55 protein-coding genes and 1 pseudogene (1 of these 56 cut by a window edge) are annotated in these 56,542 nt (G+C 63.9%); 10 read left to right on the forward strand and 46 right to left on the reverse strand.

The window, feature by feature from the left end:
- Window positions 1–250: 250 nt before the first annotated feature.
- From CR105_RS23705 to ndk, 16 genes are all read right to left on the reverse strand, one after another.
- On the reverse strand, window positions 251–796 hold the full coding sequence (locus tag CR105_RS23705; RefSeq protein WP_099792854.1) for a phosphoribosyltransferase: 546 nt from the start codon (window positions 794–796) through the stop codon (window positions 251–253).
- 27 nt (window positions 797–823) lie between these two features.
- Complete coding sequence (locus tag CR105_RS23710; protein WP_099792856.1) at window positions 824–2,137, reverse strand: adenylosuccinate synthase; 1,314 nt, start codon at window positions 2,135–2,137, stop codon at window positions 824–826.
- Between the two features lie 5 nt (window positions 2,138–2,142).
- Complete coding sequence (locus tag CR105_RS23715; RefSeq protein WP_099792858.1) at window positions 2,143–3,297, reverse strand: ATP phosphoribosyltransferase regulatory subunit; 1,155 nt, start codon at window positions 3,295–3,297, stop codon at window positions 2,143–2,145.
- Window positions 3,298–3,488: 191 nt separating this feature from the next.
- Entirely contained in the window at window positions 3,489–4,385 is an 897-nt protein-coding gene (gene hflC / locus CR105_RS23720) for a protease modulator HflC (protein ID WP_099792860.1), read from the reverse strand.
- Window positions 4,385–5,674, reverse strand: a complete 1,290-nt coding sequence (gene hflK, locus CR105_RS23725) for an FtsH protease activity modulator HflK (RefSeq protein WP_099792862.1) — start codon at window positions 5,672–5,674, stop codon at window positions 4,385–4,387. The genes hflC and hflK overlap by 1 nt, the downstream gene beginning before the upstream one ends.
- A 1-nt stretch (window position 5,675) precedes the next feature.
- A complete protein-coding gene (hflX, locus tag CR105_RS23730) occupies window positions 5,676–6,869 on the reverse strand; it encodes a GTPase HflX (protein WP_099792864.1) in 1,194 nt (397 codons plus the stop codon).
- Between the two features lie 39 nt (window positions 6,870–6,908).
- Complete coding sequence (gene hfq, locus CR105_RS23735; RefSeq protein WP_061539949.1) at window positions 6,909–7,145, reverse strand: RNA chaperone Hfq; 237 nt, start codon at window positions 7,143–7,145, stop codon at window positions 6,909–6,911.
- 144 nt (window positions 7,146–7,289) lie between these two features.
- A complete protein-coding gene (gene der / locus CR105_RS23740; RefSeq protein ID WP_099792866.1) occupies window positions 7,290–8,633 on the reverse strand; it encodes a ribosome biogenesis GTPase Der in 1,344 nt (447 codons plus the stop codon).
- Window positions 8,634–8,637: 4 nt separating this feature from the next.
- Window positions 8,638–9,810: an outer membrane protein assembly factor BamB gene (gene bamB, locus CR105_RS23745; RefSeq protein ID WP_099792868.1), complete on the reverse strand. Its 1,173-nt coding sequence runs from the start codon at window positions 9,808–9,810 to the stop codon at window positions 8,638–8,640.
- Between the two features lie 61 nt (window positions 9,811–9,871).
- On the reverse strand, window positions 9,872–10,531 hold the full coding sequence (locus CR105_RS23750; protein ID WP_099792870.1) for a YfgM family protein: 660 nt from the start codon (window positions 10,529–10,531) through the stop codon (window positions 9,872–9,874).
- A 46-nt stretch (window positions 10,532–10,577) separates the two neighbouring features.
- Window positions 10,578–11,921 carry a histidine--tRNA ligase gene (hisS, locus tag CR105_RS23755; RefSeq protein ID WP_099792872.1) on the reverse strand — a complete coding sequence of 448 codons (1,344 nt, stop codon included), beginning with the start codon at window positions 11,919–11,921 and terminating at the stop codon, window positions 10,578–10,580.
- Between the two features lie 147 nt (window positions 11,922–12,068).
- Window positions 12,069–13,328 (reverse strand): flavodoxin-dependent (E)-4-hydroxy-3-methylbut-2-enyl-diphosphate synthase, encoded by a 1,260-nt coding sequence (ispG, locus tag CR105_RS23760; protein ID WP_099792874.1) that lies wholly within the window; start codon window positions 13,326–13,328, stop codon window positions 12,069–12,071.
- 12 nt (window positions 13,329–13,340) lie between these two features.
- On the reverse strand, window positions 13,341–14,249 hold the full coding sequence (locus CR105_RS23765; RefSeq protein WP_099792876.1) for a helix-turn-helix domain-containing protein: 909 nt from the start codon (window positions 14,247–14,249) through the stop codon (window positions 13,341–13,343).
- 13 nt (window positions 14,250–14,262) lie between these two features.
- Entirely contained in the window at window positions 14,263–15,066 is an 804-nt protein-coding gene (gene pilW, locus CR105_RS23770; RefSeq protein WP_099792878.1) for a type IV pilus biogenesis/stability protein PilW, read from the reverse strand.
- On the reverse strand, window positions 15,063–16,232 hold the full coding sequence (gene rlmN / locus CR105_RS23775) for a dual-specificity RNA methyltransferase RlmN (protein WP_099792880.1): 1,170 nt from the start codon (window positions 16,230–16,232) through the stop codon (window positions 15,063–15,065). The genes pilW and rlmN overlap by 4 nt, the downstream gene beginning before the upstream one ends.
- A gap of 92 nt (window positions 16,233–16,324) precedes the next feature.
- Window positions 16,325–16,738, reverse strand: coding sequence for a nucleoside-diphosphate kinase (gene ndk / locus CR105_RS23780; protein WP_099792881.1), 414 nt, complete (start codon window positions 16,736–16,738; stop codon window positions 16,325–16,327).
- 230 nt (window positions 16,739–16,968) lie between these two features.
- Between ndk and CR105_RS23785 the strand changes: the two genes are divergently transcribed.
- Window positions 16,969–17,655, forward strand: a complete 687-nt coding sequence (locus CR105_RS23785; protein ID WP_099792882.1) for a Bax inhibitor-1/YccA family protein — start codon at window positions 16,969–16,971, stop codon at window positions 17,653–17,655.
- Window positions 17,656–17,868: 213 nt separating this feature from the next.
- Here CR105_RS23785 and rlmD read toward each other — a convergent pair whose 3' ends face one another.
- The 7 genes from rlmD to CR105_RS23820 all read right to left on the reverse strand — a co-directional run bounded on the left by rlmD (window position 17,869) and on the right by CR105_RS23820 (window position 26,278).
- Window positions 17,869–19,218, reverse strand: a complete 1,350-nt coding sequence (gene rlmD / locus CR105_RS23790) for a 23S rRNA (uracil(1939)-C(5))-methyltransferase RlmD (RefSeq protein WP_099792884.1) — start codon at window positions 19,216–19,218, stop codon at window positions 17,869–17,871.
- A 96-nt stretch (window positions 19,219–19,314) separates the two neighbouring features.
- Window positions 19,315–20,325, reverse strand: coding sequence for an RNA polymerase sigma factor RpoS (rpoS, locus tag CR105_RS23795; protein ID WP_370660703.1), 1,011 nt, complete (start codon window positions 20,323–20,325; stop codon window positions 19,315–19,317).
- 26 nt (window positions 20,326–20,351) lie between these two features.
- On the reverse strand, window positions 20,352–21,317 hold the full coding sequence (locus CR105_RS23800) for a peptidoglycan DD-metalloendopeptidase family protein (protein WP_370660702.1): 966 nt from the start codon (window positions 21,315–21,317) through the stop codon (window positions 20,352–20,354).
- Window positions 21,318–21,365: 48 nt separating this feature from the next.
- Entirely contained in the window at window positions 21,366–22,244 is an 879-nt protein-coding gene (locus CR105_RS23805; protein ID WP_099792890.1) for a protein-L-isoaspartate(D-aspartate) O-methyltransferase, read from the reverse strand.
- A complete protein-coding gene (gene surE, locus CR105_RS23810; protein WP_099792892.1) occupies window positions 22,241–22,978 on the reverse strand; it encodes a 5'/3'-nucleotidase SurE in 738 nt (245 codons plus the stop codon). The genes CR105_RS23805 and surE overlap by 4 nt, the downstream gene beginning before the upstream one ends.
- A 242-nt stretch (window positions 22,979–23,220) precedes the next feature.
- Complete coding sequence (locus tag CR105_RS23815; RefSeq protein ID WP_099792894.1) at window positions 23,221–25,659, reverse strand: tetratricopeptide repeat protein; 2,439 nt, start codon at window positions 25,657–25,659, stop codon at window positions 23,221–23,223.
- A gap of 10 nt (window positions 25,660–25,669) precedes the next feature.
- Window positions 25,670–26,278: a toll/interleukin-1 receptor domain-containing protein gene (locus tag CR105_RS23820; RefSeq protein WP_099792896.1), complete on the reverse strand. Its 609-nt coding sequence runs from the start codon at window positions 26,276–26,278 to the stop codon at window positions 25,670–25,672.
- Between the two features lie 195 nt (window positions 26,279–26,473).
- Here CR105_RS23820 and CR105_RS23825 point away from each other — a divergent pair, with 195 nt between their 5' ends.
- Window positions 26,474–27,448 carry an NADPH:quinone oxidoreductase family protein gene (locus CR105_RS23825; RefSeq protein WP_099792898.1) on the forward strand — a complete coding sequence of 325 codons (975 nt, stop codon included), beginning with the start codon at window positions 26,474–26,476 and terminating at the stop codon, window positions 27,446–27,448.
- Window positions 27,449–27,555: 107 nt separating this feature from the next.
- Here the strand turns inward: CR105_RS23825 and CR105_RS28520 are convergent, their stop codons facing one another.
- Genes CR105_RS28520 through CR105_RS23835 form a run of 3 tightly spaced genes read right to left on the reverse strand, consistent with a single transcriptional unit; the run spans window position 27,556 to window position 29,975 of the window.
- On the reverse strand, window positions 27,556–27,705 hold the full coding sequence (locus CR105_RS28520; protein WP_180288297.1) for a hypothetical protein: 150 nt from the start codon (window positions 27,703–27,705) through the stop codon (window positions 27,556–27,558).
- A 16-nt stretch (window positions 27,706–27,721) separates the two neighbouring features.
- Window positions 27,722–29,746, reverse strand: a complete 2,025-nt coding sequence (yoaA, locus tag CR105_RS23830) for a DNA repair helicase YoaA (protein ID WP_099792900.1) — start codon at window positions 29,744–29,746, stop codon at window positions 27,722–27,724.
- 28 nt (window positions 29,747–29,774) lie between these two features.
- On the reverse strand, window positions 29,775–29,975 hold the full coding sequence (locus CR105_RS23835) for a YdcH family protein (protein ID WP_073212909.1): 201 nt from the start codon (window positions 29,973–29,975) through the stop codon (window positions 29,775–29,777).
- 194 nt (window positions 29,976–30,169) lie between these two features.
- On the opposite strand from CR105_RS23835, the gene CR105_RS23840 reads away from it, so the two are divergent.
- Entirely contained in the window at window positions 30,170–30,976 is an 807-nt protein-coding gene (locus CR105_RS23840; RefSeq protein WP_099792902.1) for a PP2C family protein-serine/threonine phosphatase, read from the forward strand.
- 99 nt (window positions 30,977–31,075) lie between these two features.
- On the opposite strand, the gene CR105_RS23845 is transcribed toward CR105_RS23840, so the two are convergent.
- The 6 genes from CR105_RS23845 to CR105_RS23870 all read right to left on the reverse strand — a co-directional run bounded on the left by CR105_RS23845 (window position 31,076) and on the right by CR105_RS23870 (window position 38,919).
- On the reverse strand, window positions 31,076–31,708 hold the full coding sequence (locus CR105_RS23845) for a hypothetical protein (RefSeq protein WP_099792962.1): 633 nt from the start codon (window positions 31,706–31,708) through the stop codon (window positions 31,076–31,078).
- Between the two features lie 23 nt (window positions 31,709–31,731).
- Entirely contained in the window at window positions 31,732–32,829 is a 1,098-nt protein-coding gene (zapE, locus tag CR105_RS23850; RefSeq protein WP_099792904.1) for a cell division protein ZapE, read from the reverse strand.
- A gap of 57 nt (window positions 32,830–32,886) precedes the next feature.
- Window positions 32,887–34,320, reverse strand: coding sequence for a dihydrolipoyl dehydrogenase (lpdA, locus tag CR105_RS23855; RefSeq protein WP_099792906.1), 1,434 nt, complete (start codon window positions 34,318–34,320; stop codon window positions 32,887–32,889).
- A gap of 15 nt (window positions 34,321–34,335) precedes the next feature.
- Window positions 34,336–34,671, reverse strand: coding sequence for a PspC domain-containing protein (locus tag CR105_RS23860; RefSeq protein WP_099792908.1), 336 nt, complete (start codon window positions 34,669–34,671; stop codon window positions 34,336–34,338).
- 73 nt (window positions 34,672–34,744) lie between these two features.
- Window positions 34,745–36,004: a 2-oxoglutarate dehydrogenase complex dihydrolipoyllysine-residue succinyltransferase gene (gene odhB, locus CR105_RS23865; protein WP_099792910.1), complete on the reverse strand. Its 1,260-nt coding sequence runs from the start codon at window positions 36,002–36,004 to the stop codon at window positions 34,745–34,747.
- Between the two features lie 59 nt (window positions 36,005–36,063).
- A complete protein-coding gene (locus CR105_RS23870; RefSeq protein ID WP_099792912.1) occupies window positions 36,064–38,919 on the reverse strand; it encodes a 2-oxoglutarate dehydrogenase E1 component in 2,856 nt (951 codons plus the stop codon).
- Between the two features lie 274 nt (window positions 38,920–39,193).
- On the opposite strand from CR105_RS23870, the gene CR105_RS23875 reads away from it, so the two are divergent.
- The 5 genes from CR105_RS23875 to CR105_RS23890 all read left to right on the forward strand — a co-directional run bounded on the left by CR105_RS23875 (window position 39,194) and on the right by CR105_RS23890 (window position 42,871).
- Window positions 39,194–40,732, forward strand: coding sequence for an ATP-binding protein (locus CR105_RS23875; protein ID WP_099792914.1), 1,539 nt, complete (start codon window positions 39,194–39,196; stop codon window positions 40,730–40,732).
- Entirely contained in the window at window positions 40,729–41,391 is a 663-nt protein-coding gene (locus CR105_RS23880) for a response regulator (RefSeq protein ID WP_099792916.1), read from the forward strand. The genes CR105_RS23875 and CR105_RS23880 overlap by 4 nt, the downstream gene beginning before the upstream one ends.
- Before the next feature lie 83 nt (window positions 41,392–41,474).
- On the forward strand, window positions 41,475–41,825 hold the full coding sequence (locus CR105_RS28525; protein ID WP_180288298.1) for a hypothetical protein: 351 nt from the start codon (window positions 41,475–41,477) through the stop codon (window positions 41,823–41,825).
- Window positions 41,826–41,912: 87 nt separating this feature from the next.
- Window positions 41,913–42,293 (forward strand): BlaI/MecI/CopY family transcriptional regulator, encoded by a 381-nt coding sequence (locus tag CR105_RS23885; protein ID WP_099792918.1) that lies wholly within the window; start codon window positions 41,913–41,915, stop codon window positions 42,291–42,293.
- A gap of 80 nt (window positions 42,294–42,373) precedes the next feature.
- Window positions 42,374–42,871 (forward strand): DUF421 domain-containing protein, encoded by a 498-nt coding sequence (locus CR105_RS23890; protein ID WP_099792920.1) that lies wholly within the window; start codon window positions 42,374–42,376, stop codon window positions 42,869–42,871.
- Between the two features lie 16 nt (window positions 42,872–42,887).
- Here CR105_RS23890 and CR105_RS23895 read toward each other — a convergent pair whose 3' ends face one another.
- The 14 genes and pseudogenes from CR105_RS23895 to CR105_RS23965 all read right to left on the reverse strand — a co-directional run bounded on the left by CR105_RS23895 (window position 42,888) and on the right by CR105_RS23965 (window position 54,188).
- Window positions 42,888–43,847, reverse strand: a complete 960-nt coding sequence (locus tag CR105_RS23895; protein ID WP_099792922.1) for a hypothetical protein — start codon at window positions 43,845–43,847, stop codon at window positions 42,888–42,890.
- 45 nt (window positions 43,848–43,892) lie between these two features.
- A complete protein-coding gene (gene gluQRS, locus CR105_RS23900; protein ID WP_099792924.1) occupies window positions 43,893–44,801 on the reverse strand; it encodes a tRNA glutamyl-Q(34) synthetase GluQRS in 909 nt (302 codons plus the stop codon).
- A 16-nt stretch (window positions 44,802–44,817) separates the two neighbouring features.
- A complete protein-coding gene (locus tag CR105_RS23905) occupies window positions 44,818–45,312 on the reverse strand; it encodes a nuclear transport factor 2 family protein (RefSeq protein WP_099792926.1) in 495 nt (164 codons plus the stop codon).
- A gap of 15 nt (window positions 45,313–45,327) precedes the next feature.
- Window positions 45,328–46,350: a proline iminopeptidase-family hydrolase gene (locus CR105_RS23910; protein WP_099792928.1), complete on the reverse strand. Its 1,023-nt coding sequence runs from the start codon at window positions 46,348–46,350 to the stop codon at window positions 45,328–45,330.
- Window positions 46,351–46,742: 392 nt separating this feature from the next.
- Window positions 46,743–46,964 (reverse strand): type II toxin-antitoxin system RelB family antitoxin, encoded by a 222-nt coding sequence (relB, locus tag CR105_RS23915; RefSeq protein ID WP_099792930.1) that lies wholly within the window; start codon window positions 46,962–46,964, stop codon window positions 46,743–46,745.
- Window positions 46,965–47,049: 85 nt separating this feature from the next.
- Window positions 47,050–47,181 (reverse strand): annotated as a pseudogene (gene gltA, locus CR105_RS29515) (citrate (Si)-synthase); the annotation flags it as partial.
- An 8-nt stretch (window positions 47,182–47,189) separates the two neighbouring features.
- Window positions 47,190–47,762: an ORF6N domain-containing protein gene (locus CR105_RS23925; RefSeq protein WP_099792934.1), complete on the reverse strand. Its 573-nt coding sequence runs from the start codon at window positions 47,760–47,762 to the stop codon at window positions 47,190–47,192.
- 402 nt (window positions 47,763–48,164) lie between these two features.
- Window positions 48,165–49,466 carry a citrate synthase gene (locus CR105_RS23935; protein WP_099792938.1) on the reverse strand — a complete coding sequence of 434 codons (1,302 nt, stop codon included), beginning with the start codon at window positions 49,464–49,466 and terminating at the stop codon, window positions 48,165–48,167.
- Window positions 49,467–49,516: 50 nt separating this feature from the next.
- A complete protein-coding gene (locus CR105_RS23940) occupies window positions 49,517–49,810 on the reverse strand; it encodes an FAD assembly factor SdhE (RefSeq protein WP_099792964.1) in 294 nt (97 codons plus the stop codon).
- Window positions 49,811–49,869: 59 nt separating this feature from the next.
- Window positions 49,870–50,580, reverse strand: a complete 711-nt coding sequence (locus CR105_RS23945) for a succinate dehydrogenase iron-sulfur subunit (RefSeq protein WP_099792940.1) — start codon at window positions 50,578–50,580, stop codon at window positions 49,870–49,872.
- Between the two features lie 11 nt (window positions 50,581–50,591).
- The gene (sdhA, locus tag CR105_RS23950) at window positions 50,592–52,370 is read right to left on the reverse strand and encodes a succinate dehydrogenase flavoprotein subunit (protein ID WP_099792942.1); all 1,779 of its coding nucleotides are present in this window, start codon (window positions 52,368–52,370) and stop codon (window positions 50,592–50,594) included.
- A 2-nt stretch (window positions 52,371–52,372) separates the two neighbouring features.
- Window positions 52,373–52,741, reverse strand: coding sequence for a succinate dehydrogenase, hydrophobic membrane anchor protein (gene sdhD / locus CR105_RS23955; protein WP_099792944.1), 369 nt, complete (start codon window positions 52,739–52,741; stop codon window positions 52,373–52,375).
- 1 nt (window position 52,742) lies between these two features.
- Entirely contained in the window at window positions 52,743–53,165 is a 423-nt protein-coding gene (gene sdhC, locus CR105_RS23960; protein ID WP_099792946.1) for a succinate dehydrogenase, cytochrome b556 subunit, read from the reverse strand.
- A 222-nt stretch (window positions 53,166–53,387) separates the two neighbouring features.
- Complete coding sequence (locus CR105_RS23965) at window positions 53,388–54,188, reverse strand: GntR family transcriptional regulator (protein WP_099792948.1); 801 nt, start codon at window positions 54,186–54,188, stop codon at window positions 53,388–53,390.
- 255 nt (window positions 54,189–54,443) lie between these two features.
- Between CR105_RS23965 and CR105_RS23970 the strand changes: the two genes are divergently transcribed.
- Both CR105_RS23970 and CR105_RS23975 read left to right on the forward strand, forming a co-directional pair.
- Entirely contained in the window at window positions 54,444–55,433 is a 990-nt protein-coding gene (locus tag CR105_RS23970) for a malate dehydrogenase (protein WP_099792950.1), read from the forward strand.
- A 152-nt stretch (window positions 55,434–55,585) separates the two neighbouring features.
- Window positions 55,586–56,542, forward strand: partial view of an HpcH/HpaI aldolase/citrate lyase family protein gene (locus tag CR105_RS23975; RefSeq protein WP_099792952.1) — the 5' portion only. The gene runs 42 nt beyond the window's last position; 957 of the gene's 999 nt are visible here — the first part of the coding sequence; its start codon is at window positions 55,586–55,588; its stop codon lies off the right edge, out of view.

A 56,542-nucleotide genomic window follows, 5' to 3' on the forward strand; every position in this document is an offset into this window, starting at 1 on the left:
GTCCTGGATGGTGCGTTCGCCGCGGGAATAGACCTTGACCAAGGCTTGCTCGATGAAGGCGTCAGAATACACTTTGCTCATGTTGTCTCCTAAAAATGTGAGGTGACAACTAGCGTGACACAGGGGGCATTCGGACATTCTATTTGAGAAATGTCCGAATGTCAGACCTGACCCCAGCGTTTGACGCGTAAAAAAGGGCCAGAGTCGCGTGTACTCTGGCCCCGTGTTTCGTGCGTTACCGGCGTGTGGCTCAGGCCGGGCCGCTGCCCTTTTTCATCCACGCGGCCAGCTGGTGCGGACGCAGGCCGTCGTAGTTCTCGAACGGCTGGTGGATCCACGGGTTGTGCGGCAGCTCTTCGAGGAAGTAGTCAGGCTTGATCGACGAGGTGCCCTTGACCCAGATGACGGCCGACTTGACTTCGGTGACGCCTTCGAAATTGTCGGCCAGGTGGCGCGTGACCTTGTCGAGCGTGACGCCCGAATCGGCCAGGTCGTCAACCAGCAGGATCTTGCCGCCCAGCGGGCCCTTGGTCATCGTCATGTACTTGGCGATGTCGAGGTCGCCGCGCACGGTGCCGGCTTCTTCGCGGTACGAACTGGTCGACAAAATCGCCAGCGGCACGTCGAAGATGCGCGAGAAGACGTCACCGGGACGCACGCCGCCGCGCGCCAGGCACAGCACCTGGTCGAACTTCCATCCCGATTCGTAAACCTTCAGCGCCAGGCGCTCGATCAGGGTGTGGTACTCGTCCCAGGATACCCAGAGGTCCGTGTCGGTCGATTGTGGGGTTGTCATGCTGGCTCCTCTTCTTATGTCGATCGGTTATTCAAACGGATGGCGCAGGACGATCGTCTCTTCGCGGTCAGGACCGGTCGATACCATGTCGACCGGGACACCGACCAGCTCTTCGATGCGCTTGATGTAGGCGCGCGCGGCAGCAGGCAGCTCGGCCAGCGACTTGGCACCAACCGTGTTCTCTTTCCAGCCCGGCATCTCTTCGTAGACCGGCACGCAGCGCGCCGCGTCTTCGGCGCCGACCGGGAAGATGTCGACATCGCGGCCGTCGATCTTGTAGCCGGTGCACAGCTTGAGCGACTCGATGCCATCCAAGACATCGAGCTTGGTCAGGCACATGCCCGAGACGCCATTGATTTGCACGGAGCGCTTGAGCAGCGCGGCGTCGAACCAGCCGCAACGGCGCGCGCGGCCGGTGACGGTGCCGAATTCATGGCCCACGCGCGACAGGTGCTCGCCGACGCCGACGTCGGTCGGCAGCTCGGACGGGAACGGGCCGGAGCCGACGCGCGTGGTGTAGGCCTTGGTGATGCCGAGGATGTAGTGCAGCATGTTCGGGCCGACGCCGGCGCCGGCCGATGCGTTACCGGCGACGCAGTTCGACGACGTCACGTACGGATAGGTGCCGTGGTCGATGTCGAGGAGCGAGCCTTGCGCGCCTTCGAACAGCAGGTTGCCGCCGGCCTTGAAGGTGGCGTGCAGCGCCGACGAGACGTCGCCGACCATTGGTTTGAGTCGCGGCACCAGGGCCATCGCGTCATCGAACGTCTTCTGATAGTCGACCGAGGCGACCTTCAGGTAGTTCGTCAGCACGAAGTTGTGATAGTCGAGATTCTCTTTGAGCTTCTCGGCAAAGCGCTCTTCGTTGAGCATGTCGGCAATGCGGATCGCGCGGCGCGCCACTTTGTCTTCGTAGGCCGGGCCGATACCTTTGCAGGTGGTGCCGATCTTGTTGTCGCCGCGGGCAGCTTCGCGCGCGACGTCGATGGCGACGTGGTACGGCAAAATCGCAGGACAGGCTTCGGAGATCTTCAGGCGCGAGACGACTTCCACGCCGATCGCCTGCAGCTTGTCGATTTCGCGCATGATGTCCGGGACCGAGACGACCACGCCGTTGCCGATGTAGCAGGCGACGCCTTCGCGCATGATGCCCGACGGGATCAGCTGCAGCGCGGTTTTCTGGCCCTTGATGACCAGCGTATGGCCGGCGTTATGGCCGCCCTGGAAACGCACCACGCCCTTGGCGTGATCGGTCAGCCAGTCGACGATTTTGCCCTTGCCTTCATCGCCCCATTGGGTACCGATGACGACGACGTTTTTTGCCACGTTTTTCTTTGACATCACACTTAGCCTAAGTTTTTGAGAATCCAGTTACTGTCTTCGAGCACGAGTACGCGATCGCACTCGAACTCGTCCTGATCGTCGTCATGACCCGGCAAACTCTGGATCACGACTTCGCCGGCCTTGCGCAGGCCGGCGATTTGCTCGCGCAGTTCGGGGGCATTGCCCCACGGCGCGCGGATGGCGTGTTTGCGCTCGGCGCTCGGTAACAGCCGCGCCAGTTCGCGCAGGTCGAGCGAGAAGCCGGTGGCCGGACGCGCACGGCCGAACGCTTCGCCGACATGGTCGTAGCGCCCGCCGCGCGCAACCGCGTTCGGCAAGCCGGGCACGTACAGCCCGAACATGGCGCCGCTTTCGTATTGGTAGCCGCGCAGGTCGGCCAGGTCGATCGCCACTTCGGCGCGGCCGAGCGCAGAGCCGGCCAGCGCGGCCAGTTCGGCCAGCGCCTTGGTAATGCCCGGGAAAGCCGGCAGCACGTCGCGCGCGCGCGCCAGCACGTCGACGTCGCCGTACAGGTGCGGCAGCGCCAGCAAGGCGTCGCGCGTGACGGCGGCGTAGCCGGCGGTGAGCGCAGCCAGGCCAGGGCTGTCCTTGGCCTGCAGCAGCGCATACAGGGCCACTTCGTCGTTGCGGGCGGCGGCATCGTCGGCGATGATCGAGCGCAGCAGGCCGGCGTGCGACAGGTCGAGGCGCACTTCGCCAAAGCCCGCCATGGCCAGCGAGGCGAGCGCCAGTTCCTGGATCTCGGCGTCGGCTTCGAGGCCGGCGTGGCCGTAGATTTCGGCGCCGATCTGCAGCGGCTCGCGGGTGGCGTGCAGGCCGGATGGACGGGTATGCAGCACGCTGCCGGCGTAGCACAGCCGGGTGACCGATTCGCGGTTGAGCAGGTGGGCGTCGATGCGCGCGACCTGGGTCGTCATGTCGGCGCGCAGGCCGAGCATGCGGCCGGATATCTGGTCGACCAGCTTGAAGGTGCGCAGGTCGGTGTCCTTGCCGGCGCCGGCCAGCAGCGAGTCGACGTATTCGAGCAGCGGCGGCATCACCAGTTCGTAGCCGTACAGGCGGAAGTTGTCGAGCATCTGGCGACGCAGGTCTTCGATCTTGCGCGCTTCGGAGGGCAAGACGTCGGCGATGTTCTCGGGCAGGAGCCAGTTCGGCATGGGCAAAAAGCTTTGTTAAAGATCGGTCAAGGTGAACGAGAGGCGCGCACACAAACGGCGCGCCGAACCATCAATTTTACCTGAAAATGTGGACGGGCATCCAGTATTGGATTGGAATGGGGGAATTGCGGAGCTGTGCAACGGCCAACCAGGGTCCGACCCCATGGGGTCAGACCCTTCAACCGGACGCTTTACTTCTTGGCCGGTGCTGCGGCGGAGGCGCCACCCGGGCTGCGGAAGTACTTGAAGAACTCGGAGCTCGGATCGAGCACCATCACGTCGCCGCGGCTCTTGAAGGTGCTGCGGTACGCTTCCAGCGAACGGTAGAACTTGTAGAACTCGGGGTTCCTGCCAAACGCTTCGGCGTAAATCTGCGATGCCTTGGCGTCGCCGTCACCCTTGATCTTTTCGGCGTCGCGGAACGCTTCGGCCAGGATCACGGTGCGCTGGCGATCGGCATCGGCGCGGATCTTTTCCGATTCGGCCGCACCGGTCGAACGCAGTTCATTGGCCACGCGGGTACGCTCGGCCTTCATGCGGTCGTACACCGAGGCGTTGATCTGCTCGACGTAATCGACGCGCTTGAGGCGCACGTCGACGATCTCGACGCCGATCTGCTTGGCCTCGGAAACGACCTTGATGCGGATCGCTTCCATCACCTTGCCACGCTCGCCCGAGATCACTTCGCGCACGGTGCGCTTGGTGATTTCGTCGTTCAGCGCCGACTTGACGATCTGGTTCATGCGGTCGCGCGCGCGCGCTTCTTCGCCGCTGAAGCTGACGTAGTACAGGCGCGGATCGGTGATGCGCCATTTGACGAAGGCGTCGACCAGGATGTTCTTCTTCTCGGCCGTGATGAAGCGGTCGGCGTCGGGCGTGTCGATCGTCAGGATGCGCTTGTCCAGGTACAGCACGTTCTGGAACGGCGGAGGCAGCTTGAAGTGCAGGCCGGGCTGGCTGATCACTTCACGCACTTCACCGAGCGCGAAGACGATCGCGAAGCGGCGCTGGTCGACCACGAATACCGTGGACGAGAGCAGCATCAGGGCAATGAAGCCGGCAACAAACAGGGTAACCAGGCGGTTCATCAGCGGCTCTCCCGATCACGCGAATTCTCGCGGGTGCGGCTGTCCCGCTGGCGGATGTTTTCTACTGTCTGCATGGCTTCCTGGGGCTGCGTCGTGGCCGGCGCGGCTGTCGCCGGCGCGGTGCGGGTCGTGGCGGCGACATCGTTGGCGGCCGCCTGGGCGATCAATTTATCGAGCGGCAGGTACAGCAGGTTGCTGCCGGACTTGGCGTCCACCAGGACCTTGCTCGCGCTGCTGAAAATAGTCTGCATCGTGTCGAGGTACATGCGGTCGCGCGTGACACCTGGCGCCTTCTGGTATTCGTTCAGCACCGACGTGAAGCGCGAGGCGTTACCGGTGGCGTTTTCGACCACCATCGCGCGGTACGCTTCGGCTTCCTGGGTCAGGCGGATGGCGTTACCGCGCGAGCTAGGGATGACGTTGTTGGCGTAAGCCTCGCCTTCGCTGCGGGCGCGGGCGCGATCCTGGCCTGCCTTGACGGCGTCGTCGAAGGCGCTTTGCACCTGCTCCGGCGGCTGCACGCTTTGCATCGTCACGTTGGTGATCTGCGCACCCAATGCATAGCGGTCGACGATCGACTGCATCAGCTTGTGGGTGTCGATGGCGACCTTCTCGCGGCCTTCGTACAGCACGAAGTCCATCTTGCTCTTGCCGACCACTTCGCGGATTGCCGTTTCGGCGATCTGGCGGATGGTGTCGTCGTCGTGGTCGCGGTTGGTGAAGATCCAGGCGACGGGGTCTTTCAGCGTGTACTGCACCGCGAACTGGATGTCGATGATGTTTTCATCGTCGGTCAGCATCAGCGATTCTTTCTGGTTCTTCGCGCGCACCGAGCCGCGGTAGCCGATTTCGGCGGTGCGAACCTGCGACACGTTGACGATCTCGTGCTGCTGGAACGGGTACGGCCAGCGCCAGTTGAAACCGGCGCCGGTGGTGTGGCTGAGCTTGCCGAACGTGGTGACGACGGCCGACTGGCCTTCCTGCACGATGAAAGCGCCGCTGGCGAGCCAGATGAAAACGATGACCGCGCCAACGACGCCGGCGGTGATGCCCGCGCCTTTCATGTCGGGACGATAGCCGCCCGGCTCGGGCGTGCCGCCGTTGTTCTTCTGGCCGAACATGCGGTTCAGGCGCGCGTTGAAGTCGCGCCACATCTGGTCGAGGTCCGGCGGACCCTCCCCCGGCTTTCTGCCTTCTTGTTTTTTATTGTCGCCTTCAGGCCGGCGGCCCCAACGAGGATCGTTGAGCGACAATTTGACGCCGAGGCGCCTGATCAGGGAAACGAGCATGCTATCGTGGTCCGGCGTTGGTTGAAATACTATCGGGAGGCGCTTCTTTTACTTCTTCTTGTTCCAGCTCTGCTTCTTCGGCTTCGTGCGCGTGGTCCTGCCCATCGAACAGATGGGTCAGTCCGGGCGCCGCCTTGGCCGCTTCAACGATGGCTTCGCGCAGCAGGTCGAGGCCTTCGCCACTCCTGGCGCTGATAAAAACGCGGCTGATTTTATCATATTCATCACGCTCGATCGCAGGCTCGAGGCCGGCTGCGTCAATCTTGTTCCATACCAGGATTTGCGGAATATGGTCGGCGCCGATTTCCTTAAGCACTAGGTTGACCTGCTCGATCTGCTCCATGCGCACCGGGCTGGCGCCGTCGACGACGTGCAGCAGCAGGTCGGCGTGGATGGTTTCTTCCAGCGTGGCGCGAAACGCCGCCACCAGCTGGTGCGGCAGTTCGCGCACGAAACCGACCGTGTCGGACATGACGACGTTGCCCACTTCCTGGCCCAGGTACAGCCGGCGCGAGGTGGTGTCGAGGGTGGCGAACAGCTGGTCGGCGACGTACACGCCGGCCTTGGTAAGTGCGTTGAACAGGGTCGACTTGCCGGCATTGGTGTAGCCAACGAGCGACACCGAAAACGTCTGCGTGCGCCCGCGCGCACGGCGCTGGGTCTCGTGCTGCTTGCGCAGCTTGACAAGGCGCGCGCGCAGCGCCTTGACGCGCTCGCCGATCAGGCGGCGGTCTGTCTCGAGCTGGGTTTCACCGGGGCCGCGCAGGCCGATACCGCCCTTTTGCCGCTCGAGGTGGGTCCAGCCGCGGATCAGGCGCGTGGCCAGGTGCTGCAGCTGGGCCAGCTCGACCTGCAGCTTGCCCTCGTGGCTCTTGGCGCGCTGCGCGAAGATGTCGAGGATCAGGCTGGTGCGGTCGAGCACGCGCACGTTGATGCGCTTTTCGAGGTTGCGCTGCTGGGCAGGCGACAGCGCATGGTTGAAGATGACGATTTCGATGTTGTCGGCGAGGACGGCCTGGCCGATTTCGTCGGCCTTGCCGCTGCCGACGAAGTAGGCGGCGTCCGGACTGGAACGCTTGGCCGTGATGGTCGTGATCGGCACGGCGCCGGCGGACTGGGCGAGCAGCGACAGCTCTTCAACGCTGGCGTCGAAATCGCCAGCGCCGAAGTCGATGCCGACTAAGGCTGCGCGCATATGCTCTGTGCCTGGGCCATGGCCGCTGCGCCCGAAGCCTTATTCAGCTTCAGCCTCGAGGTTGAGGTTGACGGCGCGCGCCGGTACGACGGTGGAGATTGCATGCTTGTAGACCATTTGGGTAACGGTGTTACGCAGCAGTACTACGTACTGGTCGAAGGACTCGATATGTCCCTGCAGTTTGATGCCGTTGACCAGGTAGATCGAAACGGGAACGTGTTCCTTGCGCAAGGCATTAAGGAATGGGTCTTGTAACAGTTGCCCTTTGTTGCTCATGACAGCTCCGTGTGTTGTTGTAGTTCAAAAATTGGAGGCGACTCGGGCGATTTCAAGTGTTAATACTGATCTTTCCTCAAGACGCCAAAGATGTCGTTAAGCTACTGTAACCTGTTTTGCCAGTTCCTGTCGTACGCCCGGCCGTTATTTCTGCGTTTTGGCAAACGGATTCTTACCCACACGCAATTCGATTCGCAGCGGTGTGCCGACCAGGTTGAACGTGTCGCGGAAATGCTTTTCCAGGTAACGTTTGTACGGCTCGCCGACCGAGTCGAGCGCGTTGCCGTGGATGACGATGATCGGCGGATTCTGCCCGCCCTGGTGGGCGTAGCGCAGCTTCGGCCGGATCGAGCCCTTGCGGCGCGGCTCCTGCTTTTCGACCGCTTCGATCAGCGCGCGCGTCAGGCGCGGCGTCGACAGGTCGGCGGTGGCGGCGGCGTAGGCGGCGTCGACCGACTTCATCAACGGACCGATGCCGCTGTTCTTCAGCGCCGAGATGAAGTGCGTCTTGGCAAACGACAGGAAGTCGAGCTTGCGGTCGATGTCGATCTTGATCTCGTCGCGCTCGTCCGAGCGCAAGCCATCCCACTTGTTGACCGCCACTACCAGCGCGCGTCCCGTTTCGAGGATGAAGCCGGCGATGTGGGCGTCTTGCTCGGAGATATCTTGCTGCGCATCGAGCAGCAGGATGACGACGTTCGCTTCCGAAATCGACTGCAAGGTCTTGACCACCGAAAACTTCTCGATCGCTTCGAACACCTTGCCGCGGCGACGGATGCCGGCCGTGTCGATCAGCGTGTAGTTCTTGCCGTCGCGCTCGAACGGCACCTCGATCGAGTCGCGCGTGGTGCCGGGCATGTCGAAGGCGATCACGCGCTCTTCGCCGATCAGGGTGTTGACCAGGGTCGACTTGCCGACGTTCGGGCGGCCGACGATGGCGATCTTGACGCCGCGTTCGGCCGGCGCCAGTTCCTCGGCATCGTCCGGACGCGAGGCGAACGCCTCGTTGAGCGCTTCCTCGACCAGGTCGGTGACGCCGTCGCCATGGGCGGCGGAAATGACGTACGGGTCGCCCATGCCGAGCTCATAGAAGTCGGCGACGACGGCGCTGTACTTCATGCCCTCGCCCTTGTTGACCACCAGCATGACCTTGCGGCCCGACTTGCGCAGGAAGTCGGTGATGGTCTTGTCGTGCGGCGTCATGCCCTGGCGGCCGTCGACGATGAAGATGACGACGTCCGCTTCGGCGACGGCCTGCTTGGTCTGCAGGGCCATCTGGTGCATGATGCCTTCCTTGGCGACCGGCTCGAAACCACCGGTGTCGATGACCAGGAAGGGGCGCTCGCCGACGCGGCCTTCGCCGTAGTGGCGATCGCGCGTCAGGCCAGGCAAGTCTGCCACGAGGGCGTCACGCGAGCGCGTGAGGCGATTGAATAAGGTCGATTTCCCGACGTTGGGGCGACCAACTAATGCTATTACCGGCTTCATGGTGTTATTCGACCGCGATTGCGGTCACAGTCCCAGATTGTGTTTGAAAAATCAGATTCGAGCCAGCGACCAGCGGTGCCGATTTGACCGGGCTCCCGTCAGTTGCCGCACGTGCTAAAAAGGCGCCATCTTCCCGTGACAGGAAATGGATGAAGCCCTGGTAATCGCCGACCGCGACAGCGCGGCCGTACGAGACCGGCGTCGACAGACGCCGGTAGCTCAACTTGTCGTTCTTCCAGGCGCTGGTGCCGCCGTCGCGATTGAAGGCCGACATGGCGCCCTTGTCGTCGACGGCAAACACGAAGCGCTGGTCGGCGGCAACGCCGACGTCGGACGACAATTCCTTGGTCCAGCGGGCCGTGCCGGTGAGCAGATCGAAGCAGCCGACCCGGCCCTGGTACGAGACGGCGCACACGTCGTTCTCGATCACCACCGGGGTGCCGCTGATGTCGGTGACGCGTTCGAGTTCGGTGGCGCCGCGCGCTTCGCCGACGGCCACTTCCCAGCGCGGCGCGCCGGTGGCGACGATCAGCGAGAGCAGCTTGCCGCCCGGCTGGGCGATGAGGACGTCCTTGCCGGCCATGACCATGCCAGGCGCGTTACGCAACGTCAACGACGGCGACGGGCGCTGCACGGTCCACTTCTTTTCGCCCGTCCTGGCGTCAAGGCCGATGATGCGGTTGTCGATCGAGCGCACCACCACGAAGCCCTGCCCCACCGCCGGCGCCGACAGCACTTCGCTAGACGCCTGCGCGGTCCACAGCGGCTTGCCGTCCATGCCGAAGGCCATCACGACGCCCTTGGCGCCGCCGACGGCGAGCATGGTGCCGTCGGAGCCGATGCCGGCCGTCAGCGGCTTGTCGGCCTTGATGCGCCACACCACGCGGCCGGTGACGGAGTCGACGCGTGCGATGGCGCCGTCGCCGCCGGCCACCAGCAGTTCGGTGCCGACCAGCGCCGGCGACAGGATGAAATCGTTGGCCTTGCCGATGTCGAGTTTCCAGGCGGTGCGCACGGCCATCGAGCCTTTCAGCTCGACCAGCGGGGCCGGCAGGTTGGTCTTCGATTTGGACGCAAAAGGATTGAGCGAACTCAGGCTTGGCATGCTCGGCAGGGACGAACAGCCCGCCATCAGCGCCAGTGCACTCAGGCCAACCAGTTTCTGGGTAATACGCATAGTCTTCTAACCTTGTTCTTGGACTTGTTGTAGTACTGGTAGTTTCAGCTTGGCTTGGCGATCAGGCGGCCGGCTTGACCGTCACCGCCGGCACGGTGCCGCCGATCGACTCGAGCTTGACTTCAACGAGCTTGCGGCCAGGACTTCTCTCGTCCATCGCCGTCAGCGCCGCCAGGTAGGCGGTGCGGGCGTCGGCCAGCTTGTTCTGCGCCACCAGGATGTCGCCCTTGCGGTCGGCCACCGAGCCGGCGAACTGCGCCGGAGATTCGGCGGCGAGCACCTTGAGGCCTTCGTCGTAGGCTTTTTCGTCGAGCAGGATGCCGGCCAGGCGCAGGCGCGCGATCGCCTTGTACTCGTCGTTGCCGTGCTCGATCGCCCATTGCAGCTGGGTTTTCGCCGTCTTCAGATCATTGGCGTCGAAGGCTGCCTTGGCGGCGACCAGCGCGGCCATCGGGCCGTAGGCGGTCGAGCCGAACTTGCTTTCGATGTCGGCGGCGATGCGCTGCACCTTGACGTTGTCCTTGTCGGTCAGCGACTTGTTGAGGTCTTCGTACAGCACCGACGCGTCAGCGGCCTGGCTGGACTGGTGCGACTTCCAGAAGTTGTAGCCGGCGAACGACGCCAGCGCGATGATCAGCACCCACGTCAGCACGTTGCCGTACTTGTTCCAGAACGCCTTCAGGTCGGCTAATTGTTCTTGTTCTTCGAGATCGTATGCCATGGATTTATCTAGTAGAGGTTAAGGAATATGTATGCTGCCGGGCAGCTCAATGATGGTAATGCACGTGATCGTGGTCGTAATCGTCGCCGACGATCTGGTCGACCAGGTATTCGACGACGTCGTCGAACGGCACCGTGGCCTGCTGTGTGTCGGTGGCGCTGCCGCGCATCGCCTTGACCGCCGCCACGTGGTTGGCGATCTCGTCGTCACCGAGGATGACGGCGAACGCGGCGCCGCTGGCGTCGGCCTTCTTCATCTGTGTCTTGAAGCTGCCGGCGCCGCTCGCAGCCGCGCAATGTAGCACAACATCGAGTCCGGCATCGCGAATTCTCTCGGCCAGCACGAACGCCTGCATCTGCGCCGCCTCGCCTTGGTGCACCATGTAGACGTCGCATTGCGACGGTGCGGCCGATTCGCCGGCGGACTTCATCAGCTCGATCAGGCGCTCCATGCCCATCGCGAAACCGACCGCTGGGGTGGGCTTGCCGCCGAACATTTCGATCAGGGGATCGTAGCGCCCGCCGGCGCAGACGGTGCCCTGGGCGCCGAGCTCGTCGGTGACGAATTCGAACACGGTGCGGTTGTAGTAGTCGATGCCGCGCACCAGGCGCGTGTTGACGACGTAGGGCACGTTGTTGTGGTCGAGGATCTTCTTGACGCCGTTAAAGTGCGCCAGAGACTCGCCCTCGAGGTAGTCGAGCAGCTTCGGCGCGCCGTTGACCAGCTCCTGCATCGCCGGATTCTTGGTGTCGAGGATGCGCAGCGGATTGGTGTGCAGGCGGCGTTTCGCTTCGGCGTCGAGCGTCGCGTCGTTCGCTTCGAAGTAGGCGATCAGGTCGGCGCGGTGGCGCAGGCGCTCGCTAGCGTCGCCGATCGAGTTGAGCTCGAGGCGGATGTTTTCCAGGCCAAGGTCGTCCCACAGGCGGCGGCACATCATGATCAGCTCGGCATCGATGTCCGGGCCGGTGAAGCCGATCGCTTCGGCGCCGAACTGGAAGAACTGGCGGTAGCGGCCGCGCTGCGGGCGTTCGTGGCGGAACATCGGGCCCTTGTACCACAGGCGCTTGGGGCCGTCGTAGACCAGGTTATGTTCGAGCACGGCGCGCACGGTGCCGGCGGTGCCTTCAGGACGCAATGTCAAGAGGTCGCCGTTCATCGAATCGGTGAACGAATACATTTCCTTTTCGACGATGTCGGTGACGGCGCCGATGGCGCGCGCGAACAGGCCCGTCTCTTCCAGGATCGGCGTGACGATCTTCTGGTAGCCGTAGCTTTTCAGGATCGACTCGGTGGTGTTTTCCAGCAGTTCCCACAGCGGCGCTTCGGCCGGCAGGATGTCGTTCATGCCCTTGACTGCGACAATTTTTTCAGCTTTTTTGTTCTCAGACATCTCTATATTCGCTTCAATGTTTTCTGTTGCTCTGTAATTTCAGAATGTCGCCAAGGAGTCCCGGCTTGCAAGCCGGACCGTTCCGCCGGCGAGCGGCATGCCGCTCTAAACCCCGGCTACACCGACAATTTTTCAGGCTTACTCATATTATTTTTTACCGTAATTCGTTTGTACGTAGTTCAGGACGATCGCCTGGAATTCCTGGACGATGTTGTCGCCACGCAGGGTGACTGTTTTCTGGCCGTCGACAAACACCGGCGCGGCCGGCGATTCGCCGGTGCCGGGCAGGCTGATGCCAATGTTGGCGTGCTTCGATTCGCCGGGGCCGTTGACGATGCAGCCCATGACGGCCACGTTCATCGCCTCGACGCCCGGATAGGATAGTTTCCACTCAGGCATCTGCTCGCGCAGGTACGTCTGGATGTTGTCGGCCAGTTCCTGGAAGGTGGTCGACGTGGTGCGGCCGCAACCCGGGCAGGCGATCACCATCGGTGCGAACTTGCGCAGGCCCATCGTCTGCAGGATTTCCTGGCCGACGATCACTTCGCGGGTACGGTCGCCGCCAGGCTCGGGCGTGAGCGAAATGCGGATGGTGTCGCCGATGCCTTCCTGCAGCAGCACCGACAGCGCCGCGGTCGAGGCGACGATGCCCTTGCTGCCCATGCCGGCTTCCGTCAGGCCGAGGTGCAGCGGATAGTCGCAGCGGCGCGCCAGCTCGCGGTAGACGGCGATCAGGTCTTGTACGCCCGATACCTTGCACGACAGGATGATCTTGTCGCGCGCCAGGCCGAGTTCTTCGGCGCGCACGGCGTTGTCGATCGCCGACGTGATGAGGGCTTCATACATCACTGCCTGCGCGCTCCACGGCTGGGCGCGGCCGGCGTTTTCGTCCATGATGCGCGCCAGCAGCGACTGGTCGAGGCTGCCCCAGTTGACGCCGATGCGCACCGGCTTGTCGTACTGGGCGGCCACTTCGATCATCTGCGCGAACTGGCTGTCGCGCTTGGCGCCCTGCCCCACATTGCCCGGATTGATGCGGTATTTCGACAATGCGCGCGCGCACTCCGGAAAGTCGCGCAGCAAGGTGTGGCCGTTGTAGTGGAAGTCGCCGACCAGCGGGACGTCGATGTCCATCTTGTCGAGCTGCTCGCGGATGAACGGCACGGCGGCGGCCGCTTCGGGCTTGTCGACGGTGATGCGCACCAGCTCGGAGCCGGCGCGCGCCAGTTCCTTGATCTGGATCGCGGTGCCGATGACGTCGGCCGTGTCGGTATTGGTCATCGACTGCACCACGACGGGCGCGTCGCCGCCGACCCAGACGCGGCGCTCGCCATGAGCCACCAGCACGGAGCGGCTGGCACGCCGCGCGAGCGGGCCGGATGGTATCGCCAGATTCGAAGAAGACATAAGCGTAAGCAATTACTTGAGGTTGACGCGCGACACGCTGCTGCCTGCCACCGGTGGCAATGCAACGGCGGCGCCGCGCAAGGTGGCGCCGACGGCGGACGGCTTGCCGACCACCAGCGTGACCGGTTCGGTAATGTCGAACGTTTCGGAGCCGCCGGCCTTGACCAGGCGCGCAATGAGCGGGGCGCCGGCGGCGCGCCGCACTTCGATCCAGGAATCTTCGCGCACATTGATGACCAACGCGTTGGCGCCGGCGGCAGCGGCCGGCGCGGCTGTCGCCGCAACGTTGGCGGCCGGCGAGCCGGCTGTCGTCGTACTCGGCGGCGGCACCGAAATCAGCGGCACCGACGGGTTTTGCAGCGCATTCGCTTGCATCGCCGGCGTGGTGCCAGCTGCGGCCGGCACCTGCACCAGCGCCGCGTTCGGCTGCAGCACGGCGGTCGATGCGGCCGGCGCCGTGCCGCGCGCGATCAGGCCGGACAACAGGCCAAAGTGCCAGGCGGCAGCGGCGGCGGCGACGACGACGAAAATGGCGATCGGCACGATCGGCAGCGACGCGCGCTTGCCGTAAGTCGGGAAGCGCACCTCGGCGAACGAAGCGCTCTTTTGCTCGCGCCGCACCGTGGTGCCGGTGGCGTCGGTCGGGCCCGGCGCCTCAAGGGCGATCTGGGCCACCAGCGGCATCGGGTCGAGCTTGACGATCTTGGCGTAGGCGCGCACGAAGCCGCGCACCACTGCCGGACTCGGCAGCGAGGCGTAGTCGCCCGCTTCCAGCGCGACCACCTGGCGCACCGCCAGCTTGAGCTGGTCGGCGACCTGTTCGACGGTCCAGCCCATTGCCTCGCGCTGGGCGGCCAAGGTTCTGCCCGGCACGCCGTGGTTATCCGGCGCCGCCGGCTGTTCTGCCCACTCTGAACTCATTGTCGATCCTGTTTCACTCATCAAATGCACCGCGCTGGAAAGCCGCATACTCGGGCGAGCCGGGATGATGCCGGCGCAACATGGTGCCGAGGCTGGCCTCGGATGCCTTGTCGCCGAGCTTGCGATCGATCCGCATCGCCAGCCACAGCACGTCCGGCGACAAACTATCGAGCTTGGCCGCTGCCTTGACGCGATTGATAAAAAATCCGGCGCGCGTGTAGTCGCGCCGCTCGTAGTAAACCCGCGCCAGGTTGGCGTTGGTGGCAGGATGATCGGGCTCGTAGCGCAAGGCGTCAAGCAAATAGCGTTCCGCGGCCTCGAGGTTCTTCATTTTCAGGCTGCACGAGCCGGCGTTGAGCATCGCCTTGACGGGCGACGCGTAGGCCGGATTCTTCAGTGCCGACTCGAACAGGGCGATGCCCTGCGCGCCCTTGCCGTGCTGGCACAGGAAGGAGCCGTAGTTGTTGGCCAGCTCGGGATTGCCTGGCGCGAGCTTGATGGCGCGCTGGAAATTCTCGTCGGCCAGCGCCGTCTGGCCCAGTTGCGAATAGATCAGCGCACGCACGCCGTACGCATCGGCAAAGTCCGGCTGGATGGCGATGGCCTGCTTGACTTCGTCGAGCGCCACTTCGAGCTTGCCGTCCTGGAAATAGCCGACGGCCAGCTGCAGCCGAATCGACGCGCGCTTTTCCTGCGGGCTCTGGTCGGACGCCGTCTTCAGTTCGTTGTTCGGCGCACTGGCGCCGCCGCCGGCGCAACCGGCCAGCGCCGCCGCCAGCACGCCCAGGCCGACGACGCGTGCGATGCGCGCGCTCAAGAACGGACCTCGACGATGCGGCCAAAGTTGGCGCCGAACTTCTGCTTGTATTCGTCCATTTTCTCCATCCGCTCCTGTACGCGGGTGCGGTCCTGCACTTCGCCGGCCAGCTGGCCGCAGGCGGCGTCGATATCGTCGCCGCGCGTTTTGCGAATGGTGGTCACGAGCCCGCCGTCGATCAGCACTTGGGCGAACGCCTTGATGCGCGGATTCTTCGAGCGCAGCAGGCCCGACTCCGGGAACGGGTTGAACGGGATCAGGTTGAACTTGCACGATACGCCGACGACCGGGTCATTGACCAGCGCCAGCAGCTCGCGCGCGTGCTCGTCGCTGTCGTTGACGCCGTCGAGCATGCAGTATTCGAACGTGATGAAGTCGCGCGGCGCGAATTCGAGATAGCGCTTGCAGGCAGCCATCAGTTCGCGCAGCGGGTATTTCTTGTTGAGCGGGACCAGGCCGTCGCGCAGCGCATCGTTCGACGCGTGCAGCGACACGGCCAGCGCCACCGGCACTTCCTGCGACAGCTTGTCCATGTTCGGCACCACGCCCGAGGTCGACAAGGTCACGCGGCGGCGTGACAGGCCGTAGGCGTTGTCGTCGAGCATGAGTTTGAGCGCGGTGACGGTCGGCTCGAAGTTGAGCAAGGGCTCGCCCATGCCCATCATGACGACGTTGGTGATCTGCCGCTCGCCTTTCGGGCCCGGCTCGACGCCCTTGGTGCGGCGCAATTCGAATTCGGCCATCCACAGCTGGCCGATGATTTCGGACACCGTCAGGTTGCGGTTGAAGCCCTGTTTGCCGGTCGAGCAGAAACGGCAGTTGACGGCGCAGCCGGCCTGGGTCGAGATGCACAGGGTGCCGCGATTTTCTTCCGGGATGAACACGGTTTCGACCGCATTGCCGTTGCCGACGTCGACCAGCCACTTGCGGGTGCCGTCAACCGACGTGTTGTCGCTGATGACGGCGGGCGAGCGCACTTCGGCGCGTGTCTTGAGCTTGTCGCGCAGCGACTTGGCCAGGTCGGTCATGCTGTCGAAGTCGGCGGCGCCGAACTGGTGGATCCAGCGCTGCAGCTGCTTGGCGCGGAACGGCTTCTCACCCAATTCGGCGCAGTAAGCGACGAGTTGCGCGGGATCGAAGTCCAGCAAGTTGGTGAGAGTCGTCATATTCTTTAATCCAAAAAGCCGTTCCCGCGCAATGGCAGCTGGGAACGGCGGTCGTGCAAGGCGCCAGGAACGGCGCCGACATCGTATTGCTATTACTTCGCTTCTGGGAAGAAATAAGCGATTTCAACTTTTGCAGCGTCGACAGCGTCCGAACCGTGGACGGCGTTGGCGTCGATCGAATCGGCGAAATCGGCGCGGATGGTGCCTTTTTCAGCTTTTTTCGGATCGGTCGCGCCCATCAGGTCGCGGTGAGCGGCGACGGCGTTTTCGCCTTCCAGCGCCTGGATCATGACCGGGCCGGAGACCATGAAGTCAACCAGGTCCTTGAAGAAGCCGCGCTCTTTGTGGGCGGCGTAGAAGCCTTCAGCCTGCTCGCGCGACAACTGGGTCATGCGGGCAGCGACGATCTTCAGGCCAGCGCCTTCGAAACGGCTGTAGATTTGGCCGATGACGTTTTTTGCAACTGCGTCTGGTTTGATGATCGACAGGGTGCGTTCGATTGCCATGTGTAAAAACTCCAATAAAAAGAAAGGTTTAAATCGAGAAAATAGGAACTCAATCAACCTTTGATTTTACCATACAACACCCCATCTGACTGATATTGCACCTGCGGGCGCGGAAGTGCTAGAGTGGCGCTAGCAAATCTGCCTGGTCATTGCCGGCGATTCTGCGCGTTTTTTTCGCTGTGTGCTATTCTTTTAGCGAGCTTCACCTTTTTTCACGTATCGGAGGCACTATGATTCCAACCATGCAACAAGGCTACGAATATGCGGTAGATACCCAGGCCGTACGGCATCGCGTCCTGCGCAATACCTACTGGTTGCTGGCGCTGTCGATGATCCCGACCATCCTGGGCGCGTTCGTCGGCGTGACGATGCAGGTGCCGATTCCAAGCGGCATGATGGGCTTCGTCCTGTTCCTGGCGGTTGCATTCGGCTTCATCTACGCCATCAACAAGACCAAGGATTCGGCGGCCGGCGTCGCTTTCCTGCTCGGCTTCACGTTCTTCATGGGCCTGCTGCTGACGCCGCTGCTGCGCCATACGCTCGGTTACAGCAACGGCGGCAGCCTGATCATGACCGCATTCGGCGGCACCGCCTGTATCTTCGCGGTCATGGCCAGCGTCGCCACCGTGTCGAAGCGCGACTTCTCGATGATGGGCAAGTGGCTGATGGCCGGCGTGATCGTGCTGATTCTGGCATCGGTGGCCAATATCTTCCTCGGCATGTCGGCACTGTCGATCGTCATCTCGGTGATGGCAATCGGTATCTTCTCGGCCTTCATCCTGTATGACGTGCAGCGCATCATCAACGGCGGCGAGACGAACTACATCACCGCCACGCTGTCGATCTACCTGGACGTGTACAACATCTTCACCGCCCTGCTGTCGTTGCTCGGCATTGGTGGCGGCAGCCGCGAGTAAATTCTTCGCTGTTATCGAAAAAGCCGACCCGTGGGTCGGCTTTTTTTCGTCAGTACCAGCCAGATCAATTGGCCGGCAGTACCTGCAGCTTGCCGGGGCGATGACGCTGACCGGCGCCACCTGTAGCCGCTGGGGTCTGACCCGTTTCTTCTGTCGGGGTCAGACCCCGGAGCGCCGGCACCTTCGGGGTCTGACCCTGACCGCAAAACCGGCTCAGACCCCTGCGGCCAGCTCGAACACGGCCATCGATTCGACGTGCGAGGTGTGCGGGAACATGTTGACGACGCCGGCTTTTTTCAGCACGTAGCCGGCCTCGTGGGTCAGGATGCCGGCGTCGCGCGCCAGGGTGGACGGGCTGCACGAGACGTAGACGATGCGCTCGGGCAGCATGTCGGGATGGCTGGCGCGCAGGCCGGCCAGGGCTTGCGCCAGCGCCATGGCGCCGTCGCGCGGTGGATCGATCAGCATGCGGTCGAACTTGCCCAGCGCAACGAGGTCTTCGGTGGTGACGTCGAACAGGTTGCGCGTGAGGAAGCTGGTCTTGGCCGACAATCCGTTCGCCCTGGCGTTGTCCTGCGCGCGTTCGGTCAGGCTGGTGCTGCCTTCGATGCCGACCACTTCGGCGCAGCGGGTGGCCAGCGGCAAGGTGAAGTTGCCGAGGCCGCAGAACAGGTCGGCGACGCGGTGCTGCGGCTGGACGTCGAGCAGGCGCAGCGCGCTCGACACCAGCACCCGGTTGATCATGTGGTTGACCTGAGTGAAGTCGACCGGCTTGAACGGCATCTTGACGCCGAACTCGGGCAAGGTGTAGTACAGCTCCTTGTCCAGCGGATAGAACGGCGCGGCCGTCTCCGGACCCTTCGTCTGCAGCCACCACTGGATGTTCCACTGGTCGGCAAAGGCCTTCAGCAAGGCCTCATCGGCGGCCGTCAGCGGCGCCATGATGCGCAGCACCATCGCCGTGACTTCCTCGCCGACCGCCACTTCGATCTGGGGCATCTGGTCGTAGATCGACAGTGCGCCGATCAGCGCGCGCAGCGGCAGCAACATCGCCTCTATGTGCGGCGGCAAAATTTTGCATTCGGTCATGTCGGCAACGAAGGCGGAGCGCTTTTCGTGAAAACCCACCAGCACCGTATCCTTCTTGGCCACGTGGCGCACCGACAGCCGCGCCCGGTAGCGGTAGCCCCAGGTCGGGCCGTACATCGGCCGCATGATGTTTTCCGACTTGACCTTGCTGATGTGCCAGAGGTTGTCCTCGAGCACGCGCTGCTTCATCGCCACCTGGGCCGACGGCTCCAGGTGCTGCATCGAGCAGCCGCCGCAATTGTCGAAATGCGGGCACTTCGGCGCCACCCGCATCGGCGTGGCGCGGTGCAATTCGGTCATGCGCGCCGCTTCCCAGTTCTTCTTTTTCTTGAACGTCAAGAAGCTGACGCGCTCGCCGGGCAAGGCGCCTTCGACGAAAATCACCTTGCCGTTCGAGCCGTCCTCGTTTTGCAGGTGGCCTACGCCGCGCGCATCCATGTCGAGGGATTTGATGTCAATCTGAATGTCTGGCATAGCGATTCGGCAATAAGAGTCGGCGGGCGCATGGCGCCGGCGGACGATGAATAGTGGGGAAACAAGCGGGTCTGCGGGCCGTTCGGCCCGGGCGCATCATAGCAAGGAATCGCGCACCACGCCACGGGCGGCCATCGCCCGCTTCAGCTTGACGAGGGCTTCCTGCTGGATCTGGCGCACCCGTTCGCGGGTGACGCCCATCTCCTCGGCCAGCGTTTCGAGCGTGGCCGGATCGTCATTGTCGAGCCCGAACCGGCGCATGACGACGATGCGCTGCTTGTCGGGCAACTTGGTGAGCCAGTCGCGCACCAGCACCGTCATTTCGTGGTGTTCGGCGCGCGCGTCGGGGCTGTCGTCGGCGTCGCCGGGCAACATATCCATCAGGCTCGACTGCGGATCGTTGTCGAGCGGCGCGTCGAGCGACGTGGCGTGCTCGGACAACGCCAGGATGTCCTGCACCTCCTCGACCGGGCGGCCGACCAGGTGGGCGATGTCCTCGGCGGTGGCGTCCTTGCCGTTGTGGTGCTGTGCCTCGAGGTGGTACTTGGCGCGCAGCACCTGGTTCAGCTCACGCACCATGTGCACCGGCAGGCGCACCGTGCGCGCCTGGTTCATGATGGCGCGCTCGATGCTCTGGCGGATCCACCAGGTGGCGTAGGTGGAAAAGCGGAAACCGCGCTCCGGCTCGAACTTGTCGATGGCGCGCATCAGGCCGATGTTGCCCTCCTCGATCATGTCGAGCAGCACGACGCCGCGGTTGATGTAGTGCTTGGCGATCGACACCACCAGGCGCAGGTTGTGTTCGATCATCGTCTGGCGCGCGCTGAAGTCGCCCGACTTGGCCAAGGTGGCGAAATGGACCTCCTGGGGAGCGGTCAACAGCGGCCGGGTGCCGATCTGGTTCAGGTAATGCTGGGTGGTGTCGGTCGAGAGCTCGGCGGCCAGGACTTTCTTGAGTTCATCGACGCTGGCCAGCGCCACGCCGGGCGCGGGCGCCGCATCCGGATCGGGGCTGTCGCGATCGTCCGGATCGATCACGCTGTCGTCCAACGGGCCGTCAGGGAAATCGTCCGACCCCGAATCGTCTTCCAGCTGGTGCGGCGGCATTGTCATGGGCGTTTCATGGCATCGGCTTAGCGGGTTGGCAGGAACCTGGATGGATCGACCGGCTTGCCCTGCTGGCGAATTTCAAAATGCAGTTTGACCGAATCGGCGTCCGAATCGCCCATCTCGGCGATCATCTGGCCCTTGTTTACGTTCTGGCCTTCTTTCACAACAATGCTGCGGTTGTGAGCGTAGGCCGAGAGCAAGCTGTTGCTATGCTTGACGATCACAAGGTTACCATAACCGCGGATGCCACTGCCAGCGTACATGACTTTTCCGGCGCCGGCCGCCATCACTTGCTGGCCGGGCCGGCCGGCGATGTCGATGCCCTTGTTCTTGCCCTCGTCGAAGGTGGCGACGATCTTGCCCTCGGACGGCCACATCCAGCTCAGTTTCTCGTCGTCGACCGCGGTCACGGCGCTGCCCTGGACGATGGCCGTAACCGGCGCGGCGACGACGGCCTTTTCCATTTTCGGCTCCGGCTTGTCGGCCTTGTCGGCGATGTCGGATTTGTCGGCAACCCTGGCGCCGTCGTCTTTTTTCATCTCGGCCGGCGCGGCGTCGCTGTGGGCGCGCCTGTCGACGCGCGGCGCGGCCTTTTTCGGCACCACGGCCACGACCGGACGGCTCTCCGGCATCGCGATCGGCGTCGTTTTCACGGCGGCGCTGTCCTGCTCGGGCGGGGCCACGCGCAAGACCTGGTCAACCTTGATGTCGTTCGGGTTGGCCAGGTTGTTCCATGCCACCACGTCACGGTAATTCTGGCCGTGGTCGAGGGCGATGCGCAGCAAGGTGTCGCCGCGCCTGACGGTATAGGTGCCGCGCGCATCTTCCCTGGCGTCGTCGGCGGCGGCAGTACGGCTGGCAACGGCGGGCGACATACGGTCAATGACGGGCGCCTTGCGGTTGGCGGTGTTGCAGGCACTCAGCATTCCCAGGGACAGGGTCAGGGTCAGGGTCAGGGTCAGCGAGGCTAAAGGGCGTGTTTGATTCATTCTCATCAGTATAGGTGTCGGCAATCCATGGCTAGTCACACAGGCAGCTTAGACGGTGCCGGGGCGCAACGGTACAAAGTGACAAGCTTCGAGTGTTTCACTCATCCAGTCAGCCTTGCCGCGGCGGGTTATCAATTGCAGGTGCTGGACCTGGGCGCCGACCGGCGCGACCAGGCGGCCACCGATGGCCAGTTGTTCGAGCAACGCCCGCGGGACCTCGAGGCCGGCTGCGGCCAGGATGATGCCGTCAAATGGGGCGACCTGCGGCAGGCCAAGCATACCATCTCCGTAATGCAAGCGCAGGTTAGAAATGCGCAACGGCCGCAAATTCGATTTGGCCAGCTCGTGCAGCGGCTTGATCCGCTCGATCGAGAACACCTCCTGCGCCACGCAGGCGAGCACGGCGGCCTGGTAGCCGCAGCCGGTGCCGATCTCGAGCACGCGGCCGAGCTTGCCGCCGTTGCGCATCACTTCGATCATGCGCGCCACGATGTACGGCTGGGAAATGGTCTGATGGTGGCCGATCGGCAGCGAGGCGTCGATGTACGCCTGAGCCGACAGCGCCGGCTCGATGAACGCGTGGCGCGGCACCCGTTCCAGCGCGGCCAGCACCAGCTGATCTTGCACGCCCTGCTTGGCGACGCGGTTGACCATCTGGCGCCGGATGGCGTCGGACACCATCAGGTCCGGACGCGGCGCGCTCGGCGTTGCCGGCTGGGCCCGCTGCAGCGCTTCGCTGTGCGACTTCGACGGCGCCGCCCGCATGGTCGGGCTCGCATACGGCGCCAGCACCGCGGTGCGGGCGGCGTTGCGCGTCGCCGTTTGCGGCGTGGCCACCGGCGCCGGCGAATAGGCGCCCGGCTTGCGTTCGGCCGGCCGCGTCAGCGACGACAGCGGCAGCGGGAAGTTGCTGTTCTTCTCTTTCATGCCAGGTCCCGCGCCAGCTGGGCGAGCTGGGTCTTGTGGGTCAGGTCGACCTGCAGCGGCGTGATCGATACCTGGCCCTGGGCGACGGCGTGGAAATCGGTGCCTTCGCCGGCATCGCGGGTGGCGCCCGGCGGGCCGATCCAGAATATTTCGCGGCCGCGCGGGTCGAGCGCGCGGATCACCGGCTCGGCCTGGTGACGGCGCCCGAGGCGGGTGGCGGTGATGGCGCCGAGCCGCTCGTACGGCAGGTTCGGAATGTTTACGTTCAGCAGCCACGGGGCGGACAGTGCGTCGAAGCGGCGCAGCACGATGTCGCGCGCCAGCCTGGCGGCGGCGTCGATGTGGGTCCAGCCGTACTCGGCCTGGGAAAATGCGATCGCCGGGATGCCGAACAGGTAGCCTTCGGTGGCGGCGGCAACGGTGCCGGAGTACAGCGTGTCGTCGCCCATGTTGGGGCCGTTGTTGATGCCGGAGACGATCAGGTCGGGCCGGTAGTCGAGCATGCCGGTCAGCGCCACGTGCACGCAGTCGGTCGGCGTGCCGTTGACGAAATAAAAGCCGTTGGAAGCTTGCTGAACCGACAAGGGACGATCGAGCGACAGAGAGTTCGACGCGCCGGAACGGTTGCTGTCGGGGGCGACAACAACGATGTCGGCTACCGAGGCGAGCGCTTCGGCCAGGGCATTGATGCCCGGGGCGAGATAGCCGTCGTCATTACTGATAAGTATTCTCATGCAGCAATTTTACCTGAAGCAACGGTCGCATCGGCGCGCTGGGAGTAAACAATCGTTGCGGCGCCAACACACCATTGTCAGGATGATTGCGAACAGGCCGGCCTGGCGCCAGTCAAACCAGGTTTCATCATGCCGATGCGCTCAGGAAGGCCATTCCTGCCACCGACGGAAATGGTGCTGCCCAAGCCCGGCGCGACGATGACGGATAAAAAATCGTTGCCGTGCCGCCCTGCTTGCCTGCCCTACAGCCCGCCGGCCTGCTTGCCGCCGGCCGCTTCGAGCAGCGCGTCTTCGAAGAAGGACTGCACCGCTTCGCTGAAGGCGAGCAAGGCATCCTTGTCGCCTTCCTGCTTGTACACCAGCTTGATCATCTCCATGCCCTTGCGCCTGAGTGGCGTGGCGACATTCGGTCCCAGCACCATCGGCGACAGGCTGTCGGCCAACTCGCGCGCTTCACGTGGACTGTGGATGATCAGCTCGCGCAGCTTGCCCAGTTCCTGGGCCAGCGACTTCGGGCTGGCAGCGGCGCCGCGCACGTCGAGGATGGCCGCCTTCATGCCCAGTTCGCCACGGTCCGACTCGTGCGGCCCGGACACCATGCCGATATGACGCAGCCGGTCGTTGCCTTTCTGGACCGTCTCGCTCAGCGTGCGCGCGGCGCTGTCGTTGCCCTGATTGGACAAGGTTTCGGATAGCAGCTTTTTGCTGTAGAGCGTTTCGATGTCGTCCATGCCGTGGATGCTCTCGTGCAGCCTGACGACGTGCTCCTGGATGCGGCGGGCGGCGTCGAAGTCGCCGCGCTCTCCCAGCGTGCTCGACAAGCGCAGCTGGGCGTTGAGCGTATCGGGATGCTCGGCGCCAAGGCGCACCTTGTGCGAGCGCACCAGCGTTTCCTGGATTGCCAGCACGGCATCGAGGTCGCCGCGCACGGCGAGGATTTCGGCCAGCGCCTCGCGCGCCTGCACGGTGTAGCGGTGCTCGGCGCCGGCATGGCGCTCGCGCGCGCGCACCACCGATTCCTGCAGCTGGATGGCCTGGGCCGTTTCGCCGAGCTGGCACAGCAGCAGCGACAGCCGTTCGGTGCTGCGCAGCGTGTCCTCGTGTTCGCTGCCGAGCAGCCGTTCGCGGCCGAAACGCACCCGCTCGTACAGGAAGCGGCCCCGTTCGGGGTTGCCCGAAGAGATGATGGTGTCGGCCTGGGCGGCAATGCTGGCCAGGGTCATCACATGGTCGGGGCCGAACAGCCGGTCGCACGCGTCGACGATTTGCTCGTGCAGCGGCAGCGCCGCCGCGAAGTCGCCCAGCTGGGCCAACGTGGCCGCCAGGCCGGACATGGCGGCCAGCGTGTCGGGATGGTCGGCGCCGAACAGGCGCTGGCAGTCGTCGGCCAGCTGCTCGTACAGAAATTTTGCTTCGTCGAGCTTGCCGACCTTGCGCAGCAGGTCGGCCAGGCAGGAACGGCTCAGGCGGGTGTCGGCATGATCTTCGCCGAGCAGGCGCTGGCGCAAGCGCGTGCTTTCTTCGTAACATTGCTGGGCCTGGCGCTCGCGGTCCTGGCGGCGGTACAGGTCGCCCAGGCGCTTCAGGTCGGCCGCCAACGGCACCGACACGGCGGTGGAAATGCCGTCGGCCGACAGCAGGCGGGCGGCGGAGATGCTCGTCAGCAGGCCGACCTCGGCATGCGATTGCCAGGGAAAGTGGCCGTCGGCGACCCAGTCGAGCAATGTTTCGAAGGTGCGGGTCAGCGAGAAACGGTCGCCTTCGGGATCGGCGCGCACCGACAAGTGCTCGCCGCTGGACATGGCGTTGGTTTGCTGCAGCTGCACCTCGTCGAGGTAGCTGTCGAGCGAGAGCTGGGCCAGGCCGTACGATTCGCGCAGCAGCTGTTCGAGCGCAGGCTGGTAGCCGGCCAGCCCCTTTTGCGGGTCGCCGCGGCGCCACTGCAGGCGGCGCGCGCAGTCGGCGCTGTCGATCGAGCACGGCAATGGGTAGACCAGCAGCGGGCGCTGCTCGTCTTCGTGGCTGCAGCGGTATTCGATGCTGCGGGTGACCACGCCGGCGAGGCCTTCGAGGCTGCGCTGGTTCGGCGTAAACAGCGCCACCAGCTTGCGCGGCAGCAGCGTGGTGCAGATGCTGACGGCGGCCGAGCGACCACTGCGGGCGTCAACCAGCACGTGGCGGAAGCGGCGCGCCATGTGGTCGGCGAAGCAGCGAAACAGCGCCGGGCAGGCGGCGAACAGTCCGTCCCAGTCGATGCGGTCGGCGCGCTCGCCGTAGCTGTCGTCGAAGCGGCCGGCGCGCATCAGGTACAGCGGACGGCTGTGATCGACACGCTCGACGTACGGCTCCCAGTCGACCGCCTCGAGCACCTGCCGGGCCATCTTGACATCGCTCAGCGGGGCGGCGGTGCGCGCCAGCAGCTCGATGTGGTCGCGGCAGGCCTCGAAATATTCGAGCAGGCCGGGACGCTCGTCATGCTGATCGACGTAGTGGTGCAGGCCAGGCGATTCGGTGTCCCAATCGATCATGAGCACCGGCACCGTGGCGTTGTTGCGCCCCGCCAGCAGCACTGCCATGTTCGACAGCGCCACACTGCGCGCCGTTCCGCTCTCGAATGAGTAGAACGTGGTCACTTCGCCGGGAGCGGTTATCGGCGGTAGCGTAATGCGGGTGATTTCCATAAAACTCCTTTTATTTTTTTGGGAACGATACTTCCGGCATGTCGCGCCATTCAGGTGGGACATCGGGAAGCACGAAATGGTTGCAGTCGTGGCTCGCAGGCGTGTACATTTTCTGGTACTGATAGTGCAACACGATGCGCTTGACGATCTTGTCGATGTCGGGGATGAAGTCGATGTTCGACTTCAGGTCGGCGGTGGCCATGGTGAAGTGCGAAAAGTCCACGTACAGGCTGGAATTGGTAATTTGCGGCGGCAGCTGGGTCGGGTGGCGCGTCATGATGACCGGGATGATCAGGTGGCTCGGCATGTCGTACCACTGGCTGCGTTCGGCCTCGAGCAGCTGCATTGCCGCGTACTCGCGCCGGGTGTAGGGATGGGCCTCGTACTTGGGCGTGTAGATCATGATCATGCACACGCTCTCGCACATGGCGCGGGCGATTTTTCGGTCGAGGTCGTCCCCGCCGCCAAGTTGCTCATGGTCGACGAACAGCTCGTCCTCGTGGTCGAAATACGGTTCCAGGTAGCAGCGCAGCGCATCGGCCAGCGCGGTTTTGAACCGGACCATCAGTTCGTGGCGGCCATGTGCATAACTGAAGAAACAGCCATAACGGATTGCCATTTCTACCTCCCCATTTACAAAATGCTAACGGCGCGCTCGCATCCAAGACTGTAACAAGCTCGACTTTTGTCACTTTGCGCGAACGCAAAGCCTCCTGCGGCCTCAAGCGCATTGGCAGAGCGGGCCGGAACGGGCATAATTAAAAATCAAACGGTCGTACTATTTTTCATAAAACACAACAAAGCGGAGACGGCGATGAAAGCGGTGGTGTGCAAAGCGTGGGGGCTGCCAGACAGTCTGGAAGTGCAGGAGTTGCCCGACCTGGTGGCGGGACTGGGCGAAGTGGTCATCGAGGTCAAGGCGGCCGGCGTCAACTTTCCGGACGTACTGATCATCCAGGGCAAGTATCAGGTCAAGCCGGCCCTGCCATTTACGCCGGGCAGCGAATTGTCGGGCGTGGTGCGCGCCGTCGGTGACGGCGTGGCGAGCGTGAAGGTCGGCGACAAGGTCATCGCGTTCACCGCCCAGGGCGCGTTCGCCCAGCAGGTGGTGGCGCAGGCGGCGGCGGTGATGCCAATGCCGCCCGGCATGGACTTCGACACCGCCGCCGCCATCACCCTCACCTATGGCACCTCGCACCATGCGGTGGTCGACCGCGCGGGGCTGAAGGCGGGCGAGACGATGCTGGTGCTGGGCGCGGCCGGCGGCGTCGGGCTGGCGGCAATCGAGATCGGCAAGGCGCTCGGCGCGCGCGTGATCGCGGCCGCCTCGAGCGACGAGAAGCTGGCGGTGTGCCGCGCGCACGGCGCCGACGACACGATCAATTACACGACGGCCGACTTGCGCGAAGCGATCAAGGCGGCGACCGGCGGCAAGGGGCCGGACGTGATTTACGACCCGGTCGGCGGCGCCTATTCGGAGGCGGCGTTTCGCTCGATCGGCTGGCGCGGGCGCTACCTGGTAGTCGGCTTCGCCAATGGCGAGATCCCGAAGTTGCCGTGGAATCTGATGCTGCTGAAAGGCGCCTCGGTGGTTGGCGTTTTCTGGGGCGAGTTCGCCAAGCGCGAACCGAAAGCGAACATGGGCGCGATGCGCCAGCTGCTGGGCTGGCTGGCAGAAGGCAAGATCAAGCCGCGCATTTCGGGCCGCTACGCGCTGGCGGACACGGCGACGGCGCTGAACGACATGGCGGCGCGCAAGGTCACGGGCAAAGTCGTCATCGTGCCGTAGCCAAGACGCGAACCGCAATTCCGCCAAGCGAAAAATTGGGGTCAGACCCGTTTTTTCGACGGGCCGCACCGACTTTTAATGTACAAAAACCGGGTCTGACCCCGGTTTTAGAAGTCGCCGATTTTTTGCGTCCTTGGCAGTTCGACGGCCTGCTTTTTGTCGATCAAATAAATTGGGGTCAGACCCGTTTGTTTGATGGCCGATTCAGGAACGACGTCGCGAAAAAACGGGTCTGACCCCGATTTTTTGGCATGCATTGGATCGTCGGCGAAGTCAGGGCGCCGCGGGCTTGAAGAAGTCGATGACGTCGGATTGCAGGCGCGTGCGTTTGAATGGCGGCAGGCTTTGCCAGACGCGCTTGCCGTACGATTTGGAAATGAGGCGCGGGTCGCAAATCATCAGCACGCCGCGGTCGGTCTCGTCACGGATCAGGCGCCCGGCCCCCTGCTTGAGGTTGATGATTGCCTCGGGCAAGGTGTGGTGCATGAAGCCGTTCATGCCCTGCTTTTCCATCACGTCGATGCGCGCGGCCAATACCGGATCATCCGGCGGCGCGAACGGCAATTTGTCGATGATGACCAGCGACAGCGCGTCGCCGCGCACGTCAACGCCTTCCCAGAAACTCTGGCTGCCGACCAGCACCGCGTTGCCGGCGCTGCGGAACGAGTCGAGCAATTCAGTGCGGCCGCGCTCGCCCTGGACGAACAGCGGGTACTCGAGGCCGCGGTCGGCAAAATCCTTGCGCAGGCGCTCGGCGACGTGCTTGACGGCGCGGTTGGTGGTGCACAGGAAGAAGGTGCGCCCGCCGGCCGCCTCGATCACCGGCAAGGCGCAGTCGACCACCGCGTCGGTGTAGCCGACCGCGTTCGGGTCGGGCAGTCCGCTCGGCACGTACAGCAAGCCTTGCTGCTCGTAATCGAACGGACTCGGCCAAGTCTGCGCCGGCTCGCCCGTCAGGCCCATCTGGTTGGAAAAGTGCTTGAAGTCGTTCTTTACCGCCAATGTGGCGGAGGTGAAAATCCAGCTGCGCGGCGTGCCTTCGCGCTGGTTGTTGAAAATCGGCGCGATCGACAGCGGCGTCTTGTGCAGCTGCAGCGAGGACGAGAACGCCTCCACCCACAGCACCGCCTCGTCGCCCTCGACCATCTTGCCCTTGCCGTCGGCTTTCCAGCCGTCCAGCGACTGCGCCAGTTCCACCGCGCGCACGCGCACCTGCTCGATCGTCTCGGCGCGCGCGGCCTGCTCTTCGAGCACGCCGATCATCGCCGCCAGGTGCTCCTTGACGGTGGCCAGCGCCGGGAAGAAGTCGGAGGACGGCGTGATTTGCGCCAGCGACATGCGCATGATGTCTTGCGGGAACGTCAGGCGCAGGTCGCGCGCGGCTTTCTCGACCACGGTGACAACCTTGGCCCAGTCGGCGCCGCCGCGCGCGTGCGCCAGGCCTTCGGCTAATACGTCGCGGCACAGCTCGAGAATCTGCGACGTCGACACCGTCTGGCCGAAGAACAACGTGGCGGTGTCGGGCAGCTGGTGCGCTTCGTCGAAGATGATGGTGTTGGCCGACGGTAGCAGCTCGGCCACGCCGGTGTCTTTCAGCGCCACGTCGGCGAAGAACAGGTGATGGTTGACGACGACGACGTCGGCCTGCTGCGCTTCACGGCGCGCCTTCATGACGAAGCAGTCCTGGTAATACTGGCACTCGGCGCCCATGCAGGTGTCGCGGGTCGACGTCACCAGGTTCCAGATCGAGGCGTTTTCCGGCACCTTGGCCAGCTCGGCCTTGTCGCCGGAGGTGGTCATCTTGATGAAACGCGAGATTTCGCGCAGGTGGCCGATGTCGTCGCGCGAGGTCATGCGGCCATTCTGCATCGTGCGCTCGAGGTGGTAATGGCAGACGTAGTTGGAGCGGCCCTTGAGCAACGCCACCGAGACGGGCGCGCGCAAGGCGGCGCGCACGGTCGGGATGTCGCGCAGGAACAACTGGTCCTGCAAGTTCTTGGTGCCGGTCGAGACGATCGTCTTGCCGCCCCACAGCAGCGCCGGCACCAGGTAGGCGAAGGTCTTGCCGGTGCCGGTGCCGGCTTCGGCGATCAGGGTCTTCTGGTCGAATATGGCTTGCGCGATCGCCTTGGCCATCTCGGTTTGCGAGCGGCGCGGGCTGAAACTGCCGACGGCAGGCGCGAGCGGGCCGCCTGCACTGAACAGGCGGTCGATGTCGGCGTCGTATTTGCCGGCCGGCGCAGCGCCGTGGTCGGCGGCGTCGGGGCTCTCGCCTGGCGCCTGGATGGAGTCGGTCAAAATGGCATTTCAGTGAAGCGAAGACGGATCAGGCCGGAACATCCGGCACCAATTGCATTTTCAACAGGGTGATGTGGTCTTTCAACTGCAGCTTGCGCTTCTTGAGGCGGCGCAGCTGCAACTGGTCGTGATGGCCGTCCAGGATCAGCATATCTATGACCGCGTCGAGGTCGCGATGTTCCACGTCGAGTTCGATCAGCCGCCGCTGGATTTCTTGGACATCCGTCATTTTTTGCTGTTCCCAACAGAATATTACAAAAACTTTGAAATGGCGCCCCTCGAACCGCATACAATCTGGAGCGATTGTGTCGCGACGCTAACTAGTAACTGCTTGCAACATTTGCCGTAAACAGTGCATAGTTTAATCTACCGAGACGTTGCCGCCAACATAGATTAGGACCAGGGGCCCGAAAGCCCACGTTTATGAAACCATACAAGCTCGAAGCCGGGACCGCCCAGCACATCGGTAACCGTCCACAACAGAACGATCGCAGCGCCATTTTCGCCGGCGCCCGCGCCCCAGGCTACGTAATGGCTGTACTGGCCGACGGCATCGCCGGCGGCGCCACCGCCTCCGAACAGGTGCTGCACACCGCCAAGCAGCTGTTCGACGAATTCAAGCCGGGCGACAATCCCGGCATCGAGCGGCTGGCCACGCTGCTGCGCGACATCGTCCACGAGACCCACCTGGTCATCAAGATGAACGGCGTTGCTACCGAAACCGAACCGCAATGCACCTTTGCCGGGCTGATCATCACCCCCGGCGGCCAGGCGGTATGGGCCCACGTCGGTGATTCGCGCGTCTACCGTTTCCAGCAGGGCGAATGCAAGGCGCGCACCAGCGACGCCAGCTATATCGACCACCTGATGGGCACCGAAAAGCTGCCGGCCGAGTCGGCCCGCAACCACCGCCACTCGAAACTGCTGGTCAATGTGCTCGGCAACAGCCGCAAGGAACCGTTCGTTTCGATCGGCAGCCAGGAAGAGCTCGGCATCGGCGACGCATTCCTGCTGTGTTCGGATGGCTTGTGGCACTTCTTCACCGACGCCGAACTGGGCGCCGTGCTGAGCAAGAGCGCGCCGCGGCAGGCGTCCGAGCTGCTGATCGACAAGGCCACCGAGCGCGCCCAGGGCAAGGGCGGCAATTGCACCATGGCGATCATCAAGCTGGTCAAGCCGCCCAAGGATGTGCCGAACTACACGGTGCAGAAGATGGGGCGCGCGGTTTAAGCCGGGCCGGCCACGCGGCGACAAACAAGCCTCTCCTCGCCAAAGCAGGGAGTCGGGTCCGCCAATGGCGGGCACGACGGCTTTTAAACGATCGCGGACTTACTTTTTTGCCGCCGCTTCGGCTGCCCGCGCTTTCTTGCGCTCTTCCACCTTGCGCTGCCGCTCTTCCGATTCGCGCTTGCGCTTTTCGTAGGCGGCGACACTGTCGGCGCGCTTGGCCGCGTCGGCCTGGTCCTGCGCTGCGCGCTTCTTCGCTTTGCCGGCCCGCTCGGCGGCGGCATCGCGTGTCGGCTTGCGCGCGGCCGGCGCCGTTTCTTCGCGCGGCGGCGGCGGCGGTTCGGCCGCACGCTTGGCCTCGTCGGCCTTGAATTCTGCCTCGCTCCTGGCCAGCTCGCGGTCGCGCTCATCGACGGTGGCCTGGCGCTTGTAGCGCGATGCCTCGACTTCGATCACGCGCAACCCCGCCAGCGCCAGGCGGCGCTTCTCGCGCGCCGTGTCGAGGCAGCGGTTGACCAGGAACTTGGTATAGCAGACCTGCTCGCTGGCGGCGAACTCGGCTTCGGCGGCGGCGCGCTGCTGCGCCGCCTGGGCCAGCTTGCGGTCGGCGTCGGCCACCGACTGCGACGGCGGCGCGCTCGGCGCCACGTCCGGCGCCTTCACGGCGGCGCAGCCGGCCAGCGCCGCCAGCAGCAGCGCGGCAGCGACGGCGCGCGAGGAAAAATACTTCGTCATGGTGGTTGGATCCTTTGTCGGCATCAGGCAATCGCCTCGGTGGCGTCGCGGCGCGCGGACTCCATGTACTCGCGCGACTGCATTTCAATGATACGCGAGACGGTGCGGTGGAACTCGTTGGACAGCACCCCCTCGGTGTACAGCTCTTCGGGCGGCACTTCCGCCGACATCAGCAGCTTGACCTTGTGATCGTAAAACACGTCGACCAGCCAGGTGAAGCGGCGCGCCTCGGACGAGTGCGAGGCCGACATCGCCGGGATCGACGACAGCACCACGGTGTGGAAGCGGCTGGCGATTTCCAGGTAGTCGTTTTGCGACCGCGGGCCGCCGCACAGCGTGGCGAAGTCGAACCAGATGATGCCGCCGGCACGGCGCAGCGCGCGGATCTCGCGCTCTTCGATGCGCACGCGCGGGTCTTCGTCGGCCGTTTCGGCGATCTTCGCGTAGGCGCGGCGCAGCGCTTCGTCGGCGGCGGCGCCGAGCGGCGTGTAGTAGCTTTCGACCTGCTCGAGCGCGCGCTTGCGGTAGTCGACGCCGGCGTCGACGTTGAGCACGTCGAGCTTGTCCTTGAGCAGCGCGATGGTCGGCAGCATGCGGTCGCGGTGCAGGCCGTCCGGGTACAGCAGATCGGGATCGTAGTTCGACGTCATGACGAACGAGACGCCGTTTTCGAACAGCGCCTTGAGCAGGTTATGCAGGATCATCGCGTCGGCGATGTCGGAGACGTGGAATTCGTCGAAGCAGATCAGGCGGTACTTCTTGGCGATGCGGCGCGCCACTTCGTCGAGCGGATCGGCGACGCCTTTGAGTTCATCGAGCTGGCGGTGGATGCCGCGCATGAATTCATGGAAGTGCACGCGCGTCTTGCGCACCAGCGGCACCACCGAATAGAAGCTGTCCATCAAAAACGACTTGCCGCGCCCCACCCCGCCCCACAGGTAGACGCCGCGCGGCACGTCGGGCCGGTTGACCAGGCGCTTCAGGCTCGACGAGCGGCGCGACTTGTAGTGCACCCATTCCTCGTAGGAGCGTTGCAGGCGGTCTACCGCCTTCTGCTGCGCCTCGTCGGAACGGAAGCCGCGCTGGGACAGCGCGTGCTGGTAAAACTCTTGAACATTCATGCGGGAGGCAAACCATGCAAAACGGGCCGGCTTGTGCGGCCGGCTCGTGGGGGACTATCAGAAGTTGAGCGAACGCTTGTCGACGGCGAGCATGGCTTCCTTGGTCGACTCCGACAGCGACGGGTGCGCGTGGCAGATGCGGGCGATGTCTTCGGACGAGGCGCGGAACTCCATCGCCACGACGGCTTCCGAGATCAGCTCGGAGGCCATCGGACCGACGATGTGCACGCCCAGGATTTCATCGGTGGTGGCGTCGGCCAGCACCTTGACCATGCCCGACGTGTCGCCCAGCGCGCGCGCGCGGCCGTTCGCCATGAACGGGAACGTGCCGGCCTTGTAGGCGACGTTGGCCGCCTTGAGCTGCTGCTCGGTCTGGCCGACCCACGCGATCTCCGGCGACGTGTAGATCACCCACGGCACCGTGTTGAAGTTGACGTGGCCGTGCTGGCCGGCGATGCGCTCGGCAACGGCTACGCCCTCCTCTTCGGCTTTGTGCGCCAGCATCGGGCCGCGCACGACGTCGCCCACCGCCCATACGTTCGGCAGGCTGGTCTTGCAGTCGTCGTCGACGGCGACAAAGCCGCGCTCATCGAGCTTGAGGCCGACCGATTCGGCGTTCAGGCCGATCGTGTTGGGCACGCGGCCGATCGAGATGATCAGCTTGTCGAAGACGGCCGTCTGCGCGGCGCCCGCGGCGTCGGCGTATTCGACCGTGACGTTGTTCGCGCCTGGCGTGATCTGGCCGATCTTGCAGCCGAGGCTCACCTTCAGGCCCTGCTTGGTAAACAGCTTGTGCGCTTCCTTGGCGATCTGCTCGTCGACCGCGCCGAGGAAGGTCGGCAGGCCTTCGAGGATCGTGACGTCGGATCCGAGGCGGCGCCATACGCTGCCCATCTCGAGGCCGATGACGCCGGCGCCGATGACGCCCAGCTTGGCCGGCACCGCGTCGATGGCGAGCGCGCCGCTGTTCGACAAAATCAGCTTTTCGTCAAACACTGCGCCCGGCAGTTCGCGCGCGTTGGAGCCGGTGGCGACGACGACGTGCTTGGCGGAGAGGGTGTCGGCATTGGCGCCGGTGACGCTGATGCTGTAGCCGCCTTCAGCGGTGCCGGCAAAGGCGCCGCGGCCGTGGAAGAAGGTGACCTTGTTCTTCTTGAACAGGAACAGGATGCCTTCGTTGTTCTGTTTGACGACGACGTCCTTGCGCTTCAACATCTGCGGCAGGTTCAAGGTCAGGCCGGCGACGTCGATGCCGTGATCCTTGAAACTGTGGCCGGCGTGTTCGAAGTGCTCGGACGACTGCAGCAGCGCCTTCGACGGAATGCAGCCGACGTTGGTGCAGGTGCCGCCAGGGGCGGGACCGCCCTTGGCGTTGACCCATTCATCGATACAGGCGACCGAAAAGCCCAGTTGCGCGGCGCGGATGGCGGCGATGTAGCCGCCAGGTCCGGCGCCGATGACGACGACGTCAAATTGTTTGGAAGTGCTCATACTTGATAATCCTTTTTATTCTTCGGGGACGAAAATCCACATCAGGAGATAGATCAGCAGCGCGAAGCCGAAGGTCAGCGTGAACAGCACGAACACCAGGCGCCAGATCCACGCTTCCATGCCGGACGCCTTGGCCAGGCCGCCGCAGACGCCGCCCAGCCAGCGGTCGCTGCGCGAACGGCGCAGCGCGCCGATTTCGGCGACCAGGTCGTCGCCGCCACTGGAGGGCTTGTCGAGGTTGACCGCGCCAGTGCCAAGGGCCTTGGCCTTGGCGCGTTCGAATTCGACGTCGGTCAGCGCGCCGGCCAGGTGCAGTTCGTGCAAACGCTTGATTTCATCGGAGACATTCATTACGACTACCTCTCAAAAACGGACATTGGCACGCGCTGCAAGCAGCGCGCAGGTTCGGCTCAAGCACCAGCGGTTACAGGTCCAGCAGCAGGCGCGATGGATCTTCCAGCACTTCCTTCATGGCGACCAGGCCAAGGACAGCTTCGCGGCCGTCGATGATGCGGTGATCGTACGACATCGCCAGGTAGTTCATCGGACGCACCACCACCTGGCCGTTTTCGACGACCGCGCGGTCCTTGGTCGCGTGCACGCCCAGGATGGCCGACTGTGGCGGGTTGATGATCGGGGTCGACAGCATCGAGCCGAAGATGCCGCCGTTCGAGATCGAGAAGGTGCCGCCGGTCAGGTCGTCGAGCGTGAGCTTGCCTTCCTTGGCCTTGGCGCCGAATTCACCGATCTTCTTTTCGATCTCGGCGATCGACATCTGGTCGGCGTTGCGCAGGATCGGCACCACCAGGCCGCGCGGCGAACCGACCGCGATGCCGATGTCGAAGTAGCCGTGGTAGACGATGTCGTTGCCGTCGACCGAAGCGTTGATGACCGGGTACTTCTTCAGCGCCGCGACGGCCGCCTTGACGAAGAACGACATGAAGCCGAGCTTGACGCCATGCTCCTTCTCGAACTTGTCCTTGTACTTGTTGCGCAGGTCGATCACCGGCTGCATGTTCACTTCATTGAACGTGGTCAGGATCGCGTTGGTCGACTGCGACTGCAGCAGGCGCTCGGCGATACGGGCGCGCAGGCGGCTCATCGGCACGCGCTCTTCCGGACGGTCGCCCAGTCGGGCCGGGGCGGGAGCTGCAACCTGCTGCAGCTGCGCCTTGGCCACGGGTGCGGCCAGCGGCGCCGGGGACGCAGGCTTGACGCCGCCGGCGATTGCGCCGAGCACGTCGCCCTTGGTGACGCGGCCGTCTTTACCGGTGCCCGACACCTGGCTGGTGGTCATGGCGTTATCGGCAAGGATCTTGGCGGCGGCCGGCATGGCGATATCGCCTTTCGACGGTGTCGGCGCGGTTTCGGCCGGAGCTTGCGCCACCGGTGCGTTCGGCGTGGAGACGCTGGAAATCGGGATCGGGCTGACCATCACGCCGGCTTCGGTGTCGATGATGGCGATGATTTCGCCGGCGACGACGGTGGTGCCGTCGCCCTTGATGATCTGGACGATCACGCCGGTCGCCGGCGCCGGCAGTTCAAGAACCACCTTGTCGGTTTCGATGTCGATCAGATTTTCGTCGCGCGTGACTGGCTCGCCGACTTTCTTGTGCCATGAAAGCATGGTCGCTTCTGCTACCGACTCCGACAGTTGTGGAACCTTGACTTCGATTTGTGCCATGAAAAACTCCGTATCTTGTTATATGTGCGGCGCCCCGCTTGGGACGGGGCGCGCCGTGCTTACTTGGTCAGGACGAAACCCTTGAGCTTCGAAAATGCCGTCTCCAACAAATCCTTCTGCTGCGCGTAGTGCTTGTCGTAGTAACCGACCGCAGGCGAGGCCGAAGCCGGGCGGCCCGCATACGCGAGGCGCTGGCCCGATTCCAGGCTTTCGAAGATATTGTGCTGGATCTGGAACCACGGACCCTGGTTCTGCGGCTCGTCCTGCGCCCATACCAGCTCGGTCGCGTTCGAGAACTTCTTGAGCTCGGCGGCGAATGCCTTGTGCGGGAACGGATAGAGCTGCTCGACACGGATGATGGCGGTGTCGACCTGCCCGCGCGTCTTGCGGGCGTTGACCAGGTCGTAGTAGACCTTGCCGGAGCAGGCGATCACGCGCTTGACCTTCCTGGCGTCGATCTTGTCATCGACTTCGCCGATGACGGTCTGGAACGCGCCCTTGGCCAGGTCCGACAGCGGCGAGCCGGCGTCCTTGTTACGCAGCAGCGACTTCGGCGTCATGATGACGAGCGGCTTCCTGAACTGGCGCACCATCTGGCGGCGCAGCAAGTGGAAGATCTGCGACGCGGACGTCGGCTGCACCACTTGCATGTTGTTGTCGGCGCACAGCTGCAGGAAGCGCTCGGGACGCGCGGACGAGTGCTCCGGGCCCTGGCCTTCGTAACCGTGCGGCAGCATCATCACCAGGCCAGAAGCGCGGCCCCATTTGACTTCGCCGGAGCTGATGAACTGGTCGATGACGACCTGGGCGCCGTTGGCGAAATCGCCGAACTGCGCTTCCCAGATGGTCAGGGTGTTCGGTTCGGCGGTCGAATAGCCGTACTCGAATGCGAGCACCGCTTCTTCCGACAGCACCGAGTCGATGACGGTGAACGGCGCCTGCGTTTCCGACACGTTCGCCAGCGGCACGTAGGTGCCGGCATCCCAGCGTTCGCGGTTCTGGTCGTGCAGTACCGCGTGACGGTGCACGAAGGTGCCGCGGCCGGCGTCCTGGCCGGTCAGGCGGATCGCGTAACCGGACGAAACCAGCGACGCGTATGCGAGGTGCTCGCCCATGCCCCAGTCGAGGTTGAGCTCACCGCGGCCCATGCTGGCGCGGTCGCCCAGCACCTTCTCGACCAGCGAGTGGACCTTGAATTCTTCCGGCACGGTGGTGATGCGCTGCGCCAGGCGTTTGAGTTCCGTCATCGGCACGGCGGTGTCGGCGCTGTCGGTCCACTTCTTGTTCAGGAACGGCAGCCAGTCGACCGCGTACTTGTTCTTGAAGTTGGAGATGACCGGATCGACCGTGTGCTTGCCGGCGTCCATCGCGTCGCGGAAAGCGGCGACCATCTTGTCGCCGGTGTCGGCGGCGATGGTGCCTTGCGCCGCGAGCTTGTCGGCGTACAGCTTGCGGGTGCCAGGGTGCTGGGCAATCTTCTTGTACATCAGCGGCTGCGTCAGCGCCGGGGTGTCCTGCTCGTTGTGGCCGAGCTTACGGTAGCTGACGATGTCGAGGACGATGTCCTTCTTGAACTGGACGCGGTAGTCCATCGCGATCTGGGTCGCCAGCACGACCGCTTCCGGGTCGTCGCTGTTGATGTGCAGGACCGGCGCTTCGATCATCTTGACGACGTCGGAGCAGTACAAGGTCGAGCGGGCATCGCGCGGATCGGACGTGGTGAAGCCGATCTGGTTGTTGATGACGATGTGGACGGTGCCGCCGGTGCCGTAACCGCGCGTTTGCGCCAGGTTCAGCGTTTCCATTACCACGCCCTGGCCGGCGAAGGCGGCGTCGCCGTGCACCAGGATCGGCAGCACTTGCGAGCCGACCTTGTCGCCGCGGCGGTCCATGCGCGCCTTGACCGAGCCTTCGACGACCGGGTTGACGATCTCGAGGTGCGAGGGATTGAAAGCGAGCGACAGGTGGACCGGGCCGCCGGCGGTCGAGATATCGCTCGAGAAGCCCTGGTGGTACTTGACGTCGCCCGACGGCAGGTCGTCGCCGTGCTTGCCTTCGAATTCTTCGAACAGGTCCTGCGGCGACTTGCCGAGGGTGTTGACCAGCACGTTCAGGCGGCCGCGGTGGGCCATGCCGATGACGATTTCCTGCACGCCGTTTTCGCCGGCGCGCTGGATCGTCTCGTCGATCGAGGCGATGAACGTCTCGGAGCCTTCGAGCGAGAAGCGCTTCTGGCCGACGTACTTGGTGTGCAGGTAGCGCTCGAGGCCTTCGGCCGCGGTCAGGCGGTCGAGGATGTGCAACTTTTTCTCGGCGCTGAAGTTAGGGGTCGAGCGGATCGATTCGAGCTTTTCCTGCAACCAGCGCTTTTCGGCCGGGTCGCTGATGTACATGAACTCGGCGCCGATGGCGCGGCAGTAGGTGTCGCGCAGGAAGTTGAGCAGGTCGCGCAGCGACGCCGTTTCCTGGCCGAAGTAGGTATTGCTGATGTTGAAAACGATGTCCATGTCGGCATCGGTGAAGCCGTAGAAGCCGGGCTGCAGCTCCGGAATTTCCGGACGCTCCTGGCGCTGCAGCGGATCCAGGTTCGCCCATTGCGAACCGAGGTAGCGGTAAGCGGCGATCAACTGGGTGACGGCGACGCGCTTGCGTCCCATCTCGGCGTCGGCGGAAGCGGCGACCACGCGGATCGGGCCGGCCTTGGCGCGCTCGGCGAAGGAAGCGATCACGGAGGAGTGGACGACGTCGGGCTTGTTCGAACCGTCGACCGCAGGCACGTTCTGCATGGAGTCGAAGTACGAGCGCCAGTTTTCCGGCACCGAGCCTGGATTGTCGAGGTAGTTCTCGTACAGTTCTTCTACGTACGGCGCGTTGCCGCCGAACAGATACGAGTTCTCTGTCTGTTTCTGCATCATCTTGCTCACCTTTCATTCGCGCTTCGCGAAATTGGCGGGTTAATCTAACCTTCCGCGACACGGCCTGACCGGTTAGCGGATTGCACATCAAGTTGTGGGGAAGGACATTTGATACTGCGGAATTGTTTGGAAAGCCCTTCACAATAGCACGCATATTGTAACGCAACATCTTATGAGCAGAGGACACGCTGTCGAGCGTAGCGGCGAAAAATTGCACGCTGCGCCACGCTGTTGCTATTACACTCATGTTTTTCATGGCCTTCGAGTTCACATTTTGCGCATATCGATCGGACACCGCCTGTTTGCCTCGGTCCTGTTGGCCATTCTCGCCGTTGCCGCCAGCGCCATCGCCCTGATGCGCCAGAACGTGGCCGACAGCTTCGGCGAATACGCGCTCAACATCGAGCTGGACCGGCTCGACGAACTCTCCGGCGCGCTGGCGCGGCACTACCGCGAACACGCCGGCTGGAGCTTCCTGCCGGCCGATGCGGCAGGCCGCAGGCACTGGATCGCGCACGAACTGGGGCGGCTGCAGCAGCAGCGCCTGGCAGCGCCGGTAGCGCCGGTGCAGCCCGTTGCGCCGGCCGGCGCGGCAGCTGGAATGGCCGATCTCGCCGCGGCGCCGGCGGCGCCGCCTGTACCGCCGGCGCCACCCTTGCCGCCACTGCCGCCGCCGCGGATTGTCGCCGATGCGCCAGCGTCTGGCGAAGGCGTCGAACAACCCGCCCTGCCGGCGCGCATCACGCTGCTCGACAGTGCCGGCGCCTACCTGGCCGGACGCCCGCCCGGCGCCGCGCCGGCGGCGCGGCGCCGCATCGGCGACGCCGCGGGCGGGCCGATCGGCTACCTGGCGGTCAGCCGCGCGCAGCGTCCGAGCGATGCGCTGGCCAGCGTCTTCCTGCAGCAGCTCAGCGAAAGCCTGCTGGCGATCGTCGGCGCCAGCATGGTGCTCTCGGCCGCCGCGGCGATGCTGCTCGCTGCCCATTTCCGCAAGCCGATCGGGCGCCTGGCGACGGCGGCGCGCGAACTGGCGAAAGGCCGCTACGAGGTGCGCCTCGGGCTCGGGCGCAGCGACGAACTGGGCGACCTGGCGCACAGCTTCAACCAGCTGGCGCACCAGCTCGAATCGGCCGAGGTGTCGCGCCGCCAGTGGGTGGCCGATACCTCGCATGAGCTGCGCACGCCGCTGTCGGTGCTGCGCGCGCAGCTCGAAGCGATCGAGGACGGCGTGCGCACGGCCAGCCCGGAGGCGGTGGCGGCGATGCTGCGCCAGGCCCTGTCGCTCAACAAGCTGATCGACGAACTGTATGCGCTGGCGCGCGCCGACCTCGGTGAGCCGTCGTACCAGCGCGCGGCCACCGACTTGTGGCAGCTGGCGTGCGAGCAGGCGGCGGCGTTCGAGCACAAGCTCGGTGCGGCCGGACTGCGCCTGGACGCCGGCGCCGCACCGCTTGACGCGGTGGTGATGGCCGATCCGGAGCGCATGCGCCAGCTGTTTGCCAACCTGTTCGAGAACTGCGTACGCTATACGGCGCCGGGCGGCAGCGTGTCGCTGCGGGCGCACGCCGACGGCGCACGGCTGTGCATCACGCTCGACGACAGCGCACCGGCGGTGCCGGACGAAGCGCTGGCGCGCCTGTCGGAACGGTTCTACCGGGTCGAGGCCTCGCGCAGCCGCGAGCATGGTGGCGCCGGCCTTGGCCTGGCGCTGTGCCGCCGCATCGCCGAAGCCCATGGCGGCGAACTGGCATTTTCCCATTCCGCGCTGGGCGGCTTGCGGGTGCTGCTGTCGCTACCGCTGGCCAAGCCATGAGCGCGCGACTGTTCATCGTGGAGGACGAACCCGAACTGGCTGCGCTGGTGGCGGACTACGCGCGCGCTGCCGGCTACCAAGGCACGGTGTTCGGCGACGGCGCCATCGCGCTGGCGGCGATTCGCGCCGGCGCACCCGACCTCGTCGTGCTCGACCTTATGCTGCCGGGCCTGGACGGGCTGGCGCTGTGCCGCGCGGTGCGCGCATTTAGCGAGGTGCCGATCGTGATGGTGACGGCGCAAGTGGAAGAGATCGACCGCCTGCTCGGGCTGGAGGCAGGCGCCGACGATTACCTGTGCAAGCCGTTCAGTCCGCGCGAGCTGATGGCGCGCATCAAGGCGATTTTGCGGCGCTCGGGCGGCGCCGCGCCCGAGCGTGCGATCAGCGTCGACGAAGCGGGCCAGCGCATCTGCATCCACGGCCGCCCGCTCGAGCTGACGCCGACCGAGTTTGGCATCCTGGCCGGCTTGGCGCGCCGTCCCGGCCAGGTGTTTTCCCGCACCCAGCTGCTCGACCTGGCCTGCCAGGGCAACCTCGAGGCGACCGACCGCGCCGTCGACAGCCATATCAAGAACCTGCGCCGCAAGCTCGCTGCCGCCCTGCCCGACTGCGACGCGATCCATTCGATCTACGGTCTCGGTTACCGGCTGGACCTGTAGCGCCCTCCACGTTTTCTCCACAATCGGCCGCCACACTGCAGTCATTGGACCGAAGCCGATCAATCAACCACGGAGAACACATCATGAAAACCATCGCACTGCTGCTGGCCGCCACGCTCACTACCGCCACCGCCGCCGCCACCGCCACCGACAACTACCAGCACAACTGCAATGCGTCGGAGGATGCCGGGTGCCCGACGCCGCCCGCACCGCCAGCGCCGCCAGTGCCGCCCGTCCTGCCGATGCCACCGGCGCCGCCCGCGCCGCCACCGATACCGGCCGTCCCCGCCGCCGCGCATGCCGCCTGCGCCGGCAAGAGCGCGGGCACAACGCTGACGCATGTCATCGCCAAAGGCGAAACCATGACCGGCACTTGCGAAAAACGCAAGGAGACGATGCGGTTCATCCTGCACTCCTACACGCTGAACAAGTGAAGCCTGGCTAGTCGCGCGCCGATTGTGATGGACATCCGGAAGTAGATAATTTATTCTAGATCTATTCCATCCGCTCCGCCTGCCCCGATGACCAACCGCCCCGCCCCACCGAAACCGACCGCCTCCGAACTGGAGATGCTGCGGCTGCTCTGGCAGCTGGGCCCGGCCACGGCCAAGCAGGTCCACCAGGGCGCGGTGGCGAGCCGGCCGGACATGGCGTACGCGACGGTTCTGCGGCTGCTGCAGGTAATGCACACCAAAGGGCTGCTGACGCGCGACGAGCGCGAGCGGGCGCACATCTACGCGCCGGCCCAGCCGCAGGACTCGCTGCAGACCGGCCTGATCAAGGACCTGATCCACAAGGCGTTTTCCGGCTCCGGCAAGGACCTGGTGCTGGCGGCGCTGCGCGGCCACGTCACGGACAAGGAACGCGAAGAGATCCAGGCGATCCTCGACCGCGACAAATAGCGCGTTGCAGCGCGCACTATTGAAAAGTGTCGCCGCGCGGGATATCTTTACAATATGTCAAACATTGATCGGAGGCTCATATGTTCGACATGGACCTGCCCTGGTGGGAGTTTATGCTGCGCGGCGCGATCGTGTATATCGCGCTGCTGGTGATGGTGCGCATATCGGGCAAGCGCACGGTGGGCCAGTTCACCCCGTTCGATCTGCTGGTGGTCATGCTGCTGAGCGAAGCGGTGTCAAATTCGCTGTCCGGCGGCGACAGTTCGCTGACCGGCGGGCTGCTGATCGCGGCCACCTTGATCGGGCTGAACATGCTGGTGGCGCTGGCGTCGTCGCGCAGCCGCAAGCTATCGCAGCTGGTCGACGGCACTGCGGTGCTGCTCGGCCGCGACGGCAAGTTTTTCGACAAGGTCGTCAAACAAGCGCGGCTGGGTCAATCCGACCTGGAGGAAGCGCTGCGCGAAGCGGACTGCTCGCTCGAGGAAATGCAGTGCGCCTTTCTCGAAGCGGGCGGCGAAATCACGATCATGAAAAATCCGAAGGTCAAGAAAGACGACGCGTCCCAACCGCCGGCGTGAAGCGACTATGGACACGTCAGAACATCTTGCCGACGCCTAACAGCAGCACGTCCGAATCGCGGTGATACGAGGTGACCACGCGGCTCCAGCTCAACTGGGCGCGCCAGTCCGGGCTGAGCCGGTAACGTGCACCGATCGTGACGATCGGCACCAGCCTGGTGAACGAAGCTTCGCTCGCGTCGGAGCGGTCAATGCGGTCGCGCATCAGGTAGCCGCCGACGCCTAGTTCGACGACGGTGCGGTCGGTGAAGGGGCGCAGCAGCCACAGCTGGCCGGTCACGCCACGGCGCTCTACCACCCCGACCCGCCCTTCGCTCAGATAAGCGGTGCTCCATTCCATGTTCTGGGTGACGGTGCCGCGGTATTCGACGCCCAGCGCACGCGCGCGCTCCGATTCGAAACTGTTGACGATGGCCTGGCCGAACTGGAGCATCAACATGCGGTCGCCCGGCTCCTGGTTGAGGTCGCGCACATGGTCTGGGACATTGCGCAGTTCGTAGCCCATGCCGATCAGCACGCTATTGGAATTGCCCTTGCCGTGCGCGGCGACATGGTTGGCGCGCACTTCAATGTAGGTTCGCTGCGCCAGGTGCCACTTCATGCTGACGCTCGCCATGCTGCCCCAGCCGTGCACGTTGCGGTAATCGCTTGCGTGGCCAAGGCCAGTGGTGGTGTCGAAGAAATAGTAGGGGCCGAGGCCGACGGCAAACGAAGCGCCGCGTTCCGGGATCGGCGTGTGCAGCCAGAATTGCGCCGTCAACCCGTCGCGGTGATGTTTGCTCGGATGGCCTTCGTTGAAGTACTCGGCGCCGACCGACGTGTAGGGACTGAAGCGCTGGGAAAGCCCGAGCTGGGCGGCGAACGAACGTTCATGCACCATCGTGTTGTTCAGCGTGCCGGCCAGCAGCGAGACATCCTGCGCCGACGCGGCGCCGCACGCGAGCAACAGGGGCACGACGAAATAGTTGGTGTTCATGACGTTCCTTTTTTCTTTGCGGCATCATGCCTGTTCCTAAACATCTTAGTCGCACAACTCGTCGGCGCGATCCTGCAGCAGCGCCGCCCACGCCGGCACGGCGGCGCGCCAGAACCCGGCCAGCGACCCGGCGCGCTCAAGCGGCAGGGCGAGCCCACGCGCGGCGGCAAGCAGCACGGCCACCGCTTCGGCCTCGTTGCGCGGCGCCACCGCGGCAGCGCCGGTCTGTTTCGACAGCTTCTCGCCGTGTTCGTTGCGCAGCACCGGCACATGCAGATAGCGCGGCGTCGGCAGGCCGAGCAGGCGTTGCAGGTAGATCTGGCGCGGGGTCGAATCGAGCAGATCTGCGCCGCGCACGATGTCGGTGACGCCCTGCTGTGCGTCGTCGACCACCACTGCCAGCTGATAGGCCCAGAAGCCGTCGGCGCGCTTGAGCACGAAGTCGCCGGCGTCCTGCGCCAGGTGGTGCGCGATCGGGCCGGCGAAACGGTCGGCAAATTCGATCAGGTCGGCGCCCGCTTCAGGCACCCGCAGGCGCAGGCTGCGCATGCTCTTGCCGGCGCCTAGTCCCTGGCGGCAAGTGCCCGGATAGATGGCCGAACCGTCCGGCGCGGTGCCGAGGCGCGAGTCGGCAATTTCGCGGCGGTTGCAGCCGCACGGATAGGCATGAAAGCCGAGCTGGTCGAAGGCGGCCTGGTAGAGCGCGCCGCGGCGGCTTTGCCAGACCACGTCGCCGTCCCACTGCATGCCGAGCTGATGCAGCAGGCCCAGCATGTCGTCGGCGGTGCCGGCCACGCTGCGGCCTTCATCGACGTCTTCGATGCGCACCAGCCAGCGGCCGTGATGGGCGCGCGCGTCGAGATAGCTAGCCAGCGCGGCGACCATCGAGCCGGCGTGCAGCGGACCGGTGGGCGAAGGCGCGAAGCGGCCGGTGTAGGCAGGTTGGGTGGCCAAGTCGAAACTCCTGATGCTATTTTGCCGCCGGTGGCTTCGCCTCGTATTCCTTGATGAGCTTGGTGACTTCGCCGGCGACGTCGTTGGGAACGGCAATCGAGAGCTGATAGTGCTCGATTTCGAAGCCGGTCGCCGTGCGGTGGATCACGCCGCTGGCCTGGCAGATGCCCATTTGCGTGTCGAGCAGTTCGTCGAACCAGATGATGTGCTTGTCGGCCGACGCGTAGACGTTACGCTTGATGGCCTTGAACGTCCACGCCGATTTGCGTTCGAAGAAGCGCTTGGCCCACACCTTGAATTCGTCGCGGTGCCACAGCTCGGTCTTGTCGGTGCCGATGTAGACGCCGTCCTTGGCGATCTTGTCGAAGAATGCCAGGCGCGCGTTGGCGGCGTCCTCATGCCACTCGTCGACAAACGCGTTGACCTGCTTCTTGAGGGCCGCATCGGCCGGCTGCGCCAGGCCGGCGGCGCTTGCGAGCAACAAACAGCACGCCAGGATCAGTCGTTTCATTGCGGCTCCTTCAGGTTAGAAGCGACCGGCGTCGACGTCGCGCAGGAAGCGGATGACGCCGTCGAAATATTTCTGCTGATCGTCGTACATCGCCATGTGGCTGCCGTCCGGAAGATACAGGTAGCGGCCGCGCTTGACCTTGGCCGCCATCATCTTCATGTGCGCCGGGTCCATCGTGTCGTGGCGCGCGCCGATCGACAGCAGCGGCACGCCGATCTTTGGCAGGTCGGCCACGCGGTCCCATTCGAGCAGCGCACCGCTGGCGCCCAGTTCACTCGGGCCTTGCATCGGGATGTAGACTTTCGGGTTCATGTGTCTGGTCGAACGCAGCACCGGCTCCGGCCACTTGTCCGGCGCCATGCGCAGCACGTGGTGGGCATAGTGATGCGGCATCAGCAGCTCCATGTAGCGCGGGTCTTCGTACTTGCCCTGCGCCTCGAGCTGCTTGACCTCGGCCAGCACCTTCTGGTCCATCGCCGGCATCAGCACCTTTTCGGCGTAGACGTTGTAGGCCGGGATGCTGGCCATCATGTTTGACACGATGACGCCCTTCAGGTTCTGCGGATACTTCAGAGCGTACTCAATGGCCAGGATGCCGCCCCACGAGTGGCCCAGCACGAAGAAATTCTTGCGGTCGAGGCCGAGGGCCTTGCGCACCTGCTCGACTTCGTCGACGTAGCGCGGCAGGTTCACCAGCGACGGATCGTCCGGCTGGTCGCTGTAGAACGAACCGAGCTGATCGTAGTAGTAGTACTCGATGCTCGCGCCGGGAAAGTAGCTGTCGAATGCTTCGAAGTATTCGTGCGTCATGCCGGGGCCGCCGTGCAGCAGCAGCACCTTGATGGTCGGGTTATTGCCGACGCGCTTGGTCCAGACCTTGAAGGTGCCCTTCGGCGTACTAATTGGAATCATCCTGACGCCGCCGGTCAGCACGTCGGTGCGTCCCTGGTTGGAAAAGTAGGACGCTGGCGGCGCGGCCGCCGCGACGGTGCAGACGCTGAGCAGCAGCGCTGTGAGCAGAGAAACCAAAGTCTTCATACAATCCTCGATCCGTCAGAAAAGTGTTGTGGAATCAAAAGATTGTACACCTACAATGTTAGAAAATTCGCACCTCGAATTGCGAAAGAAAGGCATGTACATACGCGCGGCCGCACCACCCTGCCGAACCGATGTTCGCCATGCGGCATATGCAGAAATCGCGACCTACGAACTGAGAATAAAATCTCAACGTCGTCCTCGCGAACGCGGGGATCCCATTTTCGCCGAGCAGCCAAGGCAGACGATCCCTGCAATTGTCGACACTATGCATGCGAAATTGGATCCCCGCGTGCGCGAGGACGACGTCGCTTCAGATTTCGACGGATTGGCAGAGTGGCGATTTCTGCCGAGACACCAAAGAACGTTCAGCCCATCCGGAACAACGCGGACGCTTAGTCCAATCCCAGGCGAGCCGCGACTTCATCGAGCGACCAGGTTCGTTCTTCACCGCTATCGATACGACGCTTGACCTGTTCAGCCAACGCGAGGTCGTCCTGGTCGTCGAGGTACTCAAGGATCGCTTGGCGCGCATGAAACTCCTTGCTGCGTCCCGTCCGCTCGGCTAGTTTTTCGAGCCGCAACGCAATCTCATCCGAAATGCGAAGAAAGATCACAAAGCCCCCGCCGTTTGCACGAAAGCTTCTTGGACACAAAAAAGCGAGCCGAAGCTCGCTTTTTTGGATGCGGCAAATGCGATTTGCGTTTGTGGATCGGCTGTACGTCGCGCTTCGGCGAACCGATGAACAGCTGGCGCGGACGGCCGATCTTTTGCTCAGGATCGACGAACATCTCGTTCCACTGGGCGATCCAGCCGACGGTGCGGACGGTCGCGATAATGATCAGGGTTTGGCTGGAGTATAGTCGGGAATAACAAAGCCAATGGGCCGCTTTTGCGTTGGCTCGGGAGCCGCCATCAATTCGCGGATCGCGTCGAAAATTTGTTTCAACTGCACTCGCGCGTTGTTCTCGAAGGCGTTGTGTTTCATGGACATAAGCTCGATCTTGCTGTCCAAGTCGTCCAAGCGCAAGGCCAGTTCCTTATTTGACACGACCAACTCGCGCAGCCGGACGAAGGCTCGCACCACGTAAACCGACACCTCAACTGCACGCGCCGACTTGAGCACCGTGGCCGCCATGATGGCGCCGTGCTCGGTGAACGCCAGCGGCAGCTTGCGTCGGCCACCCCAACTTGATGTCGCAGAATGCGACTTCAAGTTACCGAACTCCTCCTCGCTGGCCTCGAACATGAAATCGTCCGGGAATCGTTCCAGGTTACGCCGCACCTGTTCGTTCAGTCGGCGCGTCTCCACGCCGTAGAGCGCAGCTAGATCGGCATCAAGCAAGACCTTCTGGCCGCGCAGCAACACGATGCGCGAGATAATCGTTTCCAGCGGCAGCAGTTCGGCGCTCATGACTTGCCCCTGACCCGAGCCGGATTTTCTCCCACCCGCTGTGCGTCCGAGTCAAGCTTGATCCTGGCGGCGGCCTGCTTCCTCGCACGGTGCCGCCCATTGCGCAATTCCTTAAGTCGCTTTCCGCAGATCATACCTTGTTCTTCACTCTGCATAGCATCAACCTTTCGGTCAAACATAAGCTGCAAGTGTAGGGGTTGATTCAGAAAGCGCTTTGCCAAATGTCCGATAGTCGCTGCCTGGAAGCCGGACGTGTCGGATACCCCTGGACCTTAGTGCGACTGCATGCTGGGGTTCGGCGGACTTAGTCAGACATGGGCTTCGCTTTGTGCTCACGAGAGGACTCGCAAAATAAAAAAAACGAGCCGAAGCTCGTTTTTTTGTCGATGCGACGAACGCTGATCAGCGTTTGTCGATCGGCTGCACGTCGCGCTGCGGCGAACCGATGAACAGCTGGCGCGGACGGCCGATCTTTTGCTCCGGATCGGCGATCATCTCGTTCCACTGGGCGATCCAGCCGACGGTGCGGGCCATCGCGAAGATACCGGTAAACAGCGACACCGGAATGCCCAGCGCCGACTGCACGATACCCGAGTAGAAGTCGACGTTCGGGTACAGCTTGCGCGACACGAAGTATTCGTCTTCCAGCGCGATTTTTTCCAGCGCCATGGCCAGCTTGAACAACGGGTCGTCGTGCAGGCCCAGTTCGTCCAGCACCTCGTGGCAAGTTTCGCGCATCAGCTTGGCGCGCGGGTCGAAGTTCTTGTAGACGCGGTGACCGAAGCCCATCAGCTTGACGCCGGAGTTCTTGTCTTTCACCTTTTCGATGAAGGCCGGGATGTTCTCGACGCTGCCGATTTCCTTCAGCATCGTCAAGGCCGCTTCGTTGGCGCCGCCGTGCGCCGGGCCCCACAGGCAGGCGATGCCCGCTGCGATGCAGGCGAACGGGTTGGCACCGGACGAACCTGCCAGGCGAACCGTCGACGTCGACGCATTCTGCTCGTGGTCGGCGTGCAGGATCAGGATGCGGTCAAGCGCGCGCACCAGCACGTCGTTGACGACGTACTCTTCGCACGGATTGGCAAACATCATGCGCATGAAGTTGGCGCTGTACGACAGGTCGTTGCGCGGGTAGACGAACGGCTGGCCGAGCGAGTACTTGTAGGCCATCGCGACCAGCGTCGGCATCTTGGCGATCAGGCGGATTGCCGACACTTCGCGGTGATGCGGATCGTTGATGTCGAGCGAGTCGTGGTAGAACGACGCCAGCGCGCCGACGGTGCCGACCAGTACCGACATCGGGTGCGCGTCGCGGCGGAAACCGCGGAAGAAAAATTGCATCTGCTCGTGCACCATCGTGTGCTTGGTGACGGTCTCGTCGAATTTCTTGCTCTGCTCCGCATTCGGCAGTTCGCCGTTCAGCAACAGGAAGCAGGTGTCGAGGAAGTCGCAGCTCTCCGCCAGCTGCTCGATCGGGTAGCCGCGGTATTGCAGCTCGCCCTTGTCGCCGTCGATGTAGGTGATGGCCGAATTGCAGGCGGCCGTCGACATGAAGCCAGGGTCGTAGGTGAACTTGCCGGTCTGGCCGTACAGTTTGCGGATGTCGATGACGTCCGGGCCTACCGTGCCTTTGTAGATCGGCATGTCGATCGGCGCGCTGCCATCGGAGAACGACAGGGTGGCTTTGGTATCGGAGATATTCATGGCACTTCCTTCTTAGGATGCGGGTCTACAATTAAATTACGAATCAGTTGCTACGCTTGCCGCAGCCGCGCCACCAGGGCGCGCACGTGCGGCAGGTCAATCTCGCCTTCGGGCTCGGCGCGCGCCAGGATCAGGTCCATCAGCGGGCGGTCCGCCAGATCGAGCAAGCGCGTCAGTGCGTCGACTTCATCATCGCTCAGCGTCTCCTCGTGCGCATCGAGAAAGCGCGTCAGGATCAGGTCGTTTTCGAGCAGTCCCCGGCGGCTGCGCCAGCGAAGGCGGGCGCGGTTGGCCGGGTCGGATTGATGCGTAGTCACACTAGAGTCCGTCGTTTGGGTCAACATCATACTCCGCCTGCCCGGATTCGGCAGTACGGTAGTATTACTATATTTATATTGCCGTATTACACGGCGCGGCGGACCATCAGTTCCTTGATCTTGCCGATCGCCTTGTTAGGATTTAATCCTTTAGGGCAGACATCGACGCAGTTCATGATCGAGTGGCAGCGGAACAGACGGTACGGGTCTTCCAGGTTGTCCAGGCGCGCGCCGGTGTCTTCGTCGCGCGAGTCGGCGATGAAGCGGTAGGCCTGCAGCAGGCCGGCCGGGCCGACGAACTTGTCCGGATTCCACCAGAACGACGGGCACGACGTCGAGCAGCAAGCGCACAGGATGCACTCGTACAGGCCATCTAGCTCTTCGCGCTGTTCAGGCGTTTGCAGGCGCTCTTTTTCCGGCGGGATCGATTCGTTGACCAGGTACGGCTTGATCGAATCGTACTGCTTGAAAAATTGCGTCATGTCGACGATCAGGTCGCGGATCACCGGCAAGCCTGGCAGCGGACGCAGCACGATCGGCTGGGTCAGTTCGTTCAGATTGGTGGTGCAGGCCAGGCCGTTCTTGCCGTTGATGTTCATCGCGTCCGATCCGCAGACGCCTTCGCGGCACGAGCGGCGCAGCGACAGCGAGTCGTCGACGTCGGACTTGATGCGCTGCAGCGCGTCGAGCAGCATCTTGTCGTTGTCCTGCAGTTCGACGGTGACGTCCTGCATGTACGGCTTGGCGTCCGTGTCCGGATCGTAGCGGTAGATCTTCAGTTTTACTGTGCGTGTCATGTCTGGCCTACTTAGAATGTACGTGGTTTTGGCTTGAAGGTATCGACCGTCAGCGGCTTGGTGATCACCGGCTTGTACTCGAGGCGGTTGCCTTGCGAGAACCACAGCGTGTGCTTCATCCAGACGTCGTCGTCGCGGGTCGGATAGTCGCTGTGGGCGTGGGCGCCGCGCGATTCCTTGCGCGCCACGGCCGAGGTGATGGTCGCCTTGGCGGTCTCGATCAGGTTGTCGAGCTCGAGCGCTTCGACGCGCGCGGTGTTGAATACTTTCGACTTGTCCTTGAACGAAACGTTCTTGACGCGGGCGTCGAGCTTCATGATCTCGTCGAAGCCCTGCTTGAGCAATTCGTCGGTACGGAACACGCCGCAGTACTTTTGCATCGCGGCGCGGATCGCGTTGGCGACGTCCTGCACCTTCTCAGTGCCGGTCGAATTTTCAAGCGCGTTCAGGCGGTTCATCGCGTACTCGGCGGCGCCCGCTGGCAGCGGCTTGTTCTCTTTTTGCTTCAGGTTCGACGCGACGACGTGGTTGCCCGCGGCGCGGCCGAACACCAAGAGGTCGAGCAGCGAATTGGTGCCGAGGCGGTTGGCGCCGTGCACCGATACGCAGGCGCACTCGCCGATCGCGTACAGGCCATTGACCACTGCCACCGGGTTGCCGTCTTTTGGTGCGACGACCTGGCCGTGGATGTTGGTCGGGATGCCGCCCATCTGGTAGTGAATCGTCGGCACGACAGGAATCGGTTCCTTGGTGGCATCGACGTTGGCGAACTTGTGGCCGATTTCGAGGATCGACGGCAAGCGCTTGGCGATCGTCTCGGCGCCGATGTGGCGCAGGTCGAGCAGCACGTGGTCCTTGTTCGGGCCGCAGCCGCGACCTTCCTTGATTTCCTGGTCCATCGAACGCGACACGAAGTCGCGCGGCGCCAGGTCTTTCAGGGTCGGCGCGTAACGCTCCATGAAGCGCTCGCCGTTGCTGTTGATCAGGATGCCGCCTTCGCCGCGCACGCCTTCGGTGATCAGCACGCCGGCGCCGGAGACGCCGGTCGGGTGAAACTGCCAGAACTCCATGTCCTGCAGCGGCAGGCCGGCGCGCGCGGCCATGCCCATGCCGTCGCCGGTATTGATGAAGGCGTTGGTCGAGGCGGCGAAAATGCGACCCGCCCCACCGGTGGCCATGATGGTCGTTTTTGCTTCCAGGATCATGCATTCGCCCGTTTCCATCTCGAGCGCGACAACGCCGATGATGTCACCGTCGGCGTCGCGGATCAGGTCCAGCGCCATCCATTCCACAAAGAACTGGGTGCGTGCGCGCACGTTGCGCTGGTACAGCGTGTGCAGCATCGCGTGGCCGGTACGGTCGGCCGCGGCGCAGGCGCGCTGGACCGGCTTCTCGCCGAAGTTGGCGGTGTGGCCGCCGAACGGGCGCTGGTAAATGGTGCCGTCGGGATTGCGGTCGAACGGCATGCCGAAGTGCTCGAGCTCGTAGACCACCTTCGGCGCTTCGCGGCACATGAATTCGATCGCATCCTGGTCGCCCAGGTAGTCGCCGCCCTTGACGGTGTCGAACATGTGCCAGTACCAGTCGTCCTCGCTCATGTTGCCGAGCGAGGCGCCGATGCCGCCCTGCGCCGCCACGGTGTGCGAGCGGGTCGGGAACACTTTCGACAGCACCGCCACGTTCAGGCCGGCCTCGGCCAGCTGCAGGGACGCGCGCATGCCCGAACCGCCGGCGCCGATGATGACCGCGTCGAAGCGGCGGGTAGGAATTGCAGTTTTAGTAGCTGCCACGGTTACACACTCCAGAGTATTTGTACGGTCCAGGCGGCGCAGACGACCAGCCACACGATGCAGACGATTTGCAGGGTCAGGCGCAGGCCGACCGATTTGACATAGTCCATCCAGATGTCGCGCATGCCGACCCAGGCGTGGTAGAACAGCGCCGCGAAGGTCACCAGGCTAAACAGCTTGAACCACTGGGCGGCGAACAGGCCGGCCCAGCCTTCATAGGTGAAGTTGTTGCCGCTCAGGAAAGCGAACAGCAAGGTGAACGTGTAGATCGCCATGACGATGGCGGTGACGCGCTGGGCCAGCCAGTCGCGCATGCCGTAGTGGGCGCCGACGACGAGGCGCTTCGGGCCGATGTTGTTATTGTGAGCCATCTCAGAATACTCCGAACAATTTGAGGGCGGTGACGAAAGTGAGGAACAGGCTGATCGCGAGAACGGCGACGGCGCTCTGGCGCGACGACTCTTTTTCGAGGGCGAAGTGGACGTCCATGAACAGGTGGCGCACGCCGGCGGCGAAGTGGTGGAAGTAGGCCCAGCACAGCGCCAGGATGATCAGCTTGACCAGCGGATGGGAGGCGATACGGGCGAAGTACTTGAAGGTGTCTTCCGACAGCAGGCTCTGCTGGAACATGTAGAGGATCAACGGCAGCGATGCGAAAATCAGGAAACCGCTGATGCGGTGCAGGATCGAGACGATGGACGCCATCGTCATGCGGTAATTGGACAACTCGGTAACGTGGATGTTACGAAATTGCGGCCGCTGTTTTTTTGGGACCTCTCTCACGGCTTCGGACATGACTACACCTCCCTTAAACTGACTGAACAAAATTAGAAAACCCGCAATTTTCGCCGATTTCATGCACTGCACCAATATCTAAATCGCGATATCGGTTCTTTTTCTCAAAACCAATCTATTTTAATACCAACAGCGCATTCCTGCAGGCGCCTGACCCGCTGCCATCGCCTCTGTCGGACCGGCGCCACGGGCCTGAAGTGCCCTGCTGTTCGCCGCGCGGCGCTACGACAGGTCGTTCTGGTAATGGTGGTGCGCCGTCAGGTACAGGCCGCGGCGCAGTTCGACCGCCTTGTCGCCGTACGTAAACGAGACGCGCTCGGCGCACAACAGCGGCGTGCCTTCGGCCACGCCGAGCAGTTCGGCGGCGGCGGGGTCGGCGCCGACGGCGCGGATTTTTTCCGACGCACGGATCATGCGGGTGCCGAATTCGGACTCGAACAGGCCGTACATCGGGCCCTTGTATTGGTCGAGCCGCTCGGCGGTCAGGCCCTTGAAGATGGCCCCGGGCAGCCACAGCTCCTCGAGGATGGTGGGCGCGCCGTCGAACGACATCAGGCGCTTGATGTAGATGACGGCGTCGCCCGATTTCAAGCTGAGCAGCTGCGCCACTTCGGCCGGCGCGCTCTGGCGCCGCACGTCGAGGATGCGGTTGTCGGGATGGTGCGGCACGCCGGTGTCGGGCATCAGGCGCAGGAAGCGGAAGTGGGCGCGCTCTTCATGGTGGGTCGAGACGAAGGTGCCCTTGCCCTGGCGCCGCATGACGAGGTTTTCCGCCGCCAGCTCGTCGATGGCCTTGCGCACCGTGCCCTGGCTGACCTTGAAGCGGGCGGCCAGTTCGACTTCGCTGGGAATGAGTTCGCCCGGCTTCCACTCGCCCGATTGCAGGCTTTGCGTGATGAGGGCCTTGATCTGCTGGTACAGCGGGCTGAAGGTGGGCAGGTTGCCGGCAGCGGCGGCAGTCGAACCGGCGGCCCCGTTTGGCGTGCTGCCATCGCCTGGCGGATGGGACGGTAGTGGGTTCATAGACCAAGATTTCAACACAATTGCCCAGCGGCGTCCAGCAAAAACGGCCCGGTTATGTGTCTTATATAAGACATATGATATAAATTGACAGATGGGCCAACCCGGCCTACAGTAGCGGTCGATCCGGCATGCGCGGACCTTGCACGGCCCTCCTCTGCAGCGGCCGAAAGGCGTTCGGTTTTGGTATGATTGCAGTTTCCCAGAACAAGCGTATCCTCGGCATCGACCGATTTCTTTCCCACTTTGGAGATTCTCATGGCTAAAACCCCAATGCGCGTTGCAGTAACCGGCGCCGCCGGCCAGATCGGCTATTCGCTGCTGTTTCGCATCGCCAACGGCGACATGCTCGGCAAAGACCAGCCGGTCATCCTGCAACTGCTGGAAATCCCTGACGAGAAAGCCCAGAAAGCGCTCAAGGGCGTGATGATGGAAGTGGACGACTGCGCCTTCCCGCTGCTGGCCGGCATGACCGCGCACAGCGACCCGATGACCGCGTTCAAGGACGCCGACTTCGCGCTGCTGGTCGGCGCCCGTCCACGCGGCCCGGGCATGGAACGCAAGGACCTGCTGGAAGCGAACGCGCAGATCTTCACGGTGCAGGGCAAGGCGCTCGACGCCGTCGCTTCGCGCAACGTCAAGGTACTGGTGGTGGGCAATCCGGCCAACACCAACGCATTCATCGCCATGAAATCGGCGCCGTCGCTGCCGGCCAAGAACTTCACCGCCATGCTGCGCCTGGACCACAACCGCGCGCTGTCGCAGATCGCCGCCAAGACCGGCAAGCCGGTCGCGTCGATCGAGAAGCTGTGCGTGTGGGGCAACCACTCGCCGACGATGTACGCCGACTACCGTTTCGCCACCATCGACGGCCAGTCGGTCAAAGAGTCGATCAACGACGACGCCTGGAACCGCGACACGTTCCTGCCGACCGTCGGCAAGCGCGGCGGCGCCATCATCGAAGCGCGCGGCCTGTCGTCGGCGGCATCGGCGGCCAACGCGGCGATCGACCACATGCACGACTGGCACCTCGGCACCGGCGGCAAGTGGACCACGATGGGCATCCCGTCGGACGGCTCGTACGGCATCCCGAAAGAGACCATGTTCGGCTTCCCGGTCACGGTTGAAAATGGCGAGTACACCATCGTCCAGGGCCTGGCCATCGACGAGTTCTCGCAAGAGCGCATCAACCTGACGCTCAAGGAACTGACCGAAGAGCGCGACGGCGTTGCCCATTTGCTGGCCTAAGCGAACACCGCGGCAGATTCGTGGCGCCTGACAGCCCACCAGTTCGCCGCACGCGCCGTGCCGCCCCGAGCGGCACGGGCGCTGCTGTATCTCAATCTGTAACCGAAGCTGTAACTCAAGCACTGCCGCACGCGGCATCTCAAAGAACATCCATGCACCCTTCCGCAGTCCTATTCCAAGGCAAACGCCAGCCATTGCTGCTGCCGGCCTGTGACCATTACGCCGGCTCCGAAAAGCTGATGCGCAAGTCGCTGGCGTTGCAGCAGGAACTCGGCGCCCTGTTCGACATCACCTTCGACTGCGAGGACGGCGCCGCCGCCGGCGCGGAGAAGGAGCACGCGCTGCTGGTGGCCGCGCTGGTGGGCGATGAAGCGAACCGCTTCGGCCGCATCGGCGTGCGCGTGCACGACAGCGCCAGCGCCCACTTTGCCGGCGACGTCGCCACCATCGTCGGCGCCTGCGCCGGCAAGCTCGCCTACATCGTGCTGCCGAAGGCGGAGAACCTGGCCGACGTCGTGCGCATGATCGAATTCGTCAACCGCTACGCCGTGCCGGCCGGGCGCGCCGCGCTGCCGATCCACGTGCTGATCGAAACCCACGGCGCCTTGCGCGATTGCTGGGACATCGCCGCGCTGCCCCAGGTCGAGTGCCTGTCGTTCGGCATCATGGATTTTGTCTCGGCCCATTACGGCGCCATTCCCGGCAACGCGATGCGTACGCCAGGCCAGTTCGCGCACCCGCTGGTGGTGCGCGCAAAGCTGGAGATCGTTGCGGCATGTCACGCGCATGGCAAGGTACCGTCGCATAATGTGACGACCGAAATCAAGGACACCGCGGTGGTCGCCAACGACGCCCAGCGCGCTGGCGCAGAATTCGGTTTCACGCGCATGTGGAGCATTCATCCGAACCAGATCAAGCCGATCATCAAGGCTTTCACGCCGCGCGTGTCGGAAGTGAACGAAGCGACCAACATCCTTACCGAAGCCATCAACGCAAACTGGGGCCCGATCGCCCAGAATGGCCGGCTGCACGACCGCGCCAGCTATCGCTACTACTGGACGGTGTTGCAACGCGCCAGACTGGCCGGCCTGGCCTTGCCGGATGCGGCG

This window comes from Massilia eurypsychrophila (assembly GCF_002760655.1).
Taxonomy (GTDB): domain Bacteria; phylum Pseudomonadota; class Gammaproteobacteria; order Burkholderiales; family Burkholderiaceae_D; genus JAFCUW01.

Coding starts and splice junctions, on each gene's coding strand:
- CR105_RS23765 (WP_099792876.1), bottom strand. CDS start 14,249: ATGAGTTCAGAGTGGGCAGAACAGCCGGCGGCGCCGGATAACCACGGC.
- CR105_RS23970 (WP_099792950.1), top strand. CDS start 54,444: ATGGCTAAAACCCCAATGCGCGTTGCAGTAACCGGCGCCGCCGGCCAG.
- rlmN (WP_099792880.1), bottom strand. CDS start 16,232: ATGACGACTCTCACCAACTTGCTGGACTTCGATCCCGCGCAACTCGTC.
- CR105_RS23835 (WP_073212909.1), bottom strand. CDS start 29,975: ATGACGGATGTCCAAGAAATCCAGCGGCGGCTGATCGAACTCGACGTG.
- CR105_RS23705 (WP_099792854.1), bottom strand. CDS start 796: ATGACAACCCCACAATCGACCGACACGGACCTCTGGGTATCCTGGGAC.
- CR105_RS23800 (WP_370660702.1), bottom strand. CDS start 21,317: ATGAATCAAACACGCCCTTTAGCCTCGCTGACCCTGACCCTGACCCTG.
- CR105_RS23815 (WP_099792894.1), bottom strand. CDS start 25,659: ATGGAAATCACCCGCATTACGCTACCGCCGATAACCGCTCCCGGCGAA.
- bamB (WP_099792868.1), bottom strand. CDS start 9,810: ATGCGTATTACCCAGAAACTGGTTGGCCTGAGTGCACTGGCGCTGATG.
- CR105_RS23870 (WP_099792912.1), bottom strand. CDS start 38,919: ATGATGCAGAAACAGACAGAGAACTCGTATCTGTTCGGCGGCAACGCG.
- hflX (WP_099792864.1), bottom strand. CDS start 6,869: ATGCGCGCAGCCTTAGTCGGCATCGACTTCGGCGCTGGCGATTTCGAC.
- CR105_RS23840 (WP_099792902.1), top strand. CDS start 30,170: ATGAAACCATACAAGCTCGAAGCCGGGACCGCCCAGCACATCGGTAAC.
- CR105_RS23910 (WP_099792928.1), bottom strand. CDS start 46,350: ATGAAGACTTTGGTTTCTCTGCTCACAGCGCTGCTGCTCAGCGTCTGC.
- CR105_RS23750 (WP_099792870.1), bottom strand. CDS start 10,531: ATGGCATACGATCTCGAAGAACAAGAACAATTAGCCGACCTGAAGGCG.
- sdhC (WP_099792946.1), bottom strand. CDS start 53,165: ATGTCCGAAGCCGTGAGAGAGGTCCCAAAAAAACAGCGGCCGCAATTT.
- lpdA (WP_099792906.1), bottom strand. CDS start 34,320: ATGAGCACTTCCAAACAATTTGACGTCGTCGTCATCGGCGCCGGACCT.
- zapE (WP_099792904.1), bottom strand. CDS start 32,829: ATGAATGTTCAAGAGTTTTACCAGCACGCGCTGTCCCAGCGCGGCTTC.
- hfq (WP_061539949.1), bottom strand. CDS start 7,145: ATGAGCAACAAAGGGCAACTGTTACAAGACCCATTCCTTAATGCCTTG.
- CR105_RS23925 (WP_099792934.1), bottom strand. CDS start 47,762: ATGAGCGCCGAACTGCTGCCGCTGGAAACGATTATCTCGCGCATCGTG.
- ispG (WP_099792874.1), bottom strand. CDS start 13,328: ATGTCTTCTTCGAATCTGGCGATACCATCCGGCCCGCTCGCGCGGCGT.
- hisS (WP_099792872.1), bottom strand. CDS start 11,921: ATGTCTGAGAACAAAAAAGCTGAAAAAATTGTCGCAGTCAAGGGCATG.
- CR105_RS23845 (WP_099792962.1), bottom strand. CDS start 31,708: ATGACGAAGTATTTTTCCTCGCGCGCCGTCGCTGCCGCGCTGCTGCTG.
- CR105_RS23715 (WP_099792858.1), bottom strand. CDS start 3,297: ATGCCGAACTGGCTCCTGCCCGAGAACATCGCCGACGTCTTGCCCTCC.
- odhB (WP_099792910.1), bottom strand. CDS start 36,004: ATGGCACAAATCGAAGTCAAGGTTCCACAACTGTCGGAGTCGGTAGCA.
- CR105_RS23890 (WP_099792920.1), top strand. CDS start 42,374: ATGTTCGACATGGACCTGCCCTGGTGGGAGTTTATGCTGCGCGGCGCG.
- CR105_RS23905 (WP_099792926.1), bottom strand. CDS start 45,312: ATGAAACGACTGATCCTGGCGTGCTGTTTGTTGCTCGCAAGCGCCGCC.
- CR105_RS23935 (WP_099792938.1), bottom strand. CDS start 49,466: ATGAATATCTCCGATACCAAAGCCACCCTGTCGTTCTCCGATGGCAGC.
- rlmD (WP_099792884.1), bottom strand. CDS start 19,218: ATGCCAGACATTCAGATTGACATCAAATCCCTCGACATGGATGCGCGC.
- CR105_RS23825 (WP_099792898.1), top strand. CDS start 26,474: ATGAAAGCGGTGGTGTGCAAAGCGTGGGGGCTGCCAGACAGTCTGGAA.
- CR105_RS28520 (WP_180288297.1), bottom strand. CDS start 27,705: ATGCATGCCAAAAAATCGGGGTCAGACCCGTTTTTTCGCGACGTCGTT.
- CR105_RS23860 (WP_099792908.1), bottom strand. CDS start 34,671: ATGAATGTCTCCGATGAAATCAAGCGTTTGCACGAACTGCACCTGGCC.
- rpoS (WP_370660703.1), bottom strand. CDS start 20,325: ATGCCGCCGCACCAGCTGGAAGACGATTCGGGGTCGGACGATTTCCCT.
- CR105_RS23880 (WP_099792916.1), top strand. CDS start 40,729: ATGAGCGCGCGACTGTTCATCGTGGAGGACGAACCCGAACTGGCTGCG.
- CR105_RS23945 (WP_099792940.1), bottom strand. CDS start 50,580: ATGACACGCACAGTAAAACTGAAGATCTACCGCTACGATCCGGACACG.
- CR105_RS23940 (WP_099792964.1), bottom strand. CDS start 49,810: ATGTTGACCCAAACGACGGACTCTAGTGTGACTACGCATCAATCCGAC.
- hflC (WP_099792860.1), bottom strand. CDS start 4,385: ATGAACCGCCTGGTTACCCTGTTTGTTGCCGGCTTCATTGCCCTGATG.
- hflK (WP_099792862.1), bottom strand. CDS start 5,674: ATGCTCGTTTCCCTGATCAGGCGCCTCGGCGTCAAATTGTCGCTCAAC.
- CR105_RS23895 (WP_099792922.1), bottom strand. CDS start 43,847: ATGAACACCAACTATTTCGTCGTGCCCCTGTTGCTCGCGTGCGGCGCC.
- CR105_RS23710 (WP_099792856.1), bottom strand. CDS start 2,137: ATGTCAAAGAAAAACGTGGCAAAAAACGTCGTCGTCATCGGTACCCAA.
- ndk (WP_099792881.1), bottom strand. CDS start 16,738: ATGGCAATCGAACGCACCCTGTCGATCATCAAACCAGACGCAGTTGCA.
- CR105_RS28525 (WP_180288298.1), top strand. CDS start 41,475: ATGAAAACCATCGCACTGCTGCTGGCCGCCACGCTCACTACCGCCACC.
- sdhD (WP_099792944.1), bottom strand. CDS start 52,741: ATGGCTCACAATAACAACATCGGCCCGAAGCGCCTCGTCGTCGGCGCC.
- CR105_RS23785 (WP_099792882.1), top strand. CDS start 16,969: ATGATTCCAACCATGCAACAAGGCTACGAATATGCGGTAGATACCCAG.
- CR105_RS23805 (WP_099792890.1), bottom strand. CDS start 22,244: ATGAAAGAGAAGAACAGCAACTTCCCGCTGCCGCTGTCGTCGCTGACG.
- surE (WP_099792892.1), bottom strand. CDS start 22,978: ATGAGAATACTTATCAGTAATGACGACGGCTATCTCGCCCCGGGCATC.
- der (WP_099792866.1), bottom strand. CDS start 8,633: ATGAAGCCGGTAATAGCATTAGTTGGTCGCCCCAACGTCGGGAAATCG.
- CR105_RS23885 (WP_099792918.1), top strand. CDS start 41,913: ATGACCAACCGCCCCGCCCCACCGAAACCGACCGCCTCCGAACTGGAG.
- CR105_RS23965 (WP_099792948.1), bottom strand. CDS start 54,188: ATGAACCCACTACCGTCCCATCCGCCAGGCGATGGCAGCACGCCAAAC.
- CR105_RS23820 (WP_099792896.1), bottom strand. CDS start 26,278: ATGGCAATCCGTTATGGCTGTTTCTTCAGTTATGCACATGGCCGCCAC.